Here is a 57,671-nt window from a genome sequence, read left to right on the forward strand (position 1 = left end):
ATCATAAGTCAGGCCAAAGAAATTGTGGAAAGTATCCCAACCACCGTCTTTCGCTGTGCGGCTAAACTCCAAACCAAACAAAGTAGGTTTAGGAATTTGGCTAATCCCATTTGGCCCACCGGTGATTTCGGTGTTATTGAGCAACAAAATACGCACTATTTCACCGAAGCCCAACGTCACGATCGCCAGATAATCACCGCGCAAACGTAATACCGGGAAACCCAGCAAGAAACCGGACAACGCGGCGACTATCCCCGCCAGTGGTAAACTCTCCCAGAAACCTAAACCGTAATAGTGATTCAGCAGAGCATAGGTATAAGCACCAATGGCATAAAAACCACCGTAACCCAGAACCAGCAAGCCTGATAACCCAACAACGACGTTCAACCCCAGACCCAACATGACATAGATCAGTGTCAGCGTCGCGATATCAACTGAACCTCGGGAAACCAAAAATGGCCAGGCGACTGCAGCGATAATAATGACAGCGGCTAAGAGTTTCTGGCGCACAGTCGTACCGTCAAAGCTGGGTAATACCCATGCCGGGCCGGAGACTTTTTTAATCCCTTGCTGGATGTACGGACGAACCAGTTGAAAGCAGAAAACCACCACACAGCCCGCCCCAATCCACAGCCAACGGACCTCAGCCGCACCCTGCACAATAAGTTTGGTGCCATCTAACTGCAACTGCAATCCCATCACAAATGAGGCGAGGACGAATAAAACTACGGTCGAAATAATGGCATTGACGAAGTTGAGTTGTTTCATACTTTCTCAACCTCTGGACGGCCCAAGATCCCGGTTGGCATCACCAACAGCACAACGATTAACAGAGCAAATGAAACAGCATCTTTGTATTCAGTGCTGAGGTAAGCAGAGGTCAAGGCTTCAGCGATACCCAGAATTAAGCCCCCAATCATCGCGCCCGGAATACTCCCAATGCCGCCTAATACTGCGGCAGTAAAGGCTTTCATGCCGGCCATAAAGCCAATATAAGGATTAATAACACCATAGAATTGGCCGAGCAGCACACCTGCCACAGCCGCCATCAGCGCGCCAATCACAAAGGTTAGCGAAATAACGCGATCGGTGTTAATACCCAGCAAACTGGCCATTTTCAAATCTTCGGCACAAGCACGGCAAGCGCGCCCCATACGGGAATAGCGGATAAACAGAGTCAGGGCTAACATGGCCAGGAAAGTAACAATCCAGATTGTCAGTTGCATGGTACTGATCGTCGCCGCAAAGCCATTGGTTTCAGCCAACGTCCACTGCCCGGTAACCAGACTCGGCAATGCTAAATCACGCGAACCTTGCGTCAGGCTGACATAATTTTGCAAGAAAATAGACATTCCGATCGCCGAAATCAGCGCGATCAAGCGCTTAGAGCTACGAACAGGCTTATAAGCCACCCGTTCAATACTCCAACCGTAAGCGCTCGCGATCACAATCGAGACTAAGAATGCGCAGCCGATCAGTAGCCAACTGGCATCAATCCCCACCATCATCAATGCGGCGATCACGATAAATGAGACGTAGCTGCCTATCATATACACTTCGCCGTGAGCGAAATTGATCATACCGATGATGCCGTACACCATTGTGTAACCAATGGCAATCAGCGCATAAGTGCTGCCCAACGTAACGCCGTTGAACATCTGTTGCAGGAAATACAGAAACTGCTCTGACATACTCTAACCTTTTGATTCGCTTGCCTGGCTGCCCTAGTCAACTGTATCTATTCTGCTGTGTGCAGAGAGGAAAAATCCCCCCGAAAGAGGGGATACGAGTTGGTAAAGGGGCCGGATTGCAATAAGAGCAACCCTACAACTTGATGATTCTAATATTATTGTTATTTGACTACGGAAGAAGAGCCGTCCGCGTGCCATTCAAAAATACCGAACTCAAACCCTTTCAGATCACCTTTCTCATCCCAGCTCAATGGTCCCATCACAGTTTCGACCGGTTTACCGGTTTTCAGATCCTTGACCAAATCAGCCGGCGCCTGGCTGCCACTTCGTTCCATTGCCGTCGTCAATGATTGCAGCGCAGCATAGGTGGTCCAGACAAATGGGCCAGTCGGGTCCAGTTTTTTCGCTTTCAGCGCATCAACGATAGGCTGGTTAGTCGGAACCTGGTCATAACGCTTAGGTAATGTCACCAGCATACCTTCAGAGGCTGCACCCGCGATGTTAGACAGTGAAGAGTTCCCCACACCTTCCGGCCCCATAAAGCGAGCTGTCAGGCCAGCTTGTCTCGCCTGACGCAGGATTTGGCCCATCTCTGGGTAGTAACCGCCGAAATAGACGAAATCGACATTTTCTTTCTTCAGGCGAGCAACCAGTGTGGAGAAATCTTTATCCCCGGCAGTCACCCCCTGAAATAACACGGGTTCAGTGCCTTGCTGTTTCAAGCTGTCACGAACAGAACGTGCCAAGCCTTCACCGTATTGCTGCTTATCGTGTACCACAGCGATACGTTTAGGCTTGATAGTATCAAGGATATATTTAGCTGCCGTTGGGCCTTGGTCGGAGTCCAGGCCTGTGGTGCGCATAATCATTTTATAACCACGGGTGGTCAGATCAGCGTTAGTCGCCGCAGGAGTGATCATAATCACGCCTTCATCTTCATAAATATCCGAAGCTGGCTGAGTTGAAGAGGAGCACAAATGGCCGATAACGTAACGGATACCGTCGTTAATGACTTTGTTAGCAACCGCTACCGCTTGTTTCGGGTCGCAAGCATCGTCGTATTCCACGCCGACCAGTTTATCGCCCTTAATTCCACCTTTGGCGTTGATATCAGCAATAGCCTGACGCGCACCGGTAAACTCCATGTCGCCATATTGAGCAACCGGGCCGGACATCGCACCCACAATGGCGATTTTTATGTCTTTCGCCAGCACAGAGTGGCTCATCGCCATTGCTATACACCCAGCCAGCAACACTTTACCTTTCGTTAATTTCATCCGCGAATTCCCCATCTGTCATTGTGAACGTGCTTGTTGTGTTTACCTGAACGTTTTATCACTAACGTAACGTTTTATTCATAAGTAAGAATGGTTTAGTCTCAAAAGAGGTAGCTTTTTCTAATAAGACTTTATTTTTCATACCATTAAACAGGAATTTTATGCTGTAAATCAACTAACACAAGCAGAAACAAGCGGTGTAAACAGCATAAAATTAGGATTAAATTGAATGGGTTTTACTCAAATGATAGTGGGTTGTGCTGGTTATGTGATCATTTACTCCGTGAAAACTCGGAAAATGCAATAGCGAAAAAACATTTTCCGCCGTAAACGTACAGAAAAACTTACACAACACTCTGACCTGTGATCTAGTACAATAAACCATAGCCCTTCTCCCTTATCTTTTTATGGTCTCTCTGCGATGAAACTGACTATTGAACGATTAACAATCCTTACCCATCAGGATCTTATAGATTTAGCTAAAATCTGGCCTGAACAACATTTTCCTGGACAACAACATCCTGGACAGCTTCGGGAAGCCACTTGGCAACGGTGGATTAACGAGGGTAAACCGCTCTTTGCAGCACGTTTCAATGATCGTCTGTTGGGTGCAGTCAAAGTGGTTGTTCATGGTCAGCGAGCGGAGCTAGTGGATTTATGTGTCAGAGAAGTGACGCGTCGCCGTGGAGTCGGATCATATCTGATGGAAGAAACGCTGCGTCAGCTACCAGAAGTGAAGCACTGGCATCTGGCTTATAAGCAAGTGAATGCGATAAATAGAGCAGAGATGGGAGCGTTTATGCATGTTTGTGGGTTTAGCGACGCCACTCAGGGCTGGCAACGCTAGCTACGGTGGTTAAAAGCAAAAGGGCGATATGGGAGTGTTAGAAATTCTGTGTCATTCCAGTAATATGCAATCAAAAAGGAATGACACATGTCCCAACCCTTCGATTTCGACAAAGCGCTTAAGGCACTCCAGTCCGGTCAGGCATTAACCGGGAAAGATGGTATCTTAACGCCATTAATCAAACAGTTAACCGAAGCTGCATTAGCTGCTGAACTCGATTCACATCTGGCTCAGGACGTTGAAGCCAACCGTAAAAACGGCTCAGGCAAAAAGACCGTTAAAACACCCACTGGCAGCTTTGAACTGGCCACGCCCCGCGATCGCAATGGTACTTTTGAACCTCAGTTGGTGAAGAAGCACCAGACCACACTTTCCGATGAGATCGAGCGCAAGATCATCCGTATGTTCGCACTTGGCATGAGCTACAAAGATATCAGCCAGGAAATTGAGGATTTATATGCTTTCAGCGTGTCCAGTGCCACCATCAGCGCGGTCACCGATAAAGTTATTCCTGAGCTGAAACAGTGGCAACAACGCCCGCTGGAAGCGGTATACCCCTTCGTCTGGTTGGATGCTATCCACTATAAAATCCGCGAAGACGGGCGTTATCAGAGCAAAGCGGTCTACACTGTTCTCGCCCTGAATCTGGAGGGCAAAAAAGAGATACTGGGCCTGTATCTGTCTGAAAGTGAAGGCGCTAATTTCTGGCTGTCGGTACTGACCGACCTACAAAATCGTGGTGTGAACGATATTCTGATTGCCTGTGTGGATGGTCTGACAGGGTTCCCGGAAGCGATAAACAGCATTTACCCCGATACAGAAGTTCAGTTGTGCGTCATCCACCAGATCCGTAACTCGATAAAATATGTCGCATCGAAGCATCACAAGGTGTTTATGGCTGATTTAAAGCCAGTTTATCGTGCGGTATCAAAAGAGGCAGCGGAAATCGCACTGGACGAACTGGAAGAAAAATGGGGCCAACAATATCCAGTGGTACTTCAGTCGTGGCGGAGAAAATGGGCCAATCTGTCGTGTTACTTCCGATATCCGGCAACGATCCGCAAGGTCATTTACACGACAAACGCCATTGAATCGGTGCATCGCCAGTTCAGAAAACTAACAAAAACGAAAGGCGCGTTCCCGAATGAAAACAGTCTGTTGAAATTACTGTATCTGGGATTAATGAATGCGCAGGAAAAATGGACAATGCCGATCCAGAGCTGGAATTTGACATTGTCCCAGTTGGCGATTTATTTTGAAGGCCGCCTCGATAAAGTGATGACGTTGTAATGATTTTTTAACGTGACACAGAATTATGAACGCTCTCGGCGATATCGCTATCGCCCTTTCTGTCATATTACGTTACAGCATCTGCATTGCTTATTGCTGCATCAGGCCTCAATTGCCATACGTAATTTTTTCATCGCGTTCTTTTCAAGCTGGCGTACGCGTTCAGCTGATACACCGTACTGATCGGCCAGTTCCTGCAATGTTGACTTATTGTCATCATCCAGCCAGCGAGCACGGATAATATGCTGGCTACGCTCATCCAACCCTTCCATCGCATAAGACAGTTTGTCTGCTGCGTGGCTATCCCAGTTATCTTCTTCAATGCCATCGGCAAAGTCAGAACTTTTATCCTGTAGATATAAAACCGGGGCCATAGAGTGACCATCGCGAGCTTCATCATCGGGAGAGGGATCAAACGTCATATCCTGAGCGGACATGCGTGACTCCATCTCGCGAACGTCTTTACTGGTTACACCCAGTTCTTTGGCAACCAGTTCAACTTCATCCTGATTGAACCAACCAAGCCGCTGCTTAGTTTTACGCAAGTTGAAGAATAGCTTACGCTGGGCTTTAGTGGTTGCGACTTTCACAATACGCCAGTTGCGCAGCACATATTCATGAATTTCTGCTTTGATCCAGTGTACAGCAAAGGACACCAGACGAACCCCAACTTCAGGGTTAAAACGGCGAACCGCTTTCATCAAGCCAATATTACCTTCCTGAATAAGGTCAGCCTGTGGCAAACCATATCCAGAATAGTTGCGGGCAACATGAGCGACAAAGCGCAGGTGAGACAGGATAAGCTGTTTAGCCGCTCCCAGATCGCCCTGGTAATGCAGCCGTTCAGCCAGCTCACGCTCTTCCTCTGCGGTCAGCATCGGATAGGCATTGGCAGCCCGAATATAGGCTTCCAAACTGCCCTGCGGTACTAAGGCTAAAGTTTGCATTTCTTTGGTCATTCAAAACCCTCTCAGCATGTTTAGTGCAAATCTCTCAGCGCGCATATTTTAGCATCTGTTTAAACAGATTCAAGCACTGGACACCTTATCATTTCACTGTATTTTTCGACCGGTTATTGCTGTGAAAGTTCCAACGGGAACGCACTTTTTGCCAACGGAGCATAGCAATTAACGCAGCATATATCAGAGGAAAAGCAGTTGGGATTCAGCAGTAGAATCAGTAGGAAATCACTATTTCCCTGCATGATATGCACACTTGCAGGGAAACAGTATAACAAACATTTTTTACTGCGGTGTAAATCGACGTAAATGTTGAACCGTTGCTAGCCAAGCGGCGATCCAGCCGATCATGGCAGAGATCAAGACCAACAGCAGGCACTCATCCCAGCTCAAACCATGTAGAGTAAAGTGCGTACCAAATACCGTTGCGACCTGCGTGACAACAGAACCAAGCTTCCACACCAACGCCTCGGAGAGTATCAGCGATAACACCGCACCACCAAATCCCAGCATCGCCCCGCCATTTAGGAATGGCCGCAGAATGAACCCATCTGTTGCACCAATTAATTTCATAACATTGATAGTATCGCGGCGGCTAAAGATGCTCAGACGTACACTGTTACCAATGACCAGGAAGACTGCGACCACCATCAGAACGCCAATCATTGCCGCGACCTGCCCTACCAGCCCGGTAAGCGCTGCCAGGCGAGCGAACCAGCTATCATCCATACGGACTTCGGCAACACCTTCAACCTTACTTACACGTTCACGCAGCGTATCGAGCGTGCCGGAACTTTGGAAATCCAACTTAGGCGTGATAATCGCGACCGCCGGCAGCGGATTCTCCTCCAACATATCCAGCGCACCACCAAAACCGGACCAGTTACGGAACTCTCCCATCGCTTCTTCGCGTGACAGATAATTCACCTTTTCAACGCCAGCTTCTGCTTTCAGGGTGATAACCACATTTTCAGCCGCACTGTCATCCAAAGCTTTATCCAGATAGACCGTCAATTGCGGCGTTGGATACCATTGATCTGCTGCCTGACTCACGTTCTTCCACACGATATAGCACACACTTGGCAGCGTCAGGGAGATGGCTATCACCATCACCGTTAACAGCGTGGCTAAGGGTTGACGCATGATATCCGCGATGGCATTGACCCACGAGTAACGCCACTGCTCACGCCAGCCGCCTTTCAGCGCCTTAGTTTTTGCTTTCTGTGCGTTATTCGCCATGATGCGCTCCTAACATCCGCCCCTGACTCAGGGTCAGAATCGGGTAGCGCCGCCGGGCAATCAACGACGTATCATGGGTCGCCATCAATACAGTGACGCCCACACGGTTAAACTCTTCAAACAGACGCAATATGCCTTCAGATAAAGCATCATCCAGATTACCGGTCGGTTCATCTGCCAGCAATACCACAGGTTTGTTTACCACTGCGCGGGCAATGCCTACTCGCTGCTGCTCACCACCCGATAGCTGGATAGGGAAATTTTTCGCCTTATCCAATAACCCAACTTTATCCAGTGCTGCCGATACCCTACGGCGAATATCTTCGGTACTGGCACCGGCGATAATCAGTGGCATCGCGACATTGTCGTATACCGTTCTGTCGAGCAGCAGATGATGATCCTGAAAGATCATCCCGATCTGGCGGCGTAGAAAAGGCACTTCGCGGTTTTTCAGACGGCTAATATCATGACCGCCAAACCAAATATGGCCAGCGCTGGGCCGCTCGATACCACAAATCAACTTCAGCAAAGTACTTTTACCCGCACCTGAATGGCCGGTCAAAAACGCCATTTCCGCTGGGCGCAGATGAAAGTCTACCCCTTGCAGTGCCTGTCGTCCGCCCAGATAAGCTTTACTGACCTGTTCAAAGCGAATCATCCGTTTTAATCCTCTCGGGCAAAAAGAGCCTCAATAAAATCGTCAGCCTTAAATGGCCGTAAATCTTCTATGCCTTCCCCTACACCGATATAACGGATTGGGATACCGAACTGATTGGCGATAGCAAAAATCACCCCACCTTTGGCGGTGCCATCAAGTTTAGTCAGGGTAATCCCGGTCAGGCCCACCGCTTCATTAAACAACTTCGCCTGACTCACCGCATTTTGTCCGGTACTGGCATCCAACGTCAGCATAACCTCATGGGGGGCATCGCCGTCCAGTTTTTTCATTACCCGGACAATCTTCTTCAGCTCTTCCATCAGATGGGCTTTATTCTGTAAACGCCCAGCAGTATCAGCCAACAACACATCGATCCCACGAGCTTTAGCTGCCTGAATCGCATCAAAAATAACGGAAGCTGAATCTGCACCCGTATGCTGTGCGACCACCGCAATCTTGTTGCGATCACCCCATACCTGCAACTGTTCAACCGCCGCCGCACGGAAAGTATCACCCGCAGCCAACATGACAGATTTACCTTCAGCCTGGAACTGGCGTGCCAACTTGCCGATAGTCGTCGTTTTACCTACACCATTGACGCCAACCATCAAAATGACAAAGGGATTTTTACCACTGACATCTAATGGTTTGTCTACTTTAGACAGAATTTCAGACATTTCCTCTTTGAGCTTACCATACAGTGCCTCGGCATCTTTTAGCTGCTTACGGCTGGCATGTTCGGTCAGAGAAGTAATGATTTTACGGGTAGTTTCGACACCAACGTCGGCGATCAGGAGCTGTTCTTCTAATTCTTCAAACAGATCGTCGTCGATTTTCTTACCGCTGAACAGCCCCATAAAACCAGAGCCAAGATTCTGCTTGGTTTTGATTAGACTGCGTTTTAAGCGCGCGAAGAAACCTTCTTTAGTTGGCCGCTCTTGTTCTTGAGCAACTACCGCTACGATTTCGTTTTCAAGCGCTTTTTCTGGTTCGAATTCGTCTTCAACTTCTTCAACAACAGATTCTTCGACAACCTCAACCGGTGCCTCCTCCGCGAAATCTTGCAGGGCAGGTGTATCGATAACGATATTATTTTCTGTTAACGGTAATTCTGGCGCACTGATAGAACCTTCATCCCATTCAGTAATATTATCGTCTGCGGTCTGATGCTGTGAAAAATGATGCTGTAAATATTGTGGATTTGAAGAGATATCAACAGGTTTTTCAATGGCCTGTACAGTAGGCGTGGCATCCACCTCTGGCAACGTTTCAGCCGCAGCTTCACTGACAGCGCTGCTATCCCATTCACCCAGTGTAACGGTACCAGACTCTTCTACCGGTTCTGGATCGACAAGCGTATGTTCTGATGTTGTTTCAGCCTGTTTTTCACTGATGCCGTACTCTACAGCTTGCTCAGTAACGCTTTCTTTTTCAGTCGCCAGCGGCTCTGTTGTTTGTTCTTCGCTCTGACGGCCAAGACCTAACCAGGAAAGAAACCCACGTTTTTTTTCTTTTGCCATTTGCGACTACACTCCTCGCGGTTTAATCATGGCTTTACCCTGATGACTTCGGGTCTGCATAAATAAGATAATAGTCCGCAAGTCTAACACTTTCCCCTGAACAGCAACACGCGCACGATGCTGCTTTCTAATGTGAATTCAGTCAACAAAGGTTTAACGTTTCCCCCACACCACAGTCGTAGGTAGAATAGCGACTCACTCTTTTATTCAGCGCTGCAATATTGGCCAACTTTCAAGCAAGCAATCTATGGCAAAGCGACCTATAGCAACACAGTCTACAACCAAGCGATCCACGGCAAAACAGAGTTCATCACAGTCAGCAGGACAAATCCGTATCATTGGCGGCAGATGGCGTGGGCGCAAACTGCCGGTGCCTGATAGCCCAGGGCTGCGTCCTACCACTGATCGGGTAAGAGAAACACTGTTCAACTGGCTCGCGCCAATGATTCAGGGTGTGCGGTGTCTCGATTGCTTTGCCGGTAGTGGTGCCTTGGGATTGGAAGCGCTATCCCGTTACGCCAATGAAGCCGTGTTGCTCGAAGCCGATCGCAATGTTGCTAAACAACTGAGCAGTAACCTGACATTACTGCAAGCCGAGAACGGGTTGGTGGTGAATACCAATTCTTTACAATGGCTTGCCGAACCGGGGCAACCTTTCGACCTGGTATTCCTCGACCCTCCTTTCCGTAAAGGTTTGTTGGCTGAAACCATCACGTTGCTGGAGCAACATAACTGGCTAACCGACGAAGCCTGGATTTACGTTGAGGCCGAGGCAGAAAGCGCCGCTACTGATGTCCCCGCCAGTTGGCAATTACATCGTGAGAAAATTGCCGGCCAAGTAGCCTATCGTCTTTATATTCGAAATAAACAGATTCGCCAACACGCTGTTTCAGCGGAAGAACAGGAGCAACACCATGTGGATTAATCTCGGCCGGTTACTGATGTTAGGAGTATGGTTTTTCTTACTGTTGAACCTATTCCAGCCGTTCCCTAAGCCATTGAGGTACTTTATTAATGTTGCCATGATATTTATGGTTCTAATGCATGGTTTGCAATTGGTACTACTCAAGTCGACACAACCCAAAGATCAGCCGATCAGTGGCTGGCAACAACTCAAAATCTTTGTTTTTGGTGTCTTTGAATTACTGGTCTGGCAGAAGAAACAGCCACCCCTGCTTAAAAAATAATATCCGCGCCATCATGACAGATTCTGCTATATATCGTTAACTATCATGGTAATGGGTATTTATTTAGCCACTGGATTTGGGGTAAAGGCGATATAGCGGTTGCCTTGTAACTGTAGTGTTCCCTGCGCCCCTAATTCAATCCGGTTATATTCCTGCTGCGGCAGTACCATTTTGATTCCACTGCCGTTTTTCGCTTCATTACCCCCCTTTATATCAATACCATTCTTGATATCCATACTGTTTACCGATGGGCGGAAATAAACCTCATAGCGCTTTTCTTCTGCCACGATCTCCTCGCGTTGACGCGAACGGCGATTCGGAGCCAGCACCTCTTTTTTATCCGACACGTCTACTTGTAGACTACGTACAGCCGCGCGGTCGTTTTCAGTTTCCTGCTGTTTTTTCTGCCAATATTGGCGACTCGCCAATACAACAATGACTATAACGACAGCAATAAACAACAATGGGGGTTTATTCATAATAATATTACGTGGTCGCGCTATCTTGCGGGATATATTTAAGGTTTATGACCTGGCAGATAAGGGAAACTCATCACATTACTGCCCAGTTCAGAGATTCTGGCGCTGCCCTTTTCGGTGACGGCATCAATACGAATCACCGAATGGAGAGGGATATAGCTACGGTTAACGCCCGAGAACTCAGTTTTCAATTTTTCTGTGGATGGATCGACCAATAACGTTGATTGGCTATCGAAAACAAAATCTGCAATTTCGATAAATCCAAACAAGTTGCTTGGGCCGACTTCACGGACATAGAGCTGATAATTCTTACCGTTATTTATAAACTGAATACGATAAAGCAGTTGTTCACTGGCCATGATGCTATATGCCTCTATCCCTTGATTTAGCGAAAGGAAATCGGCGTTAACATAGCATGTGAATCTGACAAGGCCAAGAGCTCAACCGGTTACTCCTCGCCCTTAATCTGATTCTGCGCACTCTTACGCATTAAGCGCTACAACTTATGCAAGTCGCTTAAGTGTCGCTATCGTTCTTTGCTCTCATCCCTTACACTTAATAGACGTACACTGGCCGCGAATAGTTATTAATTGATTGCAGCTATTAATTACAGATTGCTATTAACTACAGATTATCATTATCACACAGGTGTCCTCACCGAACCCTGCTTAGAAAAAGGATAAATCATGAGCTGGCCATTCCTTGCTGTATTTTTTTCTGGTTGGTTGTTTGTCGATGCCACTTATCGCGGCCCGCGCTGGCAGCGTTGGGTATTCAAACCGGTCACTTTATTACTCTTACTTTTATTGGCCTGGCAAGCGCCGATCCTTGGCCCTGCCGGTTATCTGATTGTTCTGGGTTTGTTGGCAACATTGATAGCTGATGCTTTATTACTGCTACCCAGTGAGCGCTTACTTTATGCTCTAGGCGCATTCTTCCTATCGCATTTACTGTACACCATCAGTTTTGCCAGCCAGATGACACTTACGCTGTTCTGGCCATTGCCAGTGGTTTTGATAATAATAGGCGCACTGCTGCTAGCCACTATCTGGACGCAGTTGCAAGAGATGCGCTGGCCGGTGGTGGCCTTCGTCGGCATGACATTGCTGATGGTCTGGATGGCGGGTGAGCAGTACTTTGCCCGCAGTACTGATTTGAGCTTCTCACTGCTGACCGGTACAGTCTTGCTATTGATATCACACAGTATCTGGCTGCTGAACCGCTATCGTTTCTCCTTCCGTGCTTCAGATGCCATTGTCGCCGGATGCTATTTTGTCGGGCATTTCCTGATTGTCAGATCGCTATATTTATAACTCACCGTGATTCCATGGGTTGATCTCATTAATGTGGCTCCAAGGATGGAGCTTAAATCCTCGTTTTACTCATTCACACGCTATATCCCAGCAGTTTTGCTCCTCGCTGCGCATAAACTTAATCACTGTTTAGCAATTATTCTCATTTAGGTCTTGACTCTGGAGTTGGCTCCAAGGTGTAGAGTGCCGCTATATCTGCTAAAACTCATCCAGGGGGCATCATGCATTCACATTCTGAACAGACACATTCAACCGCTAAACACAGCGATTGCGGCTGTGGCGATACTCACGCCAAACAACAAACAGGTTGCAGCAACAAACAAGCAACGACTGCCAGTAATAGCAGTACCAGCTCAGAGAGTGAGCACTCACATCAAGATGGAGGTTGCTGTAGTCAGAACCCTCCTGATGAAGGTGACGAAGAAAGTGATTTACTTACAGCAGCGATACCTTCAGGTAGTCAGCGTTTTAGCTGGCAAGTCAAAGGGATGGACTGCCCCAGTTGCGCCCGCAAGATTGAAAATGCCGTCAGTAACCTGACAGGTGTTGAAAATGTAAAAGTCCTGTTTGCCACCGAAAAACTGGTGGTCGATGCATACACAGATATCCGCCCTCAAGTCCAGTACGCGGTAACGCAAGCCGGGTTCAGCCTGATGGATACCCAAGCCACATCCGCGCAAAAAATGGCCCCGCCAGTATCACGCTTTAATGAATACTTGCCGTTAGCCCTATTAGCCACGCTGATGCTTATCAGTTGGGGGATTTCGCTATTCAGTGTTGAGCTAAGTGAATTAGCATTTATCGCAACCACAATTGTCGGGCTTATCCCGATTGCGACCAAGGCCTGGAAGCTCATCCGCTCCGGCACACCTTTCGCTATTGAAACCTTAATGAGTATTGCGGCAATCGGAGCGATGTTTATTGGGGCCACCGCTGAAGCGGCAATGGTATTGCTGCTATTTATGATCGGTGAATTACTCGAATCCTATGCGGCAAACCGCGCACGTCGTGGCGTAACGGCACTAATGGCGCTGGTACCTGAAGAGGCATTGCTATTAAAAGATGGCGAACGGATCTCCGTACCGGTCGCCAGCTTGCGCCCCGGCGATATCATTGAAATCTCACCGGGTGGCCGTCTGCCAGCCGATGCTGAACTGGTCACACCATTTGCCAGCTTCGATGAAAGCGCCCTAACCGGTGAGTCCATTCCTGTTGAGCGCCAGAAAGGGGAAAAAGTTGCGGCCGGGAGTTTATCAGTTGATCGCGCCACCGAAATGCGAGTGGTTTCTGAACCGGGCAATAACGCCATCGATCGTATTTTGCAACTTATTGAATTAGCAGAAGAACGGCGCGCACCTATCGAACGTTTTATTGACCGTTTCAGCCGCGTTTATACACCGGCGATTATGCTGTTGTCCTTGCTGGTGATGCTGGTGCCACCATTAGCTTTCGCCGAACCCTGGGAGACCTGGATATACCGCAGTTTGACGCTATTGCTGATTGGGTGTCCATGCGCGTTAGTTATCTCCACACCGGCGGCGATAACCTCAGCGCTAGCAGCAGCAACCCGTCAGGGGGCGCTCATCAAGGGCGGTGCGGCACTGGAACAATTGGGCCGGATTCAAACGGTTGCCTTTGATAAGACGGGTACTCTGACTGAGGGTAAACCCAAAGTGACCGATATTCTGCCCGTATCAGATGTGAGCGAAACTCGCCTGTTAGCGCTGGCTGGGGCGGTCGAAACCGGATCACACCATCCACTGGCGATCGCTATCACGCAACGGGCACAACAAAATACCCCGATGCTGCCACTGGCCGAAGAACGGCGTGCGCTGGCCGGTGTCGGTGTTGAAGGCAAGGTAAATGGGTTAACTGTGCGTGTTAGCGCACCCAGTAAGTTACCACCGGCGTTACTCACAACAGAATGGCAAACACAGCTTGACCAACTGGAAAGCAGTGGTAAAACCGCTGTTGCCGTGCTGGAAGGTGAGAAGTTTATCGGTTTGCTGGCACTGCGCGATACCCTGCGGACAGATGCCAAAAAAGCCATTGATGCCCTGAAAAAGTTAGGTATTCAAGGTGTGATGTTAACCGGTGATAACCCACGCGCTGCGGCGGCAATTGCCAGTGAGTTGGGGATAGATTATCGCGCCGGATTACTGCCTGAAGATAAAGTGCAGGCGGTTATGTCATTGAATGCGTCACACCCAACAGTGATGGTGGGAGATGGCATTAACGATGCTCCTGCGATGAAAGCGGCCAGCATTGGTATTGCTATGGGCAGCGGCACGGACGTCGCACTAGAAACAGCCGATGCTGCATTGACACATAACCGTCTGACTGGGCTGGCAGAAATCATTCTGTTATCGCGGGCAGCCAACGCCAATATCCGCCAGAACATCACTATCGCGTTGGGGCTAAAAGGGATTTTCCTGATTACCACACTGCTGGGTCTAACCGGTTTATGGCTCGCAGTATTAGCGGATTCGGGTGCAACTGCATTGGTGACCGCCAACGCGCTGAGGTTGTTACGCAAGCGAGACAGTTGAACATCTAACTACTTGAATAAATTGACATTGCCATTTTAAAGTATGTCCGTCAGCGGAGGAGTAACAGCAGGTGGTTATGCTTTTACTCCTTTTTTCACCAAATAGCGGTACGGCGTCTGTTCAGTATCTTGGGCCAGTAATTGGTGATCCATAAAACGGCAGAAGCCAGGAATATCACGGGTAGTCGCTGGGTCATCGGCGATAATCAGCAGGGTTTGACCGTCTTCCATATGCCGGACCGTTTTACGTACCATCATCACCGGCTCTGGACAGCGCAGACCAAGTGCATCAAGTGTTTTGTCCGGATTAGCAAAAATATCGATCATGGTGATTCTCTTGTTAGCCGTTATACGGTGTGGCAGCGGATAAACGTAAGCCTGCTTAGTTTCGAAGCTGCATAGTTTACCCCGTCAATTTTCTGGTGCAAGTAACACGATAATTTACGTAAAAAGCCATCGTTTGCGTTAAAATTAGCCATTGCATTCGTTGCGCAAACGCGTATTATGCCGCCGCGTCGTAGGAATTGCGGCACATTTAGTTTGGGTTCCCTCACCCCAATAACCAAAAAGGTCACATCTATGTTTTCGTTTACTGCCCAACAGCGGATGACCGCTTTGGTATGGCTGGCGCTATTCCATATTGTCATCATTACCTCCAGTAACTATCTGGTACAATTACCGATCGCTATCTTCGGTTTTCACACCACCTGGGGGGCGTTTACCTTTCCGTTCATCTTTCTTGCTACTGATCTGACCGTGCGAATTTTTGGCGCTCCATTGGCGCGTAGGATTATTCTGTCCGTCATGGTGCCTGCTTTGTTGATTTCGTATCTGATCTCAGCACTGTTTTATCAGGGAAGCTGGCAAGGGTTTCCGGCATTAACCAGCTTTAATCTGGTCGTGGCTCGTATCGCTGTGGCCAGTTTTATGGCCTATGTGCTGGGTCAAATTCTGGATGTTCAGGTGTTTAACCGTCTACGTCAGCGCAGCGCCTGGTGGGTTGCCCCGACTGCCGCGATGTTCTTTGGCAATATCAGTGACACAATGGCGTTCTTCTTTATTGCATTCTATCGCAGTACCGATCCCTTCATGGCCGCAAATTGGGTGGAAATTGCCTTAGTGGATTATAGCTTTAAGCTACTGATCTGCATGTTTTTCTTCCTGCCCGTCTATGGCGTAATGCTCAACGTGTTACTGAAATACTTCGCTCGGCAGACCGAGCAGCAAACACTAAAGCAAGTGACGGCCACTGAACAATAGATTGCTTTTGGCGTCTGAATAAGGTGCGATAAGGTTATGCCCAAAGTAGATGGTGTTGCAGCTCTTCTGCGACTTCAAGTACGAAGGGGATATTAATCATTGATAAGGGATTCCCATGCATAAAATAACCAAATTTCTTGCTGTTGGCCTGCTGGTTGCGGGATTAAGCGCCTGTGATGGCAATAGCAATAACAACGTGGGCCAACCGATCAGCCTGCTGGAAGGTAAAGTGGCCTTCAGCTTGCCAGCGGATCTGTCTGACCAAAGCGGGAAAATGGGCAATCAAGCCAATAACATGCACATTTACGCCAATAAAACCGGCGATAAAGCAGTTATCGTGATTTTAGGTGATAATACCAATGAAGCGCTGGATGTGCTGACAACCCGTTTAGCCGACCAGCAACGCGCTCGCGACGCCAACCTGCAAGTAGTAACCAATAAAGCAATTAAAGTTGACGGGCAACCGTTCCAGCAACTGGATAGCATTATTACCAGCGGCGGCCAAAAAGCTTATTCGTCAGTGTTGATGGGCAACATCGATAACCATCTGATGACGATACAAATTACGCTACCTGCCGATAATCAGCAGCAAGCGCAAACCGAAGCTGAATCTATTATCAGTACCTTGAAGCTGAAGTAACCCCCCTGCAATAGAGCGCGGTTTATCCGCGCTCTAAGAGTTAATGACAATACTGCTGATAGCACGGTTTACCGCACCAGAGGCACTCCGACGGCTTACACCGTTACGACCCCAACGGCACGACTCCCCTTCATTTGACTTTACAGCCGTCTGGAAACACAGATAAATCGTGCTCTGTCGATATTATCAAGCCAATGCTTGCGCTAATAAGGTAATCGGATGCTCGCACTTTTTGCTGGTCGACATCTCAATTTGCCATTTGCAGGTTTCACAGTCGGTAATCACCAAATCCACCCCGCTATCCTCAATTTGCTGGAATAACGATGCACCTATTCCCTGCGCTGTGGCGTAGTTTTCTGATTTAAAACCATAAGTTCCGGCAATACCGCAGCACTGAGAGTCCAGAACCACCAACTCGATACCAGGAATGCGCTGTAGCAAGGCCAGGGTATAAGCCGTCCAACCCATTTTTTCCATATGACAAGGCGTATGATAAGCAATGCGCAACGGCTTGTTTTGCGAAGAAAATAACGGTTTTAGTGGTAACTCACGACCCTGATCCAGCAAGCGATAGAGGTAACGTGTCGCCAGTTCCACTTTATCGCGCACCGGCGCGGTATCAACATCGAGCAAGTGCGGATATTCATCGCGCAAGGTGAAGGTACAGCTCGAAGAGGTTGCCACCACCGGAATATCCCGCCCGATCACTGCGTCGGTCAGTGATTCCAGATTGACTCGCGCCTGCTTTTTCGCCTGCTCAATAAAGCCATTCGCAATCAAGGGTACGCCACAGCACTTTTCCCGTTTCAGCAGTTGCACACCAATGTTCATTGCATTGAAAACACTGACTAAATCTTTACCCAACTGCGGGTGATTGTAGTTAACGAAGCAACCGTGGAAAAATGCGACCTGTTCAGCATATTGCTGCTGTTTTTCTGCCTGTTTGCGATACCAACGGCGAAATGTCCCGAAGGAGTATTTCGGCAATTCACGCCGATGATCAATCTTCAGCGCCTTATCCAACAAGGCGCGCACCGGTTTTAACCCCGTGACCGCATTGATGACTGGCGCGAACGGCGTCGAAAGTGTGCCCATAATGTCGGTATGGCTGAGGATAGCATCGCGTAATTTAGGTTTATTACTGCTGTAACTAGCTTTAGCGCGCTGGATGATGTCACCAATTTTGACATCAGACGGACACGCCACTTCGCAGCGTTTGCAGTTGGTACAATATTTCAGTGCCTCATCGTACAGCGCCGGATCTTTTAGGCGCAGCCGCTCGCCGTCTGGACCGGCCTGTTTCGGCCCCGGATAGAGTGGGTTAACTTTCGCCACCGGGCAATAGGTGGTGCAAACCGTACATTTGATACAACTTTCAAAGCTGTTATCGCGCGGCAGATGATGCTCCTGAGGTAAGGTTTTACTCTCATCGTGCTTTGGCAACCACGTCATAATGTGACCTCCATAGCGCCGACAATCTGTTCTGCGACAAATAACGCGCTGGTCAGCGAAACCCCCGCGCCACAACCTTGTTGCAGCGGATCATATCCTCCCAGTACCGCACCGATAGCATGTAGGTTATCCAATGCAACACCACCACGCAGGGCGCGTAAGCGGTTGTCAGTTTTAACACCAAATTGCAGATAAGGCTGTGGTGCAAACATGTTGCTGTGGCTCCAGTCGGCGCGGTTCGGCAGCGATAAGATATCCAGATCCAGTATCGGCTCATAAACCTGCTCAAAAGTGGCAACCAGCCCGTTGCTGAAGAAGCTGCCACTGGCGAGAACCATATGTGCCGCACGCAAGGGGATATCCCCGTGATTGCGGCTATACAGTCCGGTAATTCGGTCACCCACCAACTCAGCCCGTAATACCGCATCACCCGGCATGATAATGCCGCCCAATTGCTGGAAACGGTGGCGCAGAGCCTGGTGTAGGCGCATACCGAGCAGTGAAGGCGGCAGTGTTGGCAGCAGTTGAATAGGTTTACCTACCGCCGCGCGCAGTGCGTCCAGTGGGGCGGTGGCTTCCAACCCGATGCAGGCCGGCAGTAAAATCATGTCAGCCGCAGAGGACAGGCGCGATAATTCATCAGCCAACGGTTGCAGGTTTTCCGGTAGATCCAGCAAACGGGCGATATTCACCGCGCGGAATTCGCTGGGATTATCCCGCAAGCGATCCAGTGCCGGTAAGTGCAGATAATCGGCTGTGGCTTCAACACCTTGATCCTGCAAGGCACTGGCGACCATCTGCGGTTGAAAATCGAGGAAACCTTCAATTCCAATCACCGCGAATTTTTGCCACGGCAGAGGGCCGTCTAATGGTGCAACCGGAATATCGGCAGGACTTAACCATGTTGGGCGACAGCCACCCAATGGAGTAAGGCGCAGGTGGTTCTGAGCCGCACTTCCCACCAATTTCAAGCCGCAGCGCTGTAACAGAGACTCCGCGTCCAACGCCAGTTTCGCCACTTGCCCCATTTTGCTGTAAGGATGTTCCGGCGCGAGTTCGGCCAACGCACTGAGTGCCGAGAGCGGTTTGCTAACAGCTCGCCCATCAGGTAATTTTGCCAGCAGATCCAGCGAGCCTGAGGAGAAATGCAGCGCATTTTGACCAGCGCTGACAATCGCGCAATATTTGCCTTGTTCGGCCAGCTTGATACCACAGGCTAGCCCGGCTAAACCACCGCCGATGATTATGACATCAAATTTCATCGTGTTTCTCCTCAGCGGATGCTGTAGGCGGGCTATCATCCAAGCCACACAGCCCCTGATAAACCCAGTGAGTGAACTCGCTTTCCCGCAGCGCATCGCCCCAGGCTATCGGGCGCACACCTTTCCAGCGCTCATTAAGGAATTGCGTCAGTTGCTCACGGGATTGTTGCGGCGTGGTCACGTTGAAACGATTGAGTAAACCGGCGGCACGGCAGGCGCACAGTTCCCCCTGACAGGTTCCCATGCCCACGCGGGTTCGGCGGCGTAAATCGAGCAGGTTATTGACCGATAACGATTCAACCGCATAGCGCACTTCACCGGCGGTTACCGCTTCACACTCACACACTAAACTGTTATCCAGCCGATTACCGGCCAACAATTGTGTTGCGCGGTCACCGTGGCGATAAACCGCCGAGCCACGAATGCTGGCGGGCAGAGAGATCACTTTGCTTAACGTTTGTTCTGCTGATTGCTGCGAACCGGGCAGCGGCTCTTGAGCGGTAGTGCACGCGGCGCTAATACCCAATTTCTCACACACTTTGTCCGTCGCCCATTCCGCCATCAGCCGATAGGTCATCAGCTTGCCGCCGGTAATGGTGATAAAACCCTCCAGCCCATCGCGACTGGCATGATCAAGCAACACGATGCCACGGCTCACATTTCGCCCCGACGGGTCGTCGTCACTGGCAACCAGCGGCCTCACACCAGCGTAAGCTCGTAGAATGCGGGTTTGCGCCAGCCGTGGTGAGAGTTTCGAACCTTCCCGAATTAAGGTATCGACCTCGTGTGGCGTGACGACCATGTTATCTATCTGATCGTACTCAATATGGGTTGAGGTCGTACCGATCAATGAAATGGTATCGCCTGGCACCAGAATGTCAGCATCGGCCGGTTTGCGGCAGCGGTTGATCACCATGTTGTTGATCCGATGACCCAGGATCAACAACGCACCTTTAGCGGGGAACATGCGAATACGAAGATCGGCATATTCCGCAATGTGTTGCCCCCAGATCCCGGCAGCATTCACGACAATCTGCGCATGAATATCATATTTCCGCTGGTTTTTATGGTCGAAAACACGCACGCCGCTCACGCGATCAGCACTGCGCAGTAAACCAACGACTTTATGATAGGTCAGGACATTCGCACCGTGTTCGCGGGCATCCAGCATATTAGCGGCGGTTAAACGGAAGGGATCGACTGTGCCATCCGGAACCCGAACGGCGGCGATTAATGATGGATTAGCCGCCGGTTCCAAACGCAGTGCCAGTTTCGGATCAATAGCTTCAGCCTCAATTCCGGCATCACGACATTGAGCGATAAATTGCTGTTGATACTCCAACGAATCTTCCGGCAGCGTGATAAACAGGCCGTCGGTCTGCTCAATACAGTGGCGGGCAATGCGTTTAAGAATGCGATTCTCTTCAATACATTCACGGGCTGATTCACTGTCCGTCACGGCATAGCGTGCGCCACTGTGTAGCAGGCCATGATTACGTCCCGTCGCGCCGGTGGCAATGTCATGCCGTTCCAGCAATGTACATGCCAGACCACGGCGGGCGCAGTCTCGGGCGATCCCGGCACCGGTCGCACCACCACCAATGATGATGACATCAGTTTCTGTGTACGGAGAAGTGTTCGTCATGCAAGACCCCACATTATCAGACAGCCGCTGGCGGCTAATTATGAGTCTATTGAGCCACAATATTTAAGGTTATTGTTTGATAAGGAACAAAAACGAACCAAAAACGAACCAAAAACGAAACTAATATGGTGGTTAAAAACCATGATTGTGATCAAAGTCACAAGTGATTTGTCATTATGGGTTTCAAAATGTTAACCAATCGCTCAAAATCGCCGCTGCTTTCATAAAACTGTAACAAATGCGCCTTCACTCACAGATAAAACCTCAGATTTTATCTAGCATGGCGTTCGTTATAGAACATAAACGACAGCGGGTTAACGGGTTAACCACTGTCTACGTTTAACTAACGGCTACATTTTATTAACAGATAGACACCAGGCTATATCAGACTCAAAAACGACAAAAAAGCCATCGGAGGCACTCATGTTGAGCATTTTTAAGCCCGCGCCACATCAGGCACGGCTTTCCGCAGATCGCGTTGATCCAACCTACCGCCGCTTACGTTGGCAAATCTTTATGGGTATTTTCTTCGGTTACGCTGCCTACTATCTGGTGCGGAAGAACTTTACTCTGGCCATGCCGTATCTGATCGAACAAGGGTTTTCGCGCGGAGATCTGGGATTCGCTCTATCCGGTATTTCTATCGCCTATGGTTTCTCAAAGTTCATCATGGGTTCGGTTTCTGACCGTTCAAACCCACGGGTCTTCCTTTCTGCCGGTTTGATTCTCTCGGCGGCCGTGATGCTGTTTATGGGCTTCGTGCCGTGGGCAACCTCCAGTATCGCCGTAATGTTCGTGCTGCTATTCCTGTGCGGCTGGTTCCAGGGAATGGGTTGGCCGCCATGTGGCCGAACTATGGTGCACTGGTGGTCGAAGAAAGAACGCGGCAGTATTGTGTCAGTCTGGAACTGTGCCCATAACGTGGGTGGCGGCTTACCACCACTGCTATTCCTGTTAGGGATGGCATGGTTTAACGACTGGAAAGCCGCGCTTTATATGCCTGCTTTTGGTGCCATTCTGGTGGCATTGATTGTCTTCGGCCTGATGCGTGATACCCCGCAATCCGTGGGCTTACCACCGATTGAAGAGTACAAAAACGACTACCCAGACGATTACAGTGAAGAAGCGGAAGAAGAACTGACCGCGAAACAAATCTTCATGCAATATATTCTGCCCAACAAGCTGTTGTGGTATATCGCGATTGCTAACGTTTTTGTTTATTTGCTGCGTTACGGCATCCTCGACTGGTCACCGACCTACCTGAAAGAAGTCAAACACTTCGCATTGGATAAATCCTCATGGGCTTATTTCCTGTATGAATACGCAGGTATTCCAGGGACGCTGCTGTGCGGTTGGATGTCGGACAAAGTGTTTAAAGGTAACCGTGGTGCAACGGGTGTGTTCTTTATGATACTGGTCACTATCGCTACCATTATTTACTGGCTGAACCCGGTCGGTAACCCAGGTATTGATATGGCCTGTATGATCACCATCGGCTTCCTGATCTATGGTCCGGTCATGCTGATTGGTTTACATGCACTTGAATTGGCACCGAAAAAAGCAGCCGGTACTGCGGCAGGCTTCACCGGTCTGTTCGGTTATCTCGGTGGTTCGGTTGCTGCCAGCGCCATCGTCGGTTACACCGTTGACTACTTCGGTTGGGACGGCGGCTTTATGGTGATGATCGGCGGTAGCATTATTGCGGTTCTGTTACTGATAGTTGTCATGTTCAGTGAGAAGAAGCATCACGCAGAACTGGCAAGAAAGCAGGGTTTATAATTTCATTATAAATATACCCAGCGTATTAAGTAGCTTACAGGCTGTGCCGTTATCTATGGATTAATAGCGACACAGCCTTTTTCATATCCTGAAATTGATAAATGGAGCACTATCAATGCAAACAATGAAAACCCACATCAAAACCCTGTTGGCGAGTATGATTCTGGCATCCTCAGTCGCAGGCATGGCACACGCGACAGAATCCTTAGCTAAAGATAAATCAGCCGATAAAGTGGTTATCGCGCACCGCGGTGCCAGTGGTTATTTACCGGAACACAGTCTGCCTGCTAAAGCGATGGCTTACGCGCAAGGTGCTGATTATCTTGAGCAAGATTTGGTTATGACCAAAGACAATGAGTTAGTGGTGCTGCACGACCACTACTTGGATCGCGTCACCGATGTTGCCGATCGCTTCCCTGATCGCGCCCGTAAAGATGGTCGTTATTACGCTATCGACTTTACACTGCCGGAAATCAAGTCACTGAAGTTTACCGAAGGCTTTGATATTGATAAAGACGGTAAAAAAGTGCAGAGCTATCCGGGCCGCTTCCCAATGGGCAAATCTGACTTCCGTGTACACACGTTCCAGGAAGAGATTGAATTTGTTCAAGGTCTGAACCACTCAACCGGTAAAAATGTCGGTATTTACCCGGAAATCAAAGCGCCGTGGTTCCATAAGCAGGAAGGGAAAGACATCTCAACCAAAGTGTTGGAAGTACTGAAACAGTACGGTTACACCACTAAGAGCGATAAGGTTTATCTGCAATGCTTTGATGCCAATGAGTTAAAACGCATTAAAAATGAGCTGGAACCGAAGATGGGCATGAACCTGAAGCTGGTTCAACTGGTGGCTTATACCGATTGGAATGAAACCTACGAGCAGAAACCTGACGGTAAATGGGTGAACTACAGCTATGACTGGATGTTCAAGCCAGGTGCAATGAAGCAAGTCGCGCAGTATGCCGACGGCATTGGGCCTGATTACCATATGCTGGTCGTTGAAACCTCGACGCCAGAGAACATCAAGCTGACCAATATGGTCAAAGATGCACATGCCAATAACATGATGGTTCATCCGTACACTATCCGCGCGGATAAGCTACCGAAATACGCCACTAACGTGAATCAACTGTTTGATATTATCTACAATCAGGCCGGAGTTGACGGAGTGTTTACTGACTTCCCGGATAAAGGTGTGCAGTTCCTGCAAAAACAGAGTCAGCACCAGTAAGTGAGTTATCTGAAATAACTGAAAATAAGAAAATGGCGAACTCATCTACCGTTCGCCATTTTTACTGCTAATTTTTATTTAGCATAATAATCAGTTAGTTATCTGTGCCTAAAAACATCTTACGTAAATAGTGTGGCACCGCATCATCAGCGTTAGAACCAATCACTTCCAGATTCGGTAACATATCCTTCAGCCGTTGATGCGCATCACGCATAATGCAGCCTTTGCCGGACATCGACAGCATTTCCAGGTCATTCATACCATCGCCAAACGCGATACATTCCTTCAGTGAATAACCGATAATCTTAGCAACTTGCTCAAGCGCATGACCTTTCGAAACACCGCCGCCCATCACTTCCAGGCAGGTTGGGAAAGAGAAGCTGACATTGACCCGATCGCCCCAACGTGCATTGATCGCTTCTTCTAAAATCAATAACTTGTCATGATCTTCACAGGTGAAATAGACCTTGCACACCCCGTCAGTTGGCAGCAGTGCTGGCTCAAACACCTGATAGTTGAACACCGATTCACGGAAAAACGCTTTCTGCTCCGGGCTTTCACGGTTCATATACCATTCGTCATTCAGATAGACGTTGGTCAGAATATCTGGATTGTGATGTTCGATGTTATAGAGATCTCGGGCAATATCCGCATCAAGGTTATGGCTAAAAATCAGTTCTCCCGCAGTGTTATGCACGCGCGCACCGTTGGAGGTGATCATAAAAGCAGTGATTTCAAGACTATCGCGGATTTGCGCAACATCGATATGATGACGTCCAGTGGCAAACACAAAGTGCACATCACGCTGCGTCAGCAACTTAAGTGTCTCTTTGGCATAAGGAGTTAAAAGGTGATCAGGCGATAGCAGCGTGCCATCTAAATCGGAAGCAACAACATGATACATAGCGGTATGTTCTAACCTCTGGTGGTGTCGGGGTCTGGATGGCCGACTGATGATTGATGTTGCGCAAAAAAGCGCAATATGGCGCTTAGCGCCTCGGCACGCAGCGGGTCCCGCTCGAACAGGATCTCATGGCGTGCGCCTTGAATGACTTTAGGCTGCCCCCCTTCGCAAGGGTGCCCCGCCAGAGCCATTGCCTGAGAAAATGCATTATGGGCCGGGTTATGTACCACCCGATCCTCACTGGCCTGTAGCAACAGAACCGGTGTGGTAATTTTGTCTGCCTGGGCAATAATTTGCTCACCCACTAACAGGCTTTCGCGTACCCAATGGTAGGTTGGCCCACCAACACGGATTTCTGGCGAATCCGCATATTGGCGTAAGTAGCGACGATAGCGTTCGCGGCTGTGGGTCAGCATATTGACCACATACGGCATTGGCCGCCAATGGCCGGTTCCGATGGCATAGTAATCCCGCAGTTTCTGAGACCTCTCGGCCCAGTCCACAATACGATGCGCCAACCAGCCCGGCATCGGTAAATGGATACCAAACATCGGCGCGCATAGCGCCACCGCATTGAATGTATCGGGATCTCTGGCCAGATATCGTGTCAGGACAGCCCCGCCCATTGAATGCGCCAGTGCGAAACGTTGTTGATAATGGCTGTCGCTGATTTCGCGCTGCACCAACTGCGCAAAATCCTCAATATAATCATCAAACTTGATGACATGCCCACGGTTATGATCGTCCAGCATCCGCCCGGATCGCCCCTGCCCGCGATGATCCAGCACCATGACGTCATAACCTTGTTGGAACAGGTCATAGGCCACTTCAGGATATTTAACGTAACTTTCGATACGGCCAGGCACAACCACAACTACGCGATTATGCTGTGGCGCACGGAAACGAACGTAGCGGATCGGGATACCATCAACACCGATAAACTCATTTTCATCCCTTAGCTGCCAGAAATCCAACAGCGGCCCGTTAACAAAAGCAGCAAACTGCCCTTCGCGGGTTAACCAGCTATTCATGTGATTATCTAACGGCATAACCTGATTGATTACATCCTTTGGCCGAGGTTGCTTAATGTTCGATGAAACCTGAAATTTGGGTAAACCCGGTCATTATGTGGGCCATAGCGCAACGATTAGCAATAGCGTATTGTGGCATAAATTTACGCGTTCAGGGAGTTTTGCCGATGAGCTTAGACTGGTGGTTAACCTATTTACTGACAACACTGATCCTCAGTCTCTCACCCGGCTCGGGTGCCATTAACACCATGAGCACCACCATCAGCCACGGTACACGGGGTGTCATCGCGTCAATCTGCGGGTTACAGTTAGGCTTGTCAGTCCATATCGTATTAGTTGGCGTCGGCTTGGGCGCACTGATTTCTCAATCTTTGCTGGCTTTTGAAATTTTAAAATGGCTGGGTGCGGCTTACTTAATCTGGCTGGGTATTCAACAATGGCGCGCGGCGGGAGCGTTAGACTTACATGCGTTAGCTAACAGTATGCCACGACGTAAGCTGTTTAAACGCGCGGTGTTCGTCAATTTGACCAACCCGAAAAGTATTGTTTTTCTGGCTGCATTATTCCCGCAATTTGTGCTGCCACATCAACCACAGGTGGCGCAATATCTGATTCTTGGTAGCACCAGTGTGATTGTTGATATCATCGTGATGATAGGTTACGCGACTCTTGCCACGCGAATTGCTGGCTGGATTAAATCACCACAACAAATGAAATTGCTGAACCGGATATTTGGCGGGTTATTTATGCTAATTGGCACACTGCTGGCTACCGCCAGAAAAGTATAAAACGCGCTGACATGCCCCCCAGCCACGCCACTAATCGGTTGGGAATTTGCTAGCGAGACAATATCAGGTGAATACCAAACCCGGCGAATAGCACGCCAGCCAGTCCATCAATCCATCGGGATAACCGCTGATAGCCACGGCGCATCACGGGTAGCGCAAATACGCACGCCACAATACTGAACCAGACGAAGGTTTCGCCGACAATCAGCACAAATAAGCCCCAGCGCGCGCCAGCACTGACATCATCGCCGACAAACAGTGAAAACACGCTGCCAAAATAGATAACGGCTTTCGGGTTAGACAAATTCGTCAGAAAACCACGCAGGAAAGTCCTCCCACGGGCAGGCAGCTCAACGTTAACATCACCGTCGGTTGGATTACGTTTAGCACGGGCAGATTTCAGCAACTGCCACCCCATCCAGCACAAATATAACCCGCCACCGACCATAATGATCTGATGTAACCAGGCCATTTTCTGCAAAATCAGGTTCAGCCCCATTAATGCCACACCGGCCCAGACCACAATCCCCAGCGAGATCCCTACCACTCCCAGCATCGCCTCACGACGTGAGCGGCTGGCGGCAGTTTGCGAGACAAAAAAGAAATCTGGCCCCGGACTCATCAACGCCACCAGATGAACCAACGCGACAGTCAGAAATAGCATTAGCATAAATAGGCTCTCATTACAGGAAAGGTGACCGGTTAGTCGTCGTTGTTATCCACATGGTCACGGATCATCGCCATAAATGACGCACCAAAGCGCTCCAGCTTGCGTTGCCCAACCCCATTCACACTCAACAGCTCGCTGGCAGTAATTGGCATCTGCTCTGCCATCTCCAGCAACGTGGTATCGTTAAACACCACGTAAGGCGGAATATTGCTTTCGTCGGCGATAGATTTGCGCAATTTGCGCAATTTAGCGAACAACTTGCGATCGTAATTGCCACCATACGATTTCTGATTCGCACTGCTGCGTGCTTTCAGATTTTGGATACGTGGCACCGCCAGTTGCAACGGCAATTCAGCGCGTAATACTGGCCGCGCGGCCTCGGTCAACTGCAAGGCTGAAAACATCGCGATATTCTGGCTCAGCAATCCGAGGTGGATCAGTTGGCGTAATACGCTGACCCAATGCTCATGAGTTTGCTCGCGGCCAATGCCGTATACAGAAAGTTTGTCATGGCCCATTTCGCGAATACGCTGGTTATTCGCCCCACGCAGCACCTCGACGATATGCCCCAAGCCAAACCGTTGCCCGACGCGATAAACGCACGATAACGCTTTTTGCGCATCAGCCAAACCATCGTAACGCTTCGGTGGATCAAGACAGATATCGCAGTTGCCGCACGGCTGCTGTTTACCTTCGCCAAAATAGTTCAGCAGCACCAGACGGCGGCAAGTTTGCGCTTCGGCAAACGCCCCCATCGCATTAAGTTTATGCCGCTCGATATCTTGTTGCGCACCTGCCGGTTTCTCTTCCAAACAGCGGCGTAACCACGCCATATCGGCCGGGTCATACAGCAGCACAGCTTCAGCGGGCAAACCATCGCGCCCGGCACGGCCGGTTTCCTGATAGTAAGACTCGATAGTGCGCGGAATGTCAAAATGCACCACAAAACGCACGTTGGGCTTGTTGATGCCCATACCGAAAGCCACAGTCGCGACCACCACTTGTAAGTCGTCACGCTGGAAAGCCTCCTGCACCTGCGCGCGGCGTTCGTTATCCAGACCGGCATGGTAGGCCGCTACACTTAAACCACGGCTTTGTAAGCGGGCGGTGGTGTCTTCCACTTTGGCCCGACTGTTACAGTAAATAATGCCACTTTTACCACGTTGGTCTTGGACAAAACGCCACAGTTGATCGAGCGGTTTGAACTTTTCCACCAAGGTGTAGCGGATATTGGGGCGGTCAAAGCTGCTAACCTGAACCAATGGCTGTGACAGATTGAGCAAACGCAAAATATCACCGCGCGTCGCTTCGTCAGCCGTGGCGGTGAGTGCTATCACCGGTAAATCAGGGAAACGCTGTTTTAACTGACCGAGAGCGCGATATTCCGGGCGGAAATCATGCCCCCATTGGGAGATACAGTGCGCTTCATCCACCGCCAACAGCGCAGGACGCCACTGGTGCAGTTGATCAAGAAAGCTCTCCATCACCAACCGTTCAGGCGCGATATACAGCAGCTTAATCTGACCGCTGCGGCACCCGTCCATCACGGCCAACTGCTGTTCGCGCGTTTGCGACGAGTTTAAACACCCGGCCCCAACGCCATAAGCCAGTAGCTGGTCAACCTGATCTTTCATTAAGGAAATTAAGGGAGAAACCACCAGCGTCAGCCCGTCCGTCACCAGTGCAGGAATCTGATAACACAAGGATTTACCGCCACCGGTTGGCATCACCACCAGACAGTCTTGCCCGGATAGAGTGGCGTTGATGATTTCCTGTTGCCCTGGCCGGAATTGCTGATAGCCGAAAGTATCGCGCAATACCTGAACGGCCAGTAATTCCCTGTTTATCACTGCAGCGGTTGACACACTTTTCCCCAACTATGAGATCTGCACAGGCCGGTGAACCGGCCTGTGTCTGAAACTTTTCTAACGCCGGATGACGTTAAAGGACATCGTTCAACATGATACCCATACCCACCCGTGTTTGCCTAAAGTTATAGTCAATCATTGACTCACCATAGCCACTGAACACCTGAGTATAGAAGCGAACATGCTTGGTAATTGGGTAGCTCCAGCCCATTTCAGCGCCACCATAACCGGTATTCCAGTTATAACGACCATCAATACTGAACACGCTATCGCCCAACGCATAACCCACTTTCAGGCGATAATAACCCATGTACTTATTGATATCGGGGTTGTCATCTTTGCTGTCACTTTCAGGCATACGGTACCAAGGCTTCAGATCGACTTCTAAATTACCACGTTGAGCCATCAGACGGGTATATACACGGTTCCAACTGCGTGAAGTGGGGTCTGCTTTACCGTTGGACTGGTGGTTAACACCGAATTCCACTTCACGGAATGTCCAGCCCGCCAATTCATAGTCTGTTGCCCATGCCAGGAAGACTTGGGGTTCGTAGTTAGTTTCACGAAATGGCGAGGACTCATCGCTGTTGGATGCTTGCCACCATGAACGCTGGGTATAAGAGGCACCCAATAAAGAGTTGTCACCGGCAATACCGCGCCAGATTGGGAAGCCTAAACTCAGTTGGAATTTAACTTCATCCTTCTTGGCATTCTGCGCCCAATCATACGAGCTGATAGCGTTTTTGTTAATGTCACTGGTATAGGTATACAATAAATAGTTCGTTTCATACGGATACAGCAGGAATGGATTATCGTGATCCTGCAACATTGCCGCAATAATACTGCCACGCACCGCAGGCGCATCATGAATCTTCTCAACTGCCGCGTCTTCTGCCTGCGCCAACGTTGGCGCGAGTAATAATGCAATCAAAACCCGCCAAAATTTGCCCATCATTCCCCCCATCATCTTACGGATTATTTCTATTTGTAATGAAACAGCTCATTCTACACACAAATGATCTCTGGGATTAGACTTGTTTATATTTATGAATTAACGACTGGAAAACAACAAAATAGAAGCATAAAATAAACAATTCATTAACTTTTGTTGCCGGGCTATACATGCAACGGCAAAGAGAATAGGGAAAATGTCAGTGACAACGTTAACGTTGGAGGATGCCCGCCGCATGATCGGCGACGTGTTTGTGTATCACATGCCGTTTAATCGCGAGTTAGGGCTGAGATTAACCCGTTTTGAGCAAGATTACGCTGAAATAACCTTCGATAATAATGACAAACTGGTCGGCAATATTGCACAGCGCATTCTGCATGGCGGTGTGATCGCCGCAGTACTGGATGTGGCTGCCGGGCTGGTGTGCGTAGGGAATAGCCTGGTGCGTCATGAACCACTGATCAAAGAGCAACTGCAAATGAAGCTGGCTAAAATGGGCACTATCGACCTGCGTGTCGATTACCTGCGCCCTGGCCGTGGCGAGCATTTTATCGCCAGCAGCAGTATCTTACGCAGCGGTAACAAGGTGTCGGTAGCCCGAGTTGAGCTGCATAATGAAAGCCAAATGCACATTGCCAGCGCGACGGCGACCTATTTGGTTGGCTGATATGACCAACAGCGGTGATGATTCGTAGCGCAAACTTAAGTACACTCACCGCATCACCTTTCTGGTTTCGAGCAACACCATCTTATGGATAAACAACGAACCCGTCAGGGCATTTTCTTTGCTCTGGCTGCCTATTTTATATGGGGCATTGCACCTGCTTATTTCAAACTCATCCAACAGGTGCCAGCGGATGAAATTCTGACGCATCGCATTATCTGGTCATTTTTCTTTATGCTGATTTTACTCACCGTCAGCCGCAATTGGCCGCAGGTGCGCAGTGCCATTCAAAATCGTAAGCGCCTGCTATTGCTGGCGGTAACCGCCGTATTGATTGCCAGCAACTGGCTGCTGTTCATTTGGGCGGTCAACCACAATCATATGCTCGAAGCCAGTCTGGGCTATTTTATTAATCCGCTGGTGAATGTGTTATTCGGTATGCTGTTTCTCGGGGAACGTTTTCGTCGTATGCAGTGGGTGGCAGTCTCGTTGGCCTTTGGTGGGGTATTAATCCAACTGTGGCAGTTTGGTTCGCTGCCGGTGATTGGTTTAGGTCTGGCGATTACCTTCGCGTTATATGGCTTGATTCGCAAGAAACTGGGGATTGATGCGCAAACCGGTATGTTGGTCGAAACCCTGTGGCTATTACCCATTGCTGCGGTCTATCTGTTCTTTATTGCTGATAGCCCAACCAGCCACATGAGTGCCAATGCCTGGTCGCTAAACGTGCTGCTGGCCGCCGCAGGGGTGATTACCACGATTCCGTTGTTGTTCTTCACTGCCGCCGCCACACGCTTAAAACTGTCGACTCTGGGCTTCTTCCAATATCTTGGCCCAACATTGATGTTTATTTTGGCGGTAACCTTCTACGGCGAGACTATCGGCAACGATAAAATGGTGACTTTCGCCTTTATTTGGGCGGCATTATTGTTGTTCACACTGGATGCGCTCTATACCCAACGCAAGTTACGTGCTTAACAGTTAAAATGCTTAAAAAAAAACCGATAACATTGAGTTACCGGGCTTTTTTATTCATCCATACCCTAAATAATTCGAGTTGCAGAAAGGCGGCCATTGAGTAACAAATCGGTCGGGAACCGATTTGAACAGCATTTATGCTAGCCCGCAGGGTGAGCCTCAAGGATGAGGCTCATTCATCCCCAGGAGCTTACTCAAGTAAGTGACTGGGGTGCACAAAAGCAGCCAACGCACATGCAGCTTGAAGTATGACGGGTATAAAGGTTAGAGCCAGTTCTTGCGCTTGAAGTAGAGATACGGTGCCAAACCCGCAATAATCATCAAACTGATCGCCCCCGGATAGCCAAATGACCAGCGCAATTCCGGCATAAACTCAAAGTTCATCCCATAACTTGAAGCCACCAACGTCGGCGGCAGGAACACCACCGAAACCACTGAGAAGATCTTGATGATCCGGTTCTGCTCGATGTTGATAAAACCCATCGCCGCTTGCATCAGGAAGTTAACTTTCTGGAATAAGGATTCATTGTGCGGCAGCAAAGATTCGATATCGCGCAACACTTCGCGAGCCTGTTCCAACTGACCACTCGGCAAGCGGGCTTTGCGCACCAGGAAGTTCAGCGCTCGCTGGGTATCCATCAGACACAGCCGCACTTTCCAGCCGATATCTTCCTGCTCCGCCAACGTGGACAGCGCAGCATCGTATTCATCGCCCTGCTGACCTTCCATAATGACACGACTCAGCGCTTCTAAATCACTGTAAATATTCTCTATTTCATCTGCCAGCTGTTCAATTTTGGTTTCGAATAAGTCCAACAGCAACTCATAAGCGTTGCCATCAACCAGTGTCTGGTTGCGGGCGCGCATACGGTATAAACGAAATGCCGGTAGCTCACGTTCACGCAGCGTATAAAGGCGGCCATCGCGAATGGTAAATGCCACGGTCGAGTTGCCGGCGTGATCATCTGCATCTTCGTAATAGAAGAAGGAGTGGATATGCAGGCCGTCTTCATCTTCAAAGAACCGTGCGGAAGCCTCGATGTCGTCCAGCTCTGGCCGTGTTGCCAGACTTTGCCCTAATTCATTCTGGACTCGTTCTCGCTCCCCTTCTTCTGGCTCGACTAAATCGACCCAAAGTGAGGAGGTCAGGTCGTCTGATTCATCCAGCTCCAAACGGGATAAGCGATTGTTGCTTAATTTAAATGCGCTCAGCATGTGCCAAAACTCCCTTGCGGTGATGGATAGGGGATACGCATTGAAGCACAGAAACAGGTGAGTATTGATAAATACCGAATGTTTCAGACCATAAGGAGATCTGACTCACAGCAGCAGTTTAGCGGGGCTGCTGACAACCACGAAGGCTATCAGCAAATATGAGGATAGCCTTCGTGGTTGCACCCTATTAACAGGTTATTGAGCCAGTATCTACTGGGTGTGTCCAAGGCGAATGTCCTCATTAAGAATAGTGCGCGCATGTTACGCCGAGAAGAAAAAGTCTGTCAACCGGTTAAAAGGGGTTAATTCGTGAGCGCGATTCTCTATTTTGATGTGCTGGATTCTTTCTCAGGTTAGGCGCTGTCATAAAGTGGGCAGAATCCACCACCGCTCCTCTTATAACCTGGTGTTATTTACGCTAAATTAACGCTAGCCACTCTTAAGGATATTCAGCCAGAATGAAGCAAATTACCATAAAATCTCTTGTTCAACTGAGCCAGCAAGCCCAGCAATCACCTCGTCTGCGGGCCAATCTCAATTTTCATCCGCAGCTCGACGACACAATACAGCGCCTGGCGATTGCAATGGAACCGCAGACCTATGTTCGCCCTCACCGCCACCCCCACACTTGGGAACTGCTCACCGCCCTGCATGGCAGCTTTATTGTGCTGCTGTTTGATGAGGCAGGAAAGGTGATACACCGTGCGATATTGGGTCAGGAAACCGCTATTTTAGAGATCCCCGCCAATGTCTGGCATGGGGTGTTATCACTGGAAGCCGGTGCGGTCATCTTTGAGGTAAAACACGGCCCATACCAGCCTGTTGCCGCTGAAGATTTTGCGAGTTGGTCGCCCGCAGAGGGTGAGGCGGAGGTCAGTAATATTCTGGCGTGGTACGCCGTTGCAAGTATGGGTGAGAACTATTCAGGCTAATGTGCCAGTAAAAAACAAAAAAAACCGAAGCCAGTTTCGACTTCGGTTTTGCTTACCCTGCATCTTCATTTAGCCAAAAATCGGCCAAACTCACACAGCAGGCTTTCCCTTTGGTATTGGCGAAATATTAACGCGTTATGTTTTTAAATTGTTTGGTTGTGGCCGTCAGCGCAATTTCTGTCGGCAATCGTTCCATAGAACTTGCGCCATAGAAACCGTCACATTGCGGGCAATTATCCATGATGTATTGAGCATCTTCTGGTGAGGAGATTGGCCCGCCGTGACACAGCACAATTACATCTTCGCGCACTGCTTTTGCAGCAGCAGCCCATTCGTTAATCAGCGGTACGCAGTCCGTCAACTTCAGCGCGGTATCTGCACCGATATTGCCGCCAGTGGTCAGCCCCATATGCGGCACAATGATGTCGGCACCCGCTTGAGTCATGGCGACAGCATCAGCGGCGCTGAAAACATAAGGTGTGGTGAGTAAGTCCTTCTCGTGAGCCAGGCGGATCATATCCACTTCCAAACCATAGCCCATGCCGGTTTCTTCCAGGTTGGCGCGGAAGTTCCCGTCGATTAAACCAACCGTTGGGAAATTTTGCACGCCAGAAAAGCCTAGTGATTTCAGTTGATCCAAGAAGTGATCAAACTGGCAAAACGGATCGGTGCCGTTAACCCCAGCCAGTACCGGCGTGTGTTTGACCACTGGCAGCACTTCTTTAGCCATATCAACCACAATCTCATTAGCGTTGCCGTAGGCCAGCAAGCCTGCCAGCGAACCACGGCCCGCCATACGATAACGGCCAGAGTTGTAGATAACGATTAAATCAATACCGCCTGCTTCTTCACATTTAGCAGACAGCCCTGTACCCGCACCGCCACCGATAATCGGCTCACGGCGGGCAATCATTTCCCGAAATTTGGCCAAAATGGCCTGGCGTTGAAATTTTGGCATGTCACTTCTCCAGATAGTTTATGGCCCTAAACCCGTCATACTTCAAACTGCATGTGCGTTGGCTGCCTTCGCTCACCCCAGTAACTTACTCGTGTAAGCTCCTGGGGATTTACTCAGTTGCCGCCTTCCTGCAACTTGAATTATTTAGGGTGTAATTTGATGGGCTTTTTGCTATTTCTTTAAAGTTTTCGACCGCGACCTGAGCAAACTGTGGGTCATTAATATTGAACGGATAATACACCAGGCGGCGTGTTTCAGTTTGAATCACGGTTTCTTGCAGTGTATGGATAAAGGCTTTTAGTGCTTTTTCATCCCAGAAGGGTTGGCCCGGCGCATCCAGCGCTGAAAATCCGCCCTCTGGAATTAAGAAACGCACTTCACCTTCGCAGCGATTGAGCTTTTCACCAATCCAGCGCGCCATTTCAATATTCTCTTGCTCGGTGGTGCGCATCAGCGTGACCTGCGCGTTATGTTTATAGAACAAGCGGTCGGCATATTTAGCCGGAATGGTTGCCGGACTGCCGAAATTGACCATATCCAGCGCACCACAGGAGCCAACATATGGAATGTTGGTATGTGCGATGGCATCGAACCGCTCTGGCCCGCAGGCTAATACACCGTCAAACAGCAGGTCGCAGACTTCAGTGGTGGTCAGGTCAATGGCTCCGGCCAATAACCCGCTTTCAGCCAGCTTTTCCATCGCTTTACCGCCGCTGCCCGTCGCGTGAAACACCAGGCAGTCATACTCACTTGAAAGCTGTTCACTGACCGCCTGGATGCAAGGCGTGGTAACACCAAACATGGTCAAACCGAGCGCGGGTTTGTCATCCGTGGCGCACTCTTCTTTGACAAATTCTTCTTGAGAAAAATAAACCGCACCGGCGATCTGATAAGCGGCATTGCTGAGTACACGGCGAGAAATACGGTTAAGTCCGGCAATATCCGTGACCGAATACATCATGGCGATATCACTGGCACCGATGTACCCGGAAACATCACCCGAAGCCATCGTTGAAACCATCAGCTTAGGAATACCGATAGGTAAGTTTTGCATCGCGGGGGTTATTAACGCCGTACCACCGGAGCCGCCCAAGCCTAGCAGGGCCGCTACATCGTCACGGCTGGCAAGAAAATGCTCAAAAGCCACCGCCATCGCATTTATCGCTCGCCCTCTATCACCACAGAAGACCGCCTGACGCCCGTCAGGGTGATGCCCTGCCACGGTTTCAGCGCTGATATCTGACTGACTGGCTCGCTTGCCTTCTTTGGTTGATAAATCAACCGTGACCGTCGTCAGGCCAGTGGCTTTAATTAATTTACTGACATAAGCCAGCTCTTCACCTTTGGTATCTGTGGTAGTCGCGATAAAAATATGACGAGGCATCTGAACATCCTTCTATGAATGCGGAATGTCACCAAAAATTTAAACAGCTCACCGTTTATTTCTAATCAACCATTAAAACAATTGTTTGTTTTAATGGGTTATCTTGTGTTCATTACCCTTTGACGATGAAGCGAACGGGTTAAGATAGAGTCATAATGAGACTAGAGTATCATCTCTGCAAAGGGTATTAGCTATAAATGAGACTGCCGTCTCATAACTTATATTGCTATAACACGCATTCATGGCGATTTGTGCAAACGGTTTGTTATAGTAAGAATAGATATAATCAACATACGACATGACTCATAAACCATGACTGTGAATAATCCAGATAAAAAGGAACGCGCCTCCCCATCATTAACCACTATCAGGGCCAGAACCCGGCGGTTACTGATTGACACGGCCATGTCGATGTATGAACAGGGCGCATTTCCATCAATAACTGAAGTGGCAAATGCGGCCCAGCTTTCCCGTGCAACGGCTTATCGCTATTTCGCAACACAAAGCGCGTTGGTTTCCGCGATGGTCGATGAAAGCCTTGGCCCGATATTGGCGTGGAAACCCACTCAGCCGGATGCCCGTCAGCGGATTGCTGAATTATTGTCTTTTGCTTATCCGCGGATGTTGCAACATGAAGGAGTGCTGCGAGCCGCGTTGCATTTATCGTTACAACAATGGGCCGATAACCGTAGTAATCCAAATAATGAAGAAAAGTTGGTGCGAGGCAATCGTAAGCGGTTGTTGAAACTGGCCGTCGAACCGCTGGAAGGAAAGTTGTCGCCAGAAGCGCTGCAACGAGTGATCCATGCTTTCTCGTTAATTTATGGGTCAGAAGTGTTTATGGTACTGAAAGATATCTGGCATTTGGACGATGCCGGTATTCAGGATGTGACGCAATGGATGGGTAAAGCGATTCTGTTGCAGGCTGAAACCGATGCAAAACAGGCGGCCCAAGATGAGAGCCGCATTAGTCAGTAATTCGGGTGAGTGAATGCCGCTAACACCGCTGCGGCGTCAAGGCCACGGGGTTTACCCAAAGTCATTGGCGTTGCAGCAAGGCAGCAAATGAACACATCCCGATGAGCTTACATAAGTAAGTAATTCGGGTAAGTGAATGCCGCCAACACCGCTGCGGCGTCAAGGCCGCGGGGTTTACCCAAAGTCATTGGCGTTGCAGCAAGGCAGCAAATGAACACATCCCGATGAGCTTACATAAGTAAGTAATTCGGGTAAGTGAATGCCGCTAACACCGCTGCGGCGTCAAGCCACGGGGTTTACCCAAAGTCATTGGCGTTGCAGCAAGGCAGCAAATGAACACATCCCGATGAGCTTACATAAGTAAGTGATTCGGGTAAGTGAATGCCGCTAACACCGCTGCGGCGTCAAGGCCGCAGGGTAAATTTAGACAGCCTCCAGCCGTGCGTAAGCCGCAACTAACCACTTAATCCCCTCGCCGGGGAAAGCAATCTGCAATCGGCTATGTTCGCCGCTGCCTTCGAGATTAACTACCGTGCCTTCGCCAAATTTCGGATGGCGCACCCGCTGCCCCAGTGAAAAGCCGCTGTCATTTTCGTTCATCGGCGTGCCCATTCTGCGGTGATTCACCGGGCGGGAAACCGTGGCACGCAGTCGCACTTCTTCAACACACTCCTGCGGTAGCTCACCAATAAAACGCGAAGGCCGATGATTCACTTCTTTACCGTACAGACGACGACTCTCGGCATAACAGAGTGTCAGTTTCTGCATCGCACGGGTGACACCGACATAAGCCAGCCGCCGTTCTTCTTCCAGACGCCCGCTTTCATCCAGAGCCATCTGGCTTGGGAACATGCCCTCTTCCATTCCCACGATAAATACCTGCGGGAACTCCAAGCCTTTCGCAGAATGAAGTGTCATCAGTTGCACCGCATCCTGATAAGCATTAGCCTGCCCTTCACCCGCCTCCAGTGCGGCATGAGAGAGGAACGCCTGTAGCGGCATCAAATCCTGATCTTCATCCTGATAGCTGTATTGGCGCGTTGCCGTAACCAGCTCTTCAAGGTTTTCGACCCGCGCCTGACCTTTTTCGCCCTTTTCCTGTTCGTACATCGACCATAAGCCCGAATCACGAATCACGCGGTCAGTTTGGACGTGCAGCGGCATATCGGCGGTTTCATTGGCAAGGGAGTCCACCAGCTCGACAAAACGTTGCAACGCAGAGGCAGCACGGCCTGCCAGCACCTTTTCCTGCAACATGGCGCGGGTTGACTGCCATAAGGTTAATTGGCGATCACGCGCGGTTTGGCGAATCACATCCAGCGTGCGATCACCGATACCACGGGTTGGGGTATTCACCACCCGCTCAAAAGCCGCATCATCATTGCGGTTGGAAATCAGTCGTAGATAAGCCAGTGAGTCTTTGATTTCCTGCCGTTCGAAGAAGCGCTGACCGCCATAAATCCGATACGGCATCGCGGTTTGCAGCAGAGCCTCTTCCAACACCCGCGATTGGGCGTTGCTGCGATACAAAATGGCGCAATCATTTAGCGCGCCACCGTTGTCCTGCCAGGCTTTGATGCGGTTAACCACAAAACGCGATTCATCTAACTCGTTAAATGCGCAATAGAGTGAGATAGGTTCGCCCTCAGCGCCCTCGGTCCACAGGTTTTTACCCATCCGCCCATCGTTATTGGCAATCAAGGTATTGGCGGCTTTCAGGATGTTGCTGGTCGAACGATAATTTTGTTCCAATCGGATGGTTTCAGCGCCGGGAAAATCTTTCAGGAAGCGCTGGATATTCTCCACCTGCGCCCCGCGCCAGCCATAAATTGACTGGTCATCGTCGCCGACGATCATCACATTAGAGCGATCCCCTGCCAGCAGGCGAATCCATGCATATTGGATGTTATTGGTATCCTGGAACTCATCCACCAGAATGTTGGTAAAGCGCTCGCGATAATGATTCAGAATGTGCGGTTTGTTGAGCCACAGCTCATGGGCGCGCAGTAATAGCTCGGCGAAATCCACCAACCCGGCACGGTCACAGGCTTCCTGATAAGCCTGATAGATACGCAGCCAAGTGGCTTCTATCGGGTTACCGTAGCTCTCGATATGCTTAGGACGCAAACCTTCATCTTTCTTACCGTTGATGTACCACATCGCCTGACGCGGCGGCCACTGCTTCTCATCCAGATTCAGTGCCTTGACCAAGCGTTTTAATAGCCGCAGTTGGTCGTCGCTGTCCAGAATTTGGAAATCCTGCGGCAGATTGGCATCCATATGGTGAGCGCGCAGCAAGCGATGTGCCAGTCCGTGGAAAGTGCCAATCCACATCCCGCCCTGACTGGTGCCAATCAGGTGTTCAATACGGTGGCGCATCTCTGCTGCCGCCTTATTGGTAAAAGTCACCGCGATAATCGAGTAAGGAGAGGCGTTTTCTACTGACAACAACCAGGCAATACGGTGAACCAGCACGCGGGTTTTGCCACTGCCTGCACCGGCCAGTACCAACAGGTTGCAGCGTGGCGCGGCCACGGCTTCGCGTTGTTTTTCATTCAGGCTGTCGAGCAGATCAGAAACGTCCATAGGCACCGTTTATCGGGTAAGGGAAAATGGCAAGTAGCCGGTTATCCGGGTATTTTGCCACCATTCCACTGTGAATTTATACAGATTTATTCCGGGGATTATAGCAATGCTGTCAGGGAAGCCAACTGCGAAATTTCAATATGTGGCAGTAAACGGCTGTCACTGGCGGTCATCAGGCTTTGTTGGCGATCGTTAATCCAACAGGCCTGCATCCCACAACGTAGCGAGCCGGCCACATCGGTGGTCAAGTCATCACCGACATGTAAGATATTTTTCAGCGGAATATCCAGATGATTCGCCGCTTTATGGTACATATCGCGGAAAGGTTTGGCACGACCATGCGGGCCGGAACGCAGCACGAACTGGAAATAGCGGTCCAGGCCACAGGCTTTAGGGTCAGCATTGCCATTGGTGATAGCCACCAGTGGATAGTGCTCAGCCAGTGCGCTCAAGGTGTCGTGTGTCGCCGGTGGCACATAAATACGGCTACGCCATAGGGCGAAGTTTTCCATTGCCGCATCGGCCCCAGATTGCGCTTCTGACTTGCTCAAGCCATGTCGAATCAAACCTAGCTCGATGGCATACCAACGCCACTGAGTGACATCGTGGTAAATATCCGGGTCTTGTTGCAGTAATTCACGGCGAAAATGCTGGAAATCTGCCGCCTGCAATTGCGCCAAATTAGGGTGGTATTGCTGCAAGAATGCCACAGACTCTTGCTCTGTTCGGGTGATCACCGGGCGATTGTCGTACAGGGTGTCATCCAAATCGAAGCTAATGGCGGAAATATGCTCAAGTGGACGATAAAAATGCATCAGGATTTGCCTCGTTTGGCCCGTGGATGAGCGGCATCATACACTGTTGCCAGATGTTGAAAGTCGAGATGAGTATAAATTTGTGTGGTGGTCAGATTAGCGTGGCCTAATAGTTCTTGTACCGCGCGCAAATCACCGCTGGATTCCAACATATGAGTGGCAAAAGAATGGCGCAGTTTATGCGGATGAATATGGCTGCTGACACCCTGCTTGACGCCCCATTCGGCAAAACGTTTTTGTACATTTCGCGCCGAAATACGTTTGCCGGTATTGGCTAAAAAGATGGCATCATCCTGTGGTTCAAATAGTTCACGCAGCTCCAGCCAGTGCGCTAACCACTTCACTGCGGTTCTGCCGATCGGCAGTTTACGCTCTTTACTGCCCTTCCCCATCACCCAAACTTCACCACTGGCTAAATCTACGTGTTTGCAGTTCATACCGACCAACTCAGATAAACGCAACCCCGCGCCGTACATCACTTCCAGCATCGCACGGTCACGCACTGCCAGCGGGTCGTTCAAATCGATATCCAGCAGCTTATCGACTTCATCAACATCAATATTCTTTGGTAAATGACGGCCTGAACGTGGGGTGCTGACCCCCCTGGCGGGGTTAGCTTGCAGTACGCCCTGGCTGACCATCCAGTCAAGAAAACTGCGCAATGCCGAAAGCCGCAAAGCCAGGCTGGAGGCGTGCAAACCGGCGCGTTTACTGCGGGAAACCAGCGAACGCACCTGAGCGGCGTCCAGTGTGTGCCAGTGCGCCAACCCCATCTGTTCACCCAACCCCATCAGCGCCTGTAACTGACGCCGATAGCTGGTGATAGTCAGCGGGCTAAGTTGGCGCTCAACTTTGAGGTAACGCAGGAAAGCCTCAACCTGTGGGGCAAGCGAGGCACTAAATTCGGTCATATCGGCTCAACCCAACGCTCCAGCAGACTTGGCAAAAACGTCGATAACTGCTCCAGCATCACGGTGCCCATGCCCTGCTGATAATGCTGCATATCGCGGCTACTGAAGATAATAACCCCCAGTTCACCGTTGTTGCCCAGTAATGACAGCGCTACCGAGCCAACCTGCTTCGCCTGAGGCAATAACAGCAATAATTCCGAACCGTTCAAACTCCCCAAATAGTGGTTGTTACTTCCCAACCGTTGGATGCGCAGCGGTTCAAAAGCGTGACGGGAGAGTGCCAGATGAGTGAAATCAGACGGCGCGCCGATATGCCAGCGGTCGCTGAATAAGCGAACATGAGCACCAGACAGACCGAAATCTCTGGCCCAACGCTGCAAACGGTTGAGCAGGTCTTGCAGGCTGCTTGCCGCCGCCAGATTGTTTTGCAGTTGCAACAAACGGTTAAACAGCACTTCGTTCAGGCCCGCCTGCTCCATCAGCAAGGTTATCTCTTCTTCCAACTGACCTATCTGGTTACGTTGACGCCCCAGTTGCCATTCCACCAGTGAGACTGTGCCTCTAACCGGATGGGGAATATGCATCTGTTCAACCAAACGAGCATTGCGGATAAAGAAGTCGGGATTTTGCAATAAGTACTGCATCACAGCATCATCGTCTAACTCGATGCCTGCTAGCGCCTGCTCCTCAGAACTTTTCATGTCACACCCGTCATAATGAATATTTATACCCTAAATAATTCGAGTTGCATGTAGGCGGCAACTGAGCGAGTCCCCAGGAGCTTACATAAGTAAGTGACTGGGGTGAACGAAGGCGGCCAACACACATGCAGCTTGAAGTATGACGGGTATACTATAGATGAATGAAGCCATCATACACATGGGTTGCCGGCCCGGTCATATACAGCGGGTGACCCGGCCCTTTCCAACTAATATGCAAACTGCCGCCCGGCAACTCAACATGAACCTCTTCGCCCAATAGCTCTTGTTGAATCCCAACCGCCACTGCCGCGCACGCACCACTGCCACAGGCTTGAGTTTCACCCGCGCCGCGTTCATACACCCGCAAACAGATATGCTCGCGGCTAACCACCTGCATAAAGCCAATATTGGCGCGCTCAGGAAAACGCTCATGGTTTTCTAATACTGGCCCCAGCAATGCAACGTTGGCAACCGAAACATCATCAACCTGCATGACACAATGTGGATTGCCCATCGAAACCACACCACACAATACCGTGTGTTCTGCCGCACGAAAGATATAGGTTCTCTCCGCTTTGATCGCTTTGAAAGGCACTGTTTGCGGATCAAAATTAGGTTCACCCATATTGACGCACACCAGTTCATCTTCTGTGACACTCAAGATCATGCGACCGGTTTGGGTGCTCACACTGATTTCACGTTTATTAGTGAGTCCTTTCAGCCGCACGAAGCGGGCAAAGCAGCGTGCGCCATTACCACACTGGGAAACTTCGCTGCCATCGGCATTAAAGATCCGGTAGTGAAAGTCCAGTTCAGGATCATAAGGCGGTTCTACCACCAACATCTGATCAAAGCCCACGCCAGTGTGCCGGTCTGCTAATCGACGGATTAACTCCGGCGAAAAGTAAACATTTTGGGTAACTGCATCGACAACCATAAAGTCGTTGCCAAGACCGTGCATTTTGGAGAACTGCATATCAAACTCCGCTGACTTTCATTTACTGGCTAAATTCGGTACTGGCAAATTCGGTGTTGGCTAATGTCGGTACTGATTTAATCTGGCTGTGATAAGCGCAATTACTGCGGCCCGGCGATAGATTTTGTCTGGTTCTTACCTGACACATCCTGCTGGTTTTTCTCTACCTGACCACTATCCGGTTGCGCGGTTTCTACTTTTGGTTTGTCCGCCGGTGGGAAATATAATGGACCTTTCAGGCCACAACCGGTAAGTGCAAGTACCATCATCGCAGTCATCGGCCAACATAATTCTTTTTTCATTTATTAATACCTGTGTTTCATGCGCCCAAGGTCTCTATAATCGCAGGTGGATCATGAAAAGCAATAGGAATTGAATATGAACGATAGCGAGTTTCATCAGTTAGCCGATCAATTGATGCTTTATATTGAAGAGACACTGGATGGTTTTAGCGGCGATAGCGATATCGATTATGAAACCAATGGCGGGGTGATGACCGTGACGTTCGAGAATGGCAGCAAGATTGTGATTAATCGCCAAGAGCCGTTGCATCAGGTATGGCTGGCGACCAAAGCGGGCGGTTATCATTTTGATTACCGCGACGGCCAGTGGTTTTGTTCTCGTAGCGGAGTAGAGTTCTTGGCCAAATTATCTGAAGCGGCCAGCGCGCAGGCGGGTGAGGACGTGAGTTTTATCGAGTAGCTCAAGCGGGTAAGCGCGTGCAGCTAATGCCCCTGCGACTTCAAGGCACAGGGTTTACCCAAAGTCATTGGCGTTGCAGCAAGGCAGCAAATGAACGCATCCCGATGAGCTTACATTAGTAAGTGATTCGGGTAAGTGGACGCCGCTGCGGTTTCAAGGGTGCAGGGGTAATTAATGCAGTTGGAACTGCTGCGCTGGCTGGCTTGGCTCTTTATCGGCAATATACAGATGAGATAACGTATTGCTGCGAAAAGGAATGACTTGTGTGCGGCCATCTAGCTGCACAATTTGGTAGAACTGCGGCAAGTTGAAGTTGATAAAGCTGGAGCCGTAAGTAAAGCGGTCATGGGAAGATGAGTAGAAACGGCTAACATCGCGCACCAACTCCTCTTTACTGCCCTCGCAATGGTGATAAACCTCAACACGGTTTGACTCATCCAGAATATAAATATTAAAGCCTTTTTCATCTGCGGTGCCTTCGAAGAAGAACTGAATAATCCCCTCGCTGGCAAAGCCATCCACGACCGGCGGCAGATGAATCTGATCAGTTTCAACTTGAATCGATAACCCATGCAGTTTGTTATTCGAGATAGCGCCATAGAATTCGACGGCATTTTCCAATTTCTGCACCGACACACTCAGGCGTTCAAAGAACAAGCCCCAGGTCTGTCCGGATACACGTACCGCTTTGAAGCGGCCCGGCTCCTGACGGGTGCTGGATAAACGCAATTCAATACACTCAGAAACCAACTGCTGAATGCGGGTACGAATCAAACCCCGTAAATGCTGGCTATAGCAGAACACATCCACAGACTCTGGCGGAGCCGCATCTTGATGCATTTTGCCTAAAATGGTTTTTAGGGCTTCCAACACCGCCTGCTCACCGCTGAAATGCAGCGTGCGCACTTCATTCCATGAGTTGCGATACAGTAAATCGATACTGCCCACCAAACATTGCTGCTGCTCGCCAAAACTAAACACATCCAGCTTACGGAAATCGAAATGCACCACCTGATTGCGGAAGGCCGCAGTTGGGTCGTTTTCCAAATTGACGATAATCGCCAAATGGCGAATCTCACACGGGCTGTACAGCGCCTTAGGTGTCGGAGCCGGCAGGCGCAGTGGGAAATGCTGAGAAATGTCGGTCACCAGCTCTTGCAGTTTGGTGGTATCGCACAGATTGGCGCTCTTGATATGCAAGCGCGTCTTGCTGGTCAATAAACCATTGAAATAGGCCCAAGACACCAGTTTATTGAGATAGCGGTTATATTCCAGCGGCTGATGGCTGACGATAGCTTCCATCGACGGTGCCTGATTATACAAATACCAGCCCGCGCGGTTGGCACGCCCTGCCGGAACATGAATAAAGGTCAGGTGCTCTTCCGATAAATCTGGTGAAATCTGCGGGTTAACCAGCGTCACTTTACCCGGCAGCGCTTCAAAAGCGGCGTACAGTTTGCGGGTCAACACCCCGATATCCTGCGGGCTGGCACTGACACTCAGGTTGTTACGGCGAGCGAAGCGGATCAGGTTACGATAGCTTTGCATCATCGCATCCAACAGCTCGTTATGCGCCTCACGCACCCGTTCAATCTTCCAGTTGGCGCGATTATCCAGCACCGCCAGACTCTCATCGCTCCAGCCCCATTCACTGACCAGTTGGCTGAGGATTTCACGCCGCCAGCCTTGGCTTGCTGGCGTGCGAGACAGCTTTTCGCACACTTTTAGATAGAAACAACGGCGCACCAGATTCAGACGGGTGGTGTCATTGATTTGAGTCAGATAGCGGGTAACGCGATCGAGCATCATGCAGTAAGCATCAAGGCCGAATGACACAATTTCACCCGCATGTAAGCGCTGTTTGATTTCCATCGCCAATAGTTGGGAATTCGGGTATTCCCAGGAATAGGCTTCGAGCAGCAGGGTTTTCAGCACCGCTTTATACGGCGAATCAATACTTTTATACAACTGCCACAAGCTGGCACCAAAATACTCTTCGGCTGACAGAGTACTTAAGCCACCCAGATCCAGCCATTCATTCGGCGTCAATACGCCCTGCGCATATAGCGACAGCACGTAATCATCGTAATTCGCTTCTTCGTCAACTGGCACCATATTCCACAGAATACGCTTCCCAGCCAGACGAACCGCGCTACGGTAAAACTCATCGAGTAACAAAATATGTTGGGTGGAACCGCAATCTTCACCGCCCAAACTGCCGCTGGCATTATGGCGGAAGCGGTTTTCATCAATCAGGAAGAAGCTGACCTCAACACCCATTGATGCACCCCATTTCTCTAACAGGCTACATTTCTGCTGTAAACGATTACGCTCTTCAGTGTCCAACCACGCCTGATGGCACACCCAAATATCCAGATCCGAGGTATGACACTGCCCAATAGAGGAGGTACTGCCCATCGAATAGACGCCAGTAATCGGCAGTTCGCCACCGACACTCGGTTGCAAAGGCTCGCCCCACTTGGCTTCGACTTCGGCAAGATACTCTTGTTGGATTTCATTTGGCGTGAAAAGGCAGACGCCGTGGGGAACGTTACCATCAAGGTAGCCCGGCATCAGTGGATGATGACAATGTAATAGGGTTGGCAGCAGACTGTAGACCTTTTGGAAGGCTGGCCCCATGGCCGCCAAGGCGCGATCGACTCGTAATTGGTTGATCGCATCCAGTCGCTGTTTTAGTGTCTCGATGTAGAGGTACAAGACGTCTCGCCTGGTTGTTCCGGTGCTTAGAATTGTTCCGGTGCTTAGAAAAAAACCCGTGTTCCCGATTCGCTTATGGCTTTTTTTGACTTTCAGCGAAAATGTACTTTTTGTTGAACTGACCAAAAAACATTTTGTTTGAAGACATTTTGTTTGAATTACAGTTAACGAATTATTGCTGGAAACGTGATCAATCTAACACCTTGCCGATTGACCGTAAAGCTATCCCTACAATTGTCACGTCTATGTATACCCTTCTTACTTGGCGTGCATTTGTTACAATAGTGGCTTTATTATGCTGTTGCCCGTTCTGTTCATGTGGCTGTCTCACTGACAGCGTTCACCGGTCGATGGTAGGATGGTTCGCAAAACATAAAAACGGTAACAAGCAATGTTAGACAAAATTATTCGAATTGCCACACGGCAAAGCCCGCTCGCCTTATGGCAAGCACATTATGTTCAACATTTACTGCAAGCCAATCACCCTGGCCTGCAAGTCGAGTTGGTCCCGATGGTCACTCGTGGCGATATCATTTTGGACACGCCACTGGCAAAAGTCGGTGGCAAGGGGTTGTTTGTCAAAGAATTAGAACTGGCACTGCTGGAAGGGCGGGCGGATATCGCCGTTCACTCCATGAAAGATGTGCCGATCGCTTTCCCTGACGGGCTGGGGCTGGTCACCATTTGCGAACGCAATGATCCGCGCGATGCTTTTGTGTCATCACACTTTGCCCATCTGGATGACTTACCGGCGGGCAGCATCGTTGGCACTTCCAGCCTGCGCCGTCAGTGTCAGTTGCGTGAACGCCGCCCAGACTTGGTTATCCGTGATTTGCGCGGTAACGTGGGCACCCGCCTTGCCAAATTGGATAAAGGCGAATATCACGCCATTATTCTGGCCGTCGCGGGGCTTAATCGTCTCGGGCTGGAAACACGTATCCGTTATGCCATGCCAGCCGAGGAGTCTTTGCCTGCGGTCGGCCAAGGTGCCGTGGGCATTGAATGCCGTTTGGATGATGATTTTACCCGCCAACTGCTGGCCCCACTCAATCATCGCGATACAGAATTACGGGTGCTTGCCGAGCGCGCCATGAACACCCGTCTTGAAGGCGGCTGTCAGGTACCCATCGGCAGTTATGCTGAATTAGACGGCGATACCTTATGGCTGCGTGCGCTGGTCGGCGCACCGGATGGCAGTGAAATTATTCGCGGTGAACGCCGAGGGCCGGTGGCAAATGCCGAGCAAATGGGGATTGAACTGGCCGATGAGCTGCTATCACGGGGTGCTCGGGAAATATTAGCCGACGTTTATCAGGATAACCCTCCGCTATGACGATTCTGGTCACCCGTCCGTCCCCCGCCGGGGAACAGTTAGTCAGTCGCCTGCGTGCGCTGGGGCGGGTTGCCTATCATGCGCCGTTGATTGATTTCTCTCCCGGCGATGACCTGCCAAAACTGCCAACATTACTGCACGATATGCAGGCGGGTGACCTGGTTTTTGCCTTGTCGCAAAATGCTATCCGTTACGCTAACCCGCTGTTAAAAAGAAATAACCTGTCATGGCCTGCACAGTTATCTTATTATGCTATTGGCCGTACCACCGCCTTGACGCTGCATACTGCCAGCCGCTTGCATGTCACTTATCCACCGATGGGGGAGACTAGCGAGATGCTGCTATCCTTGCCCGATTTGCAAAATCTGTCCGGTAAAAAGGCACTGCTATTGCGCGGCAATGGTGGGCGGGAGTTACTAGGTGAAAGCCTTGCCGAGCGCGGTGCGTCAGTAACGTTCTGTGAATGCTACCAACGCAGCCCCATCTATTATGATGGCAGCGAACAAAGTGCTCACTGGCAACGTGCTGGCGTCGATATGCTGGTGATAACCAGCGGTGAAATGTTACAACAGATCTATACTTTAGTTCCTGATTACTATCGTTCTTCTTGGTTACTGCGCTGCCGCCTGATAGTTGTCAGTGATCGTATTGCTACTCTGGCAGCCCAAATGGGCTGGAGTGATATCCGGGTGGCAGAGAATGCCGATAACGACGCGCTGATCCGCGCGCTACAAGACTCTCAATAAACCTGAAACCTGACTATGGGATGCCCAATATGACGGAACAAAATACCCCATCCGCGCCAGTGGAAGAGACAACCACCGCGGTTGAGAGGCACCAACAGCCAGAACCTAAAGGACACCGGGAGAAACGCACCGGTCCTATTCTGGGAGCCATTGCTATTGCATTGGCCATCGCGCTGGGTGCCGGGCTTTATTATCACGGACACCAGCAGGCTCAGTTACAAAATGCAGCCAATATCGCACTACAAGAGCAATTAGCCGCGCTGAAACAGAGTCAGTTGCAGGAAAAACAGCAACTTGAATCATTATTACAACAGCAAGGCAAAGCACTGGAAGCAGCAGACCGCCAGCAAACATCACTCGCGCGCCAACTGAATGAGTTGCAAGAAAAAGTTGCCACCATTTCAGGAAGTGATGCCAAAACCTGGCTGCTGGCACAGGCTGATTTTCTGGTAAAAATGGCTGGCCGCAAATTGTGGAACGATCAGGATGTCACCACTGCCGCCACATTACTGAAAAGTGCGGATGCCAGCTTGGCGGATATGAACGATCCGAGCCTTATTGATGTGCGACGTGCATTGACGGAAGATATCAGTACCCTTTCTGCCGTCAGTCAGGTGGATTTTGACGGGATCATCCTGAAGCTGAATCAGCTATCCAATCAAGTGGATAACCTGCGTCTGGCGGATAACAATACCGATGACTCACCGATGGATGCCGACAGCGATGAGCTATCCAGTTCCCTCTCTGAATGGCGTCAAAACCTGAGCAAGAGCTGGCACAGCTTTATGTCTGACTTTATTACTATTCGCCGCCGTGATAGCACTGCCGAACCGCTGCTGGCACCGAATCAGGATATTTATCTGCGTGAGAATATCCGCTCCCGCCTGCTGGTGGCCGCACAAGCCGTTCCTCGCCATCAGAATGAAGTTTATAAACAATCTCTTGAGATCGTTTCCACTTGGGTTCGCGCCTATTTTGATATCGATGACCCAAGCACTAAAGCTTTCCTTGATGAGCTGGAAGAGTTAAGCCAACAGTCAATATCGATGGACATGCCTGATCAATTGAAAAGCCAGCCAATGCTGGAAAAATTGATGCAAACGCGGGTTCGCAACTTACTGGCACAAGCGCCTGTTAGCGCTCAAGGGGAATAAGTATGCTACGAGTCTTACTGTTATTCCTCATTCTGACCGCCGGGATCGTACTTGGCCCAATGCTGGCTGGGCATCAGGGTTATGTGCTTATCCAGACTGACAACTATAACGTCGAGACCAGTGTGACCGGGCTGGTCATTATGCTGGTGCTATTTTTGGTTACATTCCTGATTATCGAATGGATACTGCGCCGTATTTTCCGCACCGGAACCCGTACTCGTGGCTGGTTTATGGGGCGTAAACGTAGCCGTGCGCGTAAACAGACCAAAGCGGCGCTTATCAAACTGGCTGAAGGTGACTTCAAGCAAGTTGAAAAGCTGCTAACCCGCAACGCGGATCATGCCGAGCAACCGATGGTTAACTACCTGCTGGCGGCAGAAGCGGCGCAGCAACGTGGTGATGAATTCCGCACTAACCAATATCTGGAGCGGGCCGCAGAAGTGGCGGATACCGACCAACTGCCCGTCGATATCACCCGTGTACGCATTCAGTTGGCACAAGGGCATATCCATGCCGCACGTCACGGAGTTGATCGCCTGTTGGACCAAGCTCCGCGCCACCCCGAAGTGCTACGGTTGGCTGAGCTTGCTTATCTGCGCTCCGGCGCTTACAGCTCGCTGCTGGAAGTATTACCCGCAATGGGCAAGGTACAGCTCCACACCGCGGAGGAACTCGCAGCACTGGAGCAACAAGCTTATATTGGCATGATGAATCAGTGCATGGCAGAAGAAGGCAGTGATGGCTTGAAGCGCTGGTGGAAAGATCAAAGCCGCAAAGTGCGTAATGAGATCCCATTGCAAGTGGCTTTAGCAGAACATCTGATTGAGTGTGACGATCATGATGTGGCCCAGCAAATCATTCTCGACAGCCTGAAACGCCAGTACGATGAGCGTCTGGTACTGCTGATCCCGCGCCTGAAATCAGGTAATCCAGAGCCGTTGGAGAAATCATTACGCCAACATATCAAACAGCACGGAGCAACCCCGCTACTCAATAGCACCTTGGGCCAACTGATGCTGAAACATGGCGAGTGGGAGAAGGCGAGCGAAGCCTTTAAAGCCGCACTGGCACAGCGTCCAGACGGTTATGATTACGCATGGCTGGCTGATGCCTGCGATAAACTGCATCGCCCTGAGGATGCGGCTCAGGCGCGCCGTGAGGGGTTATTGCTCACACTACGGCAGAATGGTGAATCACTTTGATGGTACACAAGTCAATCTATTAGCCAAGGGGCAACCGCACCTAGGGGCACTTTGGCGACTTACCTACTTGTGTTTGAAGCTAAAAGTGATCCCAACGGCACGTTTCCCCTTGGTTCAGCTTCATTAGTCATATAAAGGTGAGGACAGGCAGAGGAGTAAAGCGTCCGCGCCAGGAATGGCGGGGGTCGAGCCTACAAGGATGTATTGACGGCGTCTTTACGGTCTTGCCTGTCCTCACCACTGCTGGCACTTTGTCATTAACCTCAGGCTCCTACGGGAGCCTTTTCTTTGCCCCTGATTCGGGTAAGTGCGCGCAGCTAACAACCCTGCGGCTTCAAGGACGAAGGGTATGCAAAAAAAAACGCTTGCCGAGAAGGGCAAGCGTCTAAAATTTCAGGTCTACAGACAACAATGTCGGTGCCTCACTCAACGTTATGCCCGGTATGTGATGAAGAGACTCAACATCGTTTACATGGACAATAGGCACCCTAAAATCGGCTCTGCATCATCCCTGGGTTTATGAAGAGGCTATAAAACCAAACTGTCATAAGAAGTGGGATGAGCATCTACAGAATAGATAATGCACTTAGTATGCCAATTCGAATATCTGACCCTAATTTAATTCAGTAGGACTGCATAAATAACTTTAGTTAACTGATTCATAAAAGATTTATTTTTATCTGTTCACTCTACTCAACTTGGTTCCACCGTCATATAGATGCCAGAGCATGAGATGTGATCTGTCGCTACAAAACGACGTTAAAACACCTTATTATTTTTCCCTATATTATTCAGACTATTACCTGTCTCCATTTAACGACAATGCCTTCGCTTTTTGTCGCAAAAAACCAACACCACATTTTACGTATGTTAAATAAGGCTTTTACTGTGCAAACGGCAAGATTTGATCAAAGTGCGCCAACAATGGCTGTAGCTAAGGGAGAATCTGTAAGTTGTGTGCTTTTAAGGAGGCAGGGAAGAGATGACGTGGCGAGTTGGGTAAAAAAGAGAGAATATTGAGACGAAAAAAAACCCCGCATTGCGGGGTTTCTTCTTAAATTGGTCGGCGAGAGAGGATTCGAACCTCCGACCCACTGGTCCCAAACCAGTTGCGCTACCAAGCTGCGCTACTCGCCGATTTCTTACTGATTACTCTACATGGTCTTTCGACCTATGTCCATGTAAATATTAACAAAATCTACATGTTTGTGTGGTGCGAAGGGAGGGACTTGAACCCTCACGTCCGTAAGGACACTAACACCTGAAGCTAGCGCGTCTACCAATTCCGCCACCATCGCATGTTCCACAAAATTTGGGGTGGCTAATGGGGCTCGAACCCACGACAACTGGAATCACAATCCAGGGCTCTACCAACTGAGCTATAGCCACCATAACTTCTTACTACACAGCTTACTTCGACTTCGTCGTACGCGGCAATCTTACCACCGCAGCTCTTGCACACAAAATTAATGGTGCGCCCGACAGGATTCGAACCTGAGACCTCTGCCTCCGGAGGGCAGCGCTCTATCCAGCTGAGCTACGGGCGCTTAGCGCCGTTGCGGGTGAGGATACTACGGTTTTAATACTTGGCTGTCTAGTGCTTTTTTAGAAGAAATGGTGTGTTTGCTTACGCTTTGCACACTATGCCGCAAAATCAGCCACTGATTAGCCCCGCCGCACCCGATCCGCTGGATTTATAGCCGTTTTATCACCTTCGTACTTGAAACCACCGGGTGAGGCTCATCCTTGAAGCCCACCCTACTGGCTAGCATAAATGCTGTTTAAACCGGTTGCCGACAGATTTGTTGCTCTTTAGCAACCTATCTGTCACGCCAATTAATTTGGGGATACTTCAGCGACGGTCTGTTTATGCATTCCCAGCCCGAAATAACACAGGCTCACCAATCCTAAGAAAATGGCCCCCGCCAATAGAGATAACCTCGTCTCCGGATTAATCCCCATCCCCACCAACACACATATCAGGAAAGCGATAGTGAGGTAATTGACATACGGGAACATGATGGATTTGAACGGATGCTGCTTCAGTGCTTCTTTATGTACCTGACGAAAACGCAGTTGGCTGACGAGTACCACAAACCACGGCACCATGCCTGGCAACACGCTGGCACTGTAAACATAGACAAACACCTGCTGCGGATTCGGAATAATGTAATTGAGGCTTGAACCCAGCAACAGGCACAGGATCGTTACCGCAATACAGTAAACCGGTACACCACTGGTAGACAGTTTAGTCAGGCAGGCCGGTAACTGGCGGTTTTTTGCCAGCGCATACAGCATACGCCCGCCGCTATACATACCGCTGTTACAGCCAGATAGCGCGGCGGTCAGTACCACGAAGTTAATAATACCGGCGGCTGAAACTATTCCTATCTTGGCAAAGGTCAGTACAAACGGGCTGCCTTCAGTACCGATACCGTTCCACGGGAAGATGGTGACGATGACAAATATCGCACCGACATAGAAAATCAGAATACGCCATAAGATGTTATTAATGGCTCGCTTTAGTGTGACCTGTGGATTTCGGGCCTCACCGGCGGTAATCCCCACCAGCTCAACGCCCTGATAAGACGCCACCACAATACACAGCGCAAACATGAATCCCTTCCAACCACCGGCAAAGAAGCCGCCATGAGCCGTCAGGTTGTCAAAACCAATCGCCTGGCCATGATTGCCAAAGCCGAAGAAGATCACACCCAGACCGACCAGAATCATCACAATAATAGTGGTGACTTTGATCATTGCGAACCAAAACTCCAGCTCACCATACAATCTGACCGCAGCCAGATTGGCCAGTGCCACGATAGCCACCCCAGCTATCGCTGGCAGCCACTGTGGAATTTCGGGGAACCAAAACTGAACGTACACGCCAATAGCGGTAATTTCAGATATCCCTACCGCAATCCACATAAACCAATAGCCCCAGGCGGTCAGATAGCCAAAGTAGGGGCTAAGATATTTATGCGCATATACCGCAAACGACCCCGCTACCGGCTCCAGATAGAGCATCTCGCCCATTGCCCGCATAATGAAAAAGACAAATAAACCCGCAATTATGTAAGCCAGTAAGACCGATGGCCCCGCCCATTTCAATGTGCTGGCAGACCCCATAAATAGCCCGACGCCAATCGTCCCGCCTAACGCTATCAGTTCGATATGCCGGGCTTCCAGCCCACGGTGTAGTCCTTTTTTCTGTTCGATGTCTGCCATATATCCTCTGTACCTGATGGTGTGTATCCGCTCCGGATTCCCGGTTGTTTTTATTAAGTAATCCGTTTTTTAATCGGCCAGTATCCTTCCGCATCTGGCGCAGATTAGCAAACAAGAAAGTAAAACTTTATGGAATAAAAATTAATACATCGATTCCATAATGGAATTAATGAGTTTTAATATTGAATGGAGGAATAGATGGGGTTTTACAATCACAGGGCCAGATCTGGCCCTGCTTAGCGAGATGATTACAAGCGACCGCTGTAATAATAACCAACAAACTTAAGCAGTTTGAATTGGCGGCGAATGCGGCTAGGCTGCGCCAGCAGGCGGTATAGCCACTCCAGCCCCATGTTCTGCCAAATCTTCGGCGCACGCTTCACATGGCCGGTAAAGACGTCATAAGTCCCACCTACGCCCATATACAGTGCATCAGGATAGAACTTACGACAATCACGCATAAATAACTCCTGCTTTGGCGACCCCATCGCAACAGTTACGATAGCCGCACCACTGGCTGCAATCCTGGCAAACAAAGCTTCACGCTGTTCTGGTGTGAAATAACCATCCTGACTGCCCACCAGATTCACATTCCATTGCGCGCGCAGCTTCGCTTCAGTTTCTGCCAGTACATCCGGCTTGCCACCCACCAAAAATACCGGTGTCCCTTGCTGCCCGGCGCGTTGCATCAGTGCTTCCCATAAGTCTGCTCCCGCCACGCGTGACAACAACGCCTGCGGATATTTACGGCGAATGGCACGCACCATACTGATACCATCAGCGTATAAGTATTCCGCCTCGTTAATCAGTTCACGCAGCGCAGCATCCTCTTCGGCCTTCAGTAGCTTCTCTGCGTTCATCGCCACCAGCGTGCCAGTCTTGACCGGGCCGCTGCTCAGCAGATGATCCAACGTCTGACTCATGTCACGAAAGCCCCAGATGTCAAAGCCACGGACACTGTATTTTGGAATATCAATAGATTTAGGAATAGCCGTATTCGGTTCCATCACGATCCTTACAGTTGACTGTTCGTTTGAGGCGTTGATAGCCGCGTTGATTTACCCACACGACGCTGTACACGTTGTGTTATCAAACCTGCCGTATCGAACAGCCAGTACAACAATTTCGCCAGTATCAAACAGGCACCAAAAATCACGCAGAAAAATACCACCCGCGAGACAAAGGAATCTAACCCTTCCCGTGCTAACACGATGATGTTAAATATCGCACCAAAACAGAAACTTTGCATAATCGCCGCTTTATAACGATTCGTCTCTGCTTTGCCTTGTTCATACAGCCAGTCGAACCATTTAATGATTAGCCCCACCACGATGGCACCCAGAGGGATAAACACCACCCCACCCATCACCACCAAAGAGCCTATCAAAGTTGGCGAAATAGCCAGCCCAGAGTGGTTATCCAACACATCCCAGGTAAAGTAATTAGCAGTATTAAGTACCAGATCAGGGCGGTCTGGCCACAAGGAGCTGGGGATAAATACGTAAAAATCACGAATAATCGGTGCCAACCCTTGGAAGTCTATTTTATCGTAATTTTGTAGTAATAATCCGAGATTTTCCCACGGCGAGAAGGTATCGCGAGTGAGGTAAAGGAACGTATAAAACGCTTCAGCGCCGTTCACATCCAAACCATAGCGCTTCAGCGCCAGCCAGAACATCCCGACAATCCCGAACACACCTGCGGCAGCCAGCATCCACAAGGTTATCCAACCGCGCACGATGCCGATAAACAGGAATAATGAAAACGCGATAATGATATTAGCGCGCGTTCCGCCGACGATAACATAGGTCAATATGCCAAACGCTACTGTGCTGGCGAGGAAAAAAAACCAAGCCCGCATATCCTGTTTAAGGAAATAGACCACCAACATCGCCGGGATAAAGAAGTAGAAAAAGCGCTTCAGGGCGACACCCGAAACATCGCTGGAGAAGATTTTGCTATAAGAGTCCAACTTAAACAGTAGGAAACCATTTTGCATAAAGAAGATACCGACAGTACCCATCGCCACCAGCGCCAAGAGTATCCAGGTGAGATTAGTCTCTACCCGATTCATCGTGAATATTGGTGCCCGTGGCTGACTGCGCGGCTTGGTCAGGCGAGTTTTGTAACTGATATAGTAAATGCCATAAAATGCCGTGGCAGAAAGCATGGCATACAGTAAGTACTCAACCGGCACCACCGCGACGTCAAACTGGAATACCAACATGCAGGTCAGCGGGAAACCAAAATAGAACGTCAGCAGATACAGCATTGAAAACAGCACGTTAAAGTTAAAGCGCACGCGCCTAAACTCCTGATATGTCAATATCAGGATAAAAATAACGGCGAGCAGGTAAACGCCGAAAAGACCGCCAAATTGCCCCAACGTCATGGGTGTTCTCCTGCCGCCAGCGCCAGTGCTTGTTGCCAACCCTCAATGTAATTAGGGTTAAAGAACGCAATACCATGCTTATCCAGCCCCAGTAATTGCCGCTGCGCCTCACGAATCAACGGTTCATCCAATGAGTCGCCATAGAAAAGTACCGGAATATGCTGCTCGGCTAAATCTTGCCAGAATGGGTTTTTACGGCTTAAAACGAAGGGCACGCCAAATTGGATTAATAAACACAATGTGCCAATACCTTGCTGACGATTAAAAATAAAATAGCCCAAATCGCATTCGCGTAGGATATTCAGATAATCGTCGAACGGGATCTGTTCTGTCAGAATGCGCAGGTTATCTGGCGAGAACAACGCCAGCCCCGCCTGCCTAACCCGCTCAATATACAGCGCATTATTGGCCGGATACCCCATCGGCAGAATCACTCTGGCATCTGGGCCAAATTGCTGATGAATCGATTTTAGCGCCTCAATATGGCGATTGGTGGTGTCACCGGAGTTACCCACCAAAATCGTCATCGGCCCGGCCAACGGCTTATCAATGTTGAGGCCGGTTAACGCCGGATCCATTCGCGTTGGGAAATAGAGCAGTGACGCTGG

General features: G+C 49.8%; 52 protein-coding genes and 4 tRNA genes (2 of these 56 cut by a window edge). 20 read left to right on the plus strand and 36 right to left on the minus strand.

Going from position 1 to position 57,671, the window contains the following annotated elements; genetic code table 11:
* From AT01_RS11020 to AT01_RS11030, 3 genes are all read right to left on the minus strand, one after another.
* A protein-coding gene (locus AT01_RS11020; RefSeq protein ID WP_042547184.1) for a high-affinity branched-chain amino acid ABC transporter permease LivM crosses the window boundary here: on the minus strand, positions 1–768 show its 5' portion. 519 nt of this gene lie to the left of the window's left edge; 768 of the gene's 1,287 nt are visible here — the first part of the coding sequence; the start codon lies at positions 766–768; its stop codon lies beyond the left edge, outside the window.
* Positions 765–1,691 carry a high-affinity branched-chain amino acid ABC transporter permease LivH gene (gene livH, locus AT01_RS11025; RefSeq protein WP_004703948.1) on the minus strand — a complete coding sequence of 309 codons (927 nt, stop codon included), beginning with the start codon at positions 1,689–1,691 and terminating at the stop codon, positions 765–767. The genes AT01_RS11020 and livH overlap by 4 nt, the downstream gene beginning before the upstream one ends.
* 161 nt (positions 1,692–1,852) lie before the next feature.
* The gene (locus AT01_RS11030) at positions 1,853–2,968 is read right to left on the minus strand and encodes a branched-chain amino acid ABC transporter substrate-binding protein (protein ID WP_042547185.1); all 1,116 of its coding nucleotides are present in this window, start codon (positions 2,966–2,968) and stop codon (positions 1,853–1,855) included.
* Positions 2,969–3,389: 421 nt separating this feature from the next.
* Here AT01_RS11030 and panM point away from each other — a divergent pair, with 421 nt between their 5' ends.
* Both panM and AT01_RS11040 read left to right on the plus strand, forming a co-directional pair.
* Complete coding sequence (panM, locus tag AT01_RS11035; RefSeq protein WP_042547186.1) at positions 3,390–3,815, plus strand: aspartate 1-decarboxylase autocleavage activator PanM; 426 nt, start codon at positions 3,390–3,392, stop codon at positions 3,813–3,815.
* Positions 3,816–3,902: 87 nt separating this feature from the next.
* Positions 3,903–5,105: an IS256 family transposase gene (locus AT01_RS11040; protein WP_042546085.1), complete on the plus strand. Its 1,203-nt coding sequence runs from the start codon at positions 3,903–3,905 to the stop codon at positions 5,103–5,105.
* Between the two features lie 101 nt (positions 5,106–5,206).
* Here AT01_RS11040 and rpoH read toward each other — a convergent pair whose 3' ends face one another.
* The 4 genes from rpoH to ftsY form a co-directional block, all read right to left on the minus strand.
* A complete protein-coding gene (rpoH, locus tag AT01_RS11045) occupies positions 5,207–6,064 on the minus strand; it encodes an RNA polymerase sigma factor RpoH (protein ID WP_004703952.1) in 858 nt (285 codons plus the stop codon).
* A 285-nt stretch (positions 6,065–6,349) separates the two neighbouring features.
* Entirely contained in the window at positions 6,350–7,303 is a 954-nt protein-coding gene (gene ftsX, locus AT01_RS11050; RefSeq protein WP_042547187.1) for a permease-like cell division protein FtsX, read from the minus strand.
* Positions 7,293–7,961 carry a cell division ATP-binding protein FtsE gene (gene ftsE, locus AT01_RS11055; RefSeq protein WP_042547188.1) on the minus strand — a complete coding sequence of 223 codons (669 nt, stop codon included), beginning with the start codon at positions 7,959–7,961 and terminating at the stop codon, positions 7,293–7,295. The genes ftsX and ftsE overlap by 11 nt, the downstream gene beginning before the upstream one ends.
* Before the next feature lie 5 nt (positions 7,962–7,966).
* Positions 7,967–9,481, minus strand: coding sequence for a signal recognition particle-docking protein FtsY (ftsY, locus tag AT01_RS11060; RefSeq protein ID WP_042547189.1), 1,515 nt, complete (start codon positions 9,479–9,481; stop codon positions 7,967–7,969).
* A 247-nt stretch (positions 9,482–9,728) separates the two neighbouring features.
* Here ftsY and rsmD point away from each other — a divergent pair, with 247 nt between their 5' ends.
* Together rsmD and AT01_RS11070 are read left to right on the plus strand one after the other, a co-directional pair.
* Entirely contained in the window at positions 9,729–10,406 is a 678-nt protein-coding gene (rsmD, locus tag AT01_RS11065; RefSeq protein WP_042547190.1) for a 16S rRNA (guanine(966)-N(2))-methyltransferase, read from the plus strand.
* Complete coding sequence (locus AT01_RS11070; protein ID WP_042547191.1) at positions 10,396–10,668, plus strand: DUF1145 family protein; 273 nt, start codon at positions 10,396–10,398, stop codon at positions 10,666–10,668. The genes rsmD and AT01_RS11070 overlap by 11 nt, the downstream gene beginning before the upstream one ends.
* Positions 10,669–10,727: 59 nt before the next feature.
* Here AT01_RS11070 and AT01_RS11075 read toward each other — a convergent pair whose 3' ends face one another.
* The gene (locus AT01_RS11075; protein WP_042547192.1) at positions 10,728–11,147 is read right to left on the minus strand and encodes a DUF2500 family protein; all 420 of its coding nucleotides are present in this window, start codon (positions 11,145–11,147) and stop codon (positions 10,728–10,730) included.
* 38 nt (positions 11,148–11,185) lie between these two features.
* Entirely contained in the window at positions 11,186–11,506 is a 321-nt protein-coding gene (locus AT01_RS11080) for a DUF1820 family protein (RefSeq protein ID WP_004703960.1), read from the minus strand.
* A gap of 327 nt (positions 11,507–11,833) precedes the next feature.
* On the opposite strand from AT01_RS11080, the gene AT01_RS11085 reads away from it, so the two are divergent.
* Both AT01_RS11085 and AT01_RS11090 read left to right on the plus strand, forming a co-directional pair.
* Entirely contained in the window at positions 11,834–12,460 is a 627-nt protein-coding gene (locus tag AT01_RS11085; protein WP_004703961.1) for a lysoplasmalogenase, read from the plus strand.
* A gap of 221 nt (positions 12,461–12,681) precedes the next feature.
* Entirely contained in the window at positions 12,682–15,009 is a 2,328-nt protein-coding gene (locus AT01_RS11090) for a zinc/cadmium/mercury/lead-transporting ATPase (protein WP_042547193.1), read from the plus strand.
* A 74-nt stretch (positions 15,010–15,083) separates the two neighbouring features.
* On the opposite strand, the gene tusA is transcribed toward AT01_RS11090, so the two are convergent.
* Positions 15,084–15,335, minus strand: coding sequence for a sulfurtransferase TusA (tusA, locus tag AT01_RS11095; protein ID WP_042547194.1), 252 nt, complete (start codon positions 15,333–15,335; stop codon positions 15,084–15,086).
* Positions 15,336–15,587: 252 nt separating this feature from the next.
* On the opposite strand from tusA, the gene AT01_RS11100 reads away from it, so the two are divergent.
* Positions 15,588–16,268, plus strand: coding sequence for a 7-cyano-7-deazaguanine/7-aminomethyl-7-deazaguanine transporter (locus AT01_RS11100; RefSeq protein ID WP_042547195.1), 681 nt, complete (start codon positions 15,588–15,590; stop codon positions 16,266–16,268).
* A 115-nt stretch (positions 16,269–16,383) separates the two neighbouring features.
* Positions 16,384–16,908, plus strand: a complete 525-nt coding sequence (locus tag AT01_RS11105; protein WP_042547196.1) for a DcrB family lipoprotein — start codon at positions 16,384–16,386, stop codon at positions 16,906–16,908.
* A gap of 186 nt (positions 16,909–17,094) precedes the next feature.
* Here AT01_RS11105 and glpC read toward each other — a convergent pair whose 3' ends face one another.
* From glpC to glpA, 3 genes are read right to left on the minus strand one after another with little or no spacing between them, the layout of a single operon-like run.
* On the minus strand, positions 17,095–18,360 hold the full coding sequence (gene glpC / locus AT01_RS11110; protein WP_042547197.1) for an anaerobic glycerol-3-phosphate dehydrogenase subunit GlpC: 1,266 nt from the start codon (positions 18,358–18,360) through the stop codon (positions 17,095–17,097).
* On the minus strand, positions 18,357–19,622 hold the full coding sequence (glpB, locus tag AT01_RS11115; RefSeq protein WP_042547198.1) for a glycerol-3-phosphate dehydrogenase subunit GlpB: 1,266 nt from the start codon (positions 19,620–19,622) through the stop codon (positions 18,357–18,359). Before glpB ends, glpC begins: the two co-directional genes overlap by 4 nt.
* Positions 19,612–21,267 (minus strand): anaerobic glycerol-3-phosphate dehydrogenase subunit A, encoded by a 1,656-nt coding sequence (gene glpA / locus AT01_RS11120; RefSeq protein ID WP_042547199.1) that lies wholly within the window; start codon positions 21,265–21,267, stop codon positions 19,612–19,614. Before glpA ends, glpB begins: the two co-directional genes overlap by 11 nt.
* Positions 21,268–21,690: 423 nt before the next feature.
* On the opposite strand from glpA, the gene glpT reads away from it, so the two are divergent.
* Positions 21,691–23,046 (plus strand): glycerol-3-phosphate transporter, encoded by a 1,356-nt coding sequence (glpT, locus tag AT01_RS11125; protein ID WP_004704585.1) that lies wholly within the window; start codon positions 21,691–21,693, stop codon positions 23,044–23,046.
* A 124-nt stretch (positions 23,047–23,170) separates the two neighbouring features.
* A complete protein-coding gene (gene glpQ / locus AT01_RS11130; protein WP_042548595.1) occupies positions 23,171–24,277 on the plus strand; it encodes a glycerophosphodiester phosphodiesterase in 1,107 nt (368 codons plus the stop codon).
* Positions 24,278–24,371: 94 nt separating this feature from the next.
* Here glpQ and yigL read toward each other — a convergent pair whose 3' ends face one another.
* Together yigL and pldB are read right to left on the minus strand one after the other, a co-directional pair.
* Complete coding sequence (gene yigL / locus AT01_RS11135) at positions 24,372–25,181, minus strand: sugar/pyridoxal phosphate phosphatase YigL (RefSeq protein WP_004704587.1); 810 nt, start codon at positions 25,179–25,181, stop codon at positions 24,372–24,374.
* 11 nt (positions 25,182–25,192) lie between these two features.
* Positions 25,193–26,230 carry a lysophospholipase L2 gene (gene pldB, locus AT01_RS11140; protein WP_042547200.1) on the minus strand — a complete coding sequence of 346 codons (1,038 nt, stop codon included), beginning with the start codon at positions 26,228–26,230 and terminating at the stop codon, positions 25,193–25,195.
* A gap of 149 nt (positions 26,231–26,379) precedes the next feature.
* On the opposite strand from pldB, the gene rhtB reads away from it, so the two are divergent.
* A complete protein-coding gene (gene rhtB, locus AT01_RS11145; protein WP_042547201.1) occupies positions 26,380–27,000 on the plus strand; it encodes a homoserine/homoserine lactone efflux protein in 621 nt (206 codons plus the stop codon).
* Positions 27,001–27,049: 49 nt separating this feature from the next.
* On the opposite strand, the gene rhtC is transcribed toward rhtB, so the two are convergent.
* The 3 genes from rhtC to pldA all read right to left on the minus strand — a co-directional run bounded on the left by rhtC (position 27,050) and on the right by pldA (position 30,490).
* Complete coding sequence (gene rhtC / locus AT01_RS11150; protein WP_042547202.1) at positions 27,050–27,670, minus strand: threonine export protein RhtC; 621 nt, start codon at positions 27,668–27,670, stop codon at positions 27,050–27,052.
* A 32-nt stretch (positions 27,671–27,702) separates the two neighbouring features.
* Positions 27,703–29,535, minus strand: a complete 1,833-nt coding sequence (gene recQ / locus AT01_RS11155; protein WP_042547203.1) for an ATP-dependent DNA helicase RecQ — start codon at positions 29,533–29,535, stop codon at positions 27,703–27,705.
* Positions 29,536–29,611: 76 nt separating this feature from the next.
* Entirely contained in the window at positions 29,612–30,490 is an 879-nt protein-coding gene (pldA, locus tag AT01_RS11160; protein ID WP_042547204.1) for a phospholipase A, read from the minus strand.
* Positions 30,491–30,686: 196 nt separating this feature from the next.
* Between pldA and AT01_RS11165 the strand changes: the two genes are divergently transcribed.
* Both AT01_RS11165 and rarD read left to right on the plus strand, forming a co-directional pair.
* Positions 30,687–31,157, plus strand: a complete 471-nt coding sequence (locus tag AT01_RS11165) for a thioesterase family protein (RefSeq protein WP_042547205.1) — start codon at positions 30,687–30,689, stop codon at positions 31,155–31,157.
* Positions 31,158–31,241: 84 nt separating this feature from the next.
* Complete coding sequence (gene rarD, locus AT01_RS11170) at positions 31,242–32,132, plus strand: EamA family transporter RarD (protein ID WP_004704594.1); 891 nt, start codon at positions 31,242–31,244, stop codon at positions 32,130–32,132.
* Between the two features lie 264 nt (positions 32,133–32,396).
* Here rarD and corA read toward each other — a convergent pair whose 3' ends face one another.
* Complete coding sequence (gene corA / locus AT01_RS11175) at positions 32,397–33,347, minus strand: magnesium/cobalt transporter CorA (RefSeq protein WP_004704595.1); 951 nt, start codon at positions 33,345–33,347, stop codon at positions 32,397–32,399.
* 458 nt (positions 33,348–33,805) lie between these two features.
* On the opposite strand from corA, the gene AT01_RS11180 reads away from it, so the two are divergent.
* Entirely contained in the window at positions 33,806–34,279 is a 474-nt protein-coding gene (locus tag AT01_RS11180; protein ID WP_042547206.1) for a WbuC family cupin fold metalloprotein, read from the plus strand.
* Between the two features lie 127 nt (positions 34,280–34,406).
* On the opposite strand, the gene AT01_RS11185 is transcribed toward AT01_RS11180, so the two are convergent.
* Both AT01_RS11185 and AT01_RS11190 read right to left on the minus strand, forming a co-directional pair.
* On the minus strand, positions 34,407–35,237 hold the full coding sequence (locus tag AT01_RS11185; protein WP_042547207.1) for a phosphoenolpyruvate hydrolase family protein: 831 nt from the start codon (positions 35,235–35,237) through the stop codon (positions 34,407–34,409).
* Between the two features lie 109 nt (positions 35,238–35,346).
* A complete protein-coding gene (locus AT01_RS11190) occupies positions 35,347–36,621 on the minus strand; it encodes a Tm-1-like ATP-binding domain-containing protein (RefSeq protein WP_042547208.1) in 1,275 nt (424 codons plus the stop codon).
* A gap of 312 nt (positions 36,622–36,933) precedes the next feature.
* Between AT01_RS11190 and AT01_RS11195 the strand changes: the two genes are divergently transcribed.
* Positions 36,934–37,599 (plus strand): TetR/AcrR family transcriptional regulator, encoded by a 666-nt coding sequence (locus AT01_RS11195; RefSeq protein WP_391592609.1) that lies wholly within the window; start codon positions 36,934–36,936, stop codon positions 37,597–37,599.
* 423 nt (positions 37,600–38,022) lie between these two features.
* Here AT01_RS11195 and uvrD read toward each other — a convergent pair whose 3' ends face one another.
* The 6 genes from uvrD to lptM form a co-directional block, all read right to left on the minus strand.
* On the minus strand, positions 38,023–40,185 hold the full coding sequence (gene uvrD, locus AT01_RS11200) for a DNA helicase II (protein WP_004704600.1): 2,163 nt from the start codon (positions 40,183–40,185) through the stop codon (positions 38,023–38,025).
* A gap of 98 nt (positions 40,186–40,283) precedes the next feature.
* Positions 40,284–41,000 (minus strand): 5-amino-6-(5-phospho-D-ribitylamino)uracil phosphatase YigB, encoded by a 717-nt coding sequence (gene yigB / locus AT01_RS11205; protein ID WP_042547209.1) that lies wholly within the window; start codon positions 40,998–41,000, stop codon positions 40,284–40,286.
* The gene (gene xerC / locus AT01_RS11210) at positions 41,000–41,911 is read right to left on the minus strand and encodes a tyrosine recombinase XerC (RefSeq protein WP_071841514.1); all 912 of its coding nucleotides are present in this window, start codon (positions 41,909–41,911) and stop codon (positions 41,000–41,002) included. Before xerC ends, yigB begins: the two co-directional genes overlap by 1 nt.
* Positions 41,908–42,612 carry a DUF484 domain-containing protein gene (locus tag AT01_RS11215; protein ID WP_042547210.1) on the minus strand — a complete coding sequence of 235 codons (705 nt, stop codon included), beginning with the start codon at positions 42,610–42,612 and terminating at the stop codon, positions 41,908–41,910. Before AT01_RS11215 ends, xerC begins: the two co-directional genes overlap by 4 nt.
* A gap of 151 nt (positions 42,613–42,763) precedes the next feature.
* On the minus strand, positions 42,764–43,588 hold the full coding sequence (dapF, locus tag AT01_RS11220; RefSeq protein WP_042547211.1) for a diaminopimelate epimerase: 825 nt from the start codon (positions 43,586–43,588) through the stop codon (positions 42,764–42,766).
* Between the two features lie 101 nt (positions 43,589–43,689).
* Complete coding sequence (gene lptM / locus AT01_RS11225; protein ID WP_004704604.1) at positions 43,690–43,890, minus strand: LPS translocon maturation chaperone LptM; 201 nt, start codon at positions 43,888–43,890, stop codon at positions 43,690–43,692.
* A gap of 76 nt (positions 43,891–43,966) precedes the next feature.
* Here lptM and cyaY point away from each other — a divergent pair, with 76 nt between their 5' ends.
* On the plus strand, positions 43,967–44,290 hold the full coding sequence (gene cyaY, locus AT01_RS11230) for an iron donor protein CyaY (protein WP_042547212.1): 324 nt from the start codon (positions 43,967–43,969) through the stop codon (positions 44,288–44,290).
* Positions 44,291–44,461: 171 nt separating this feature from the next.
* Here cyaY and AT01_RS11235 read toward each other — a convergent pair whose 3' ends face one another.
* Positions 44,462–47,008, minus strand: a complete 2,547-nt coding sequence (locus AT01_RS11235; RefSeq protein ID WP_042547213.1) for a class I adenylate cyclase — start codon at positions 47,006–47,008, stop codon at positions 44,462–44,464.
* A gap of 391 nt (positions 47,009–47,399) precedes the next feature.
* Between AT01_RS11235 and hemC the strand changes: the two genes are divergently transcribed.
* Genes hemC through hemY form a run of 4 tightly spaced genes read left to right on the plus strand, consistent with a single transcriptional unit; the run spans position 47,400 to position 51,443 of the window.
* Complete coding sequence (gene hemC / locus AT01_RS11240; protein WP_042547214.1) at positions 47,400–48,341, plus strand: hydroxymethylbilane synthase; 942 nt, start codon at positions 47,400–47,402, stop codon at positions 48,339–48,341.
* Positions 48,338–49,087 (plus strand): uroporphyrinogen-III synthase, encoded by a 750-nt coding sequence (gene hemD / locus AT01_RS11245; RefSeq protein WP_042547215.1) that lies wholly within the window; start codon positions 48,338–48,340, stop codon positions 49,085–49,087. Before hemC ends, hemD begins: the two co-directional genes overlap by 4 nt.
* A 29-nt stretch (positions 49,088–49,116) precedes the next feature.
* On the plus strand, positions 49,117–50,241 hold the full coding sequence (hemX, locus tag AT01_RS11250; RefSeq protein WP_042547216.1) for a uroporphyrinogen-III C-methyltransferase: 1,125 nt from the start codon (positions 49,117–49,119) through the stop codon (positions 50,239–50,241).
* Positions 50,242–50,243: 2 nt separating this feature from the next.
* Entirely contained in the window at positions 50,244–51,443 is a 1,200-nt protein-coding gene (hemY, locus tag AT01_RS11255; protein ID WP_042547217.1) for a protoheme IX biogenesis protein HemY, read from the plus strand.
* 1,060 nt (positions 51,444–52,503) lie between these two features.
* On the opposite strand, the gene AT01_RS11260 is transcribed toward hemY, so the two are convergent.
* The 8 genes from AT01_RS11260 to AT01_RS11295 all read right to left on the minus strand — a co-directional run.
* Positions 52,504–52,580, minus strand: a tRNA-Pro gene (locus AT01_RS11260).
* 74 nt (positions 52,581–52,654) lie between these two features.
* A tRNA-Leu gene (locus AT01_RS11265) sits at positions 52,655–52,741 on the minus strand.
* Between the two features lie 15 nt (positions 52,742–52,756).
* Positions 52,757–52,832, minus strand: a tRNA-His gene (locus AT01_RS11270).
* Between the two features lie 81 nt (positions 52,833–52,913).
* Positions 52,914–52,990 (minus strand) — tRNA-Arg (locus AT01_RS11275).
* Positions 52,991–53,279: 289 nt separating this feature from the next.
* Positions 53,280–54,671, minus strand: a complete 1,392-nt coding sequence (thrP, locus tag AT01_RS11280) for a bifunctional threonine/serine APC transporter ThrP (RefSeq protein WP_004704144.1) — start codon at positions 54,669–54,671, stop codon at positions 53,280–53,282.
* Between the two features lie 248 nt (positions 54,672–54,919).
* The gene (wecG, locus tag AT01_RS11285; RefSeq protein WP_004704145.1) at positions 54,920–55,678 is read right to left on the minus strand and encodes a lipopolysaccharide N-acetylmannosaminouronosyltransferase; all 759 of its coding nucleotides are present in this window, start codon (positions 55,676–55,678) and stop codon (positions 54,920–54,922) included.
* Positions 55,679–55,686: 8 nt separating this feature from the next.
* The gene (gene wzyE / locus AT01_RS11290) at positions 55,687–57,063 is read right to left on the minus strand and encodes an ECA oligosaccharide polymerase (protein WP_042547218.1); all 1,377 of its coding nucleotides are present in this window, start codon (positions 57,061–57,063) and stop codon (positions 55,687–55,689) included.
* Positions 57,060–57,671, minus strand: the 3' portion of a protein-coding gene (locus tag AT01_RS11295; protein ID WP_042547219.1) for a TDP-N-acetylfucosamine:lipid II N-acetylfucosaminyltransferase. It continues 474 nt past the right edge of the window; 612 of the gene's 1,086 nt are visible here — the last part of the coding sequence; its start codon lies off the right edge, out of view; its stop codon occupies positions 57,060–57,062. The genes wzyE and AT01_RS11295 overlap by 4 nt, the downstream gene beginning before the upstream one ends.

This window comes from Yersinia aldovae 670-83 (genome assembly GCF_000834395.1).
Taxonomy (GTDB): domain Bacteria; phylum Pseudomonadota; class Gammaproteobacteria; order Enterobacterales; family Enterobacteriaceae; genus Yersinia; species Yersinia aldovae.

What these genes read in the sequence shown, in the direction of transcription:
- AT01_RS11165 (WP_042547205.1), top strand. Translation starts at nt 30,687, where the DNA reads ATGTCAGTGACAACGTTAACGTTGGAGGATGCCCGCCGCATGATCGGC.
- AT01_RS11090 (WP_042547193.1), top strand. Translation starts at nt 12,682, where the DNA reads ATGCATTCACATTCTGAACAGACACATTCAACCGCTAAACACAGCGAT.
- wecG (WP_004704145.1), bottom strand. Translation starts at nt 55,678, where the DNA reads ATGGAACCGAATACGGCTATTCCTAAATCTATTGATATTCCAAAATAC.
- AT01_RS11105 (WP_042547196.1), top strand. Translation starts at nt 16,384, where the DNA reads ATGCATAAAATAACCAAATTTCTTGCTGTTGGCCTGCTGGTTGCGGGA.
- rhtC (WP_042547202.1), bottom strand. Translation starts at nt 27,670, where the DNA reads ATGCTAATGCTATTTCTGACTGTCGCGTTGGTTCATCTGGTGGCGTTG.
- AT01_RS11075 (WP_042547192.1), bottom strand. Translation starts at nt 11,147, where the DNA reads ATGAATAAACCCCCATTGTTGTTTATTGCTGTCGTTATAGTCATTGTT.
- glpB (WP_042547198.1), bottom strand. Translation starts at nt 19,622, where the DNA reads ATGAAATTTGATGTCATAATCATCGGCGGTGGTTTAGCCGGGCTAGCC.
- AT01_RS11030 (WP_042547185.1), bottom strand. Translation starts at nt 2,968, where the DNA reads ATGAAATTAACGAAAGGTAAAGTGTTGCTGGCTGGGTGTATAGCAATG.
- hemD (WP_042547215.1), top strand. Translation starts at nt 48,338, where the DNA reads ATGACGATTCTGGTCACCCGTCCGTCCCCCGCCGGGGAACAGTTAGTC.
- yigB (WP_042547209.1), bottom strand. Translation starts at nt 41,000, where the DNA reads ATGCATTTTTATCGTCCACTTGAGCATATTTCCGCCATTAGCTTCGAT.
- rarD (WP_004704594.1), top strand. Translation starts at nt 31,242, where the DNA reads ATGGATAAACAACGAACCCGTCAGGGCATTTTCTTTGCTCTGGCTGCC.
- ftsX (WP_042547187.1), bottom strand. Translation starts at nt 7,303, where the DNA reads ATGGCGAATAACGCACAGAAAGCAAAAACTAAGGCGCTGAAAGGCGGC.
- AT01_RS11070 (WP_042547191.1), top strand. Translation starts at nt 10,396, where the DNA reads ATGTGGATTAATCTCGGCCGGTTACTGATGTTAGGAGTATGGTTTTTC.
- AT01_RS11215 (WP_042547210.1), bottom strand. Translation starts at nt 42,612, where the DNA reads ATGAAAAGTTCTGAGGAGCAGGCGCTAGCAGGCATCGAGTTAGACGAT.
- uvrD (WP_004704600.1), bottom strand. Translation starts at nt 40,185, where the DNA reads ATGGACGTTTCTGATCTGCTCGACAGCCTGAATGAAAAACAACGCGAA.
- AT01_RS11085 (WP_004703961.1), top strand. Translation starts at nt 11,834, where the DNA reads ATGAGCTGGCCATTCCTTGCTGTATTTTTTTCTGGTTGGTTGTTTGTC.
- ftsE (WP_042547188.1), bottom strand. Translation starts at nt 7,961, where the DNA reads ATGATTCGCTTTGAACAGGTCAGTAAAGCTTATCTGGGCGGACGACAG.
- hemY (WP_042547217.1), top strand. Translation starts at nt 50,244, where the DNA reads ATGCTACGAGTCTTACTGTTATTCCTCATTCTGACCGCCGGGATCGTA.
- glpA (WP_042547199.1), bottom strand. Translation starts at nt 21,267, where the DNA reads ATGACGAACACTTCTCCGTACACAGAAACTGATGTCATCATCATTGGT.
- AT01_RS11195 (WP_391592609.1), top strand. Translation starts at nt 36,934, where the DNA reads ATGACTGTGAATAATCCAGATAAAAAGGAACGCGCCTCCCCATCATTA.
- wzyE (WP_042547218.1), bottom strand. Translation starts at nt 57,063, where the DNA reads ATGACGTTGGGGCAATTTGGCGGTCTTTTCGGCGTTTACCTGCTCGCC.
- AT01_RS11040 (WP_042546085.1), top strand. Translation starts at nt 3,903, where the DNA reads ATGTCCCAACCCTTCGATTTCGACAAAGCGCTTAAGGCACTCCAGTCC.
- yigL (WP_004704587.1), bottom strand. Translation starts at nt 25,181, where the DNA reads ATGTATCATGTTGTTGCTTCCGATTTAGATGGCACGCTGCTATCGCCT.
- lptM (WP_004704604.1), bottom strand. Translation starts at nt 43,890, where the DNA reads ATGAAAAAAGAATTATGTTGGCCGATGACTGCGATGATGGTACTTGCA.
- cyaY (WP_042547212.1), top strand. Translation starts at nt 43,967, where the DNA reads ATGAACGATAGCGAGTTTCATCAGTTAGCCGATCAATTGATGCTTTAT.
- livH (WP_004703948.1), bottom strand. Translation starts at nt 1,691, where the DNA reads ATGTCAGAGCAGTTTCTGTATTTCCTGCAACAGATGTTCAACGGCGTT.
- thrP (WP_004704144.1), bottom strand. Translation starts at nt 54,671, where the DNA reads ATGGCAGACATCGAACAGAAAAAAGGACTACACCGTGGGCTGGAAGCC.
- panM (WP_042547186.1), top strand. Translation starts at nt 3,390, where the DNA reads ATGAAACTGACTATTGAACGATTAACAATCCTTACCCATCAGGATCTT.
- AT01_RS11100 (WP_042547195.1), top strand. Translation starts at nt 15,588, where the DNA reads ATGTTTTCGTTTACTGCCCAACAGCGGATGACCGCTTTGGTATGGCTG.
- dapF (WP_042547211.1), bottom strand. Translation starts at nt 43,588, where the DNA reads ATGCAGTTCTCCAAAATGCACGGTCTTGGCAACGACTTTATGGTTGTC.
- pldB (WP_042547200.1), bottom strand. Translation starts at nt 26,230, where the DNA reads ATGCCGTTAGATAATCACATGAATAGCTGGTTAACCCGCGAAGGGCAG.
- rhtB (WP_042547201.1), top strand. Translation starts at nt 26,380, where the DNA reads ATGAGCTTAGACTGGTGGTTAACCTATTTACTGACAACACTGATCCTC.
- glpQ (WP_042548595.1), top strand. Translation starts at nt 23,171, where the DNA reads ATGAAAACCCACATCAAAACCCTGTTGGCGAGTATGATTCTGGCATCC.
- hemX (WP_042547216.1), top strand. Translation starts at nt 49,117, where the DNA reads ATGACGGAACAAAATACCCCATCCGCGCCAGTGGAAGAGACAACCACC.
- pldA (WP_042547204.1), bottom strand. Translation starts at nt 30,490, where the DNA reads ATGGGCAAATTTTGGCGGGTTTTGATTGCATTATTACTCGCGCCAACG.
- ftsY (WP_042547189.1), bottom strand. Translation starts at nt 9,481, where the DNA reads ATGGCAAAAGAAAAAAAACGTGGGTTTCTTTCCTGGTTAGGTCTTGGC.
- AT01_RS11180 (WP_042547206.1), top strand. Translation starts at nt 33,806, where the DNA reads ATGAAGCAAATTACCATAAAATCTCTTGTTCAACTGAGCCAGCAAGCC.
- AT01_RS11080 (WP_004703960.1), bottom strand. Translation starts at nt 11,506, where the DNA reads ATGGCCAGTGAACAACTGCTTTATCGTATTCAGTTTATAAATAACGGT.
- AT01_RS11190 (WP_042547208.1), bottom strand. Translation starts at nt 36,621, where the DNA reads ATGCCTCGTCATATTTTTATCGCGACTACCACAGATACCAAAGGTGAA.
- hemC (WP_042547214.1), top strand. Translation starts at nt 47,400, where the DNA reads ATGTTAGACAAAATTATTCGAATTGCCACACGGCAAAGCCCGCTCGCC.
- xerC (WP_071841514.1), bottom strand. Translation starts at nt 41,911, where the DNA reads ATGACCGAATTTAGTGCCTCGCTTGCCCCACAGGTTGAGGCTTTCCTG.
- corA (WP_004704595.1), bottom strand. Translation starts at nt 33,347, where the DNA reads ATGCTGAGCGCATTTAAATTAAGCAACAATCGCTTATCCCGTTTGGAG.
- glpT (WP_004704585.1), top strand. Translation starts at nt 21,691, where the DNA reads ATGTTGAGCATTTTTAAGCCCGCGCCACATCAGGCACGGCTTTCCGCA.
- rpoH (WP_004703952.1), bottom strand. Translation starts at nt 6,064, where the DNA reads ATGACCAAAGAAATGCAAACTTTAGCCTTAGTACCGCAGGGCAGTTTG.
- tusA (WP_042547194.1), bottom strand. Translation starts at nt 15,335, where the DNA reads ATGATCGATATTTTTGCTAATCCGGACAAAACACTTGATGCACTTGGT.
- glpC (WP_042547197.1), bottom strand. Translation starts at nt 18,360, where the DNA reads ATGACGTGGTTGCCAAAGCACGATGAGAGTAAAACCTTACCTCAGGAG.
- AT01_RS11185 (WP_042547207.1), bottom strand. Translation starts at nt 35,237, where the DNA reads ATGCCAAAATTTCAACGCCAGGCCATTTTGGCCAAATTTCGGGAAATG.
- rsmD (WP_042547190.1), top strand. Translation starts at nt 9,729, where the DNA reads ATGGCAAAGCGACCTATAGCAACACAGTCTACAACCAAGCGATCCACG.